Raw genomic sequence first — 57,671 nt, 5'->3', positions numbered from 1 at the left:
GAGGTCCTCGCGGAAGCGCCCCTCGCGCACCTCGTTGATGAGGTCGCGGTTGGTCGCCGAGATCAGGCGGACATTGACCTTCTGCGGGAAGCGCGCGCCGATCGTCTCGATCTCGCCCTGCTGCACGGCGCGCAGCAGCTTCACCTGCACCTCGAGCGGCAGGTCGCCGATCTCGTCGAGGAACAGCGTGCCACCGTCGGCCTCCATGAACTTGCCGGTATGGCGCTCCGTCGCGCCGGTGAAGGCGCCCTTCTCGTGGCCGAACAGGATGCTCTCGACCAGATTGTGCGGAATGGCGCCGCAATTGACGGTGACGAAGGGCTTGTGCGCCCGGTCGCTTCCCGCCTGGATGGCGCGCGCCACCATTTCCTTGCCGACGCCCGACTCGCCTTCCAGCACCACGGGAATGTTGGACTGCGCCGCGCGGCGGCCGAGTTCGATCACACGCAGCATCTCGGAGCTCGCCGAGACGATATCGTCGAACTGCACGGCCTCGGAGCGGCCGCGCCGCCCGGCACGCCCGCGCCCTTCCCGCTGGTCGACCTTCAGCGCATTGCCGACGGCGACGTTCAGCCGCTCCGGCGAGACCGGCTTGACGACGAAATCGAAGGCGCCGGCGCGCATGGCCGAGACTACCGTCTCGATGCCGCCCTGCCCCGTCTGCACGATCACCGGAATGGTGTTCTCGCGCTCGGCGAGCGCGTCGAGGAAGGCAGAACCGTTCATTTCGGGCATCATCAGGTCGAGCAGGATCACATTGATCAGACCGCCCTTGCGATCGAGCAGATCGAGGCCCGCGCGGCCGTTTTCCGCCATATGGCAGATATGACCGGAGCGCTCGATCATGTTCTTCAGAAGCCTGCGCTGGACAGGATCGTCATCGATGACAAGAATATGGGCCGTCACTGGAACCTCCTTGCCGAGGCGCGCGTCATGCACGCCCTGGGGAACTGGATACCAGCGGACCATGGCAGAAAGGGTTGAACATGCCGTTTTGAGAAAGGCTTGCATTTTAACCAACGCCGACGCAAGCAATGAACCCGACCTGCCCATCAGGAAGAGAGATACCGATGACCCGCACTTTCCTTGAACCCCGGATCGATTTCGCGACCGCGGAGGCCGCAGCCGGCGCCGAGCTGGGCGACCTGCCCGGCTGGAACCTTACCGACCTCTACCCCGCGCCGGCCTCGCCCGAATTCAAGGCCGACATGCAGAAGGCCGAGGCGGATTCGCTCGCCTTCGAGGCGAAGTGGAAGGGCAAGCTCGATGCCGCGACGGAAAAGACGGGCGACGAGGGCATCGGCGCGGCCGTGCGCGAATTCGAAGCGTTGGAAGACGTGATGGGCCGCCTGATCTCCTTCGCAGGCCTCACTTATTTCACCAACACAACCGAGCCGGCGAACGGCAAGTTCTACGGCGACGTGCAGGCCAAGCTGACCGACCTCGGCGCGCATCTCCTGTTTTTCTCCCTTGAACTCAACAGGATAGAAGACGAGCGCATCGAGGCGGCGCTGGCGAACGACGCCCTTGCCGCGCATTACCGCCCCTGGATCGAGGACCTGCGCAAGGACAAGCCCTACCAGCTCGACGACAGGACCGAACAGCTCTTCCTCGAAAAGTCGATGACGGGCGCGGCCGCCTGGAACCGCCTCTTCGACGAGACCATGGCCTCGCTGCGCTACACGATCGACGGCGAGGAACTGCCGCTGGAAATCGCCCTCAACCAACTCCAGTCGCCGGACGGCGAGGCGCGCCGCAAGGCTGCCGAAGCGCTGGCGAAGACCTTCAAGGACAATATCCGTACCTTCACGCTGATCACCAACACGCTCGCCAAGGACAAGGAAATCTCCGACCGCTGGCGCGGCTTCGAGGACATCGCCGACAGCCGGCACCTCGCCAACCGCGTCGAGCCGGAAGTGGTTGCGGCGCTGGCGGAAGCCGTGCGCGAAGCCTATCCGCGCCTCTCCCATCGCTATTATGCGATGAAGGCAAAGTGGCTCGGAATGGAGCAGATGGACTATTGGGACCGCAATGCGCCCCTTCCCGAGACATCGGATGCAACCATTCCGTGGAGCGAGGCGCGCGACACCGTGCTCGCGGCCTACAGTGCCTTCGCGCCGGAAATGGCGGCCATCGCCAGGGACTTCTTCGACAAGGGCTGGATCGACGCGCCGGTGCGTCCCGGCAAGGCCCCCGGCGCCTTCGCCCATCCGACCGTGCCCTCCGCGCACCCCTATGTTCTCGTCAACTACATGGGCAAGCCGCGCGACGTGATGACGCTTGCCCACGAGCTCGGCCATGGCGTGCATCAGGTTCTGGCCGGCGGCCAGGGCGCATTGATGGCCTCCACACCGCTGACGCTTGCCGAGACTGCCTCCGTCTTCGGCGAGATGCTGACCTTCCGCAGCCTGCTCGACAAGACGAAGGACAAGCGCGAGCGCAAGGCCATGCTCGCCCAGAAGGTGGAGGACATGATCAATACGGTCGTGCGCCAGATCGCCTTCTATGAATTCGAGCGCAAGGTGCATACCGCCCGCAAGGAAGGCGAACTCACCAGCGACCAGATCGGCGAACTCTGGCTCTCCGTGCAGGGCGAAAGCCTCGGCCCGGCGATCCGCATCTCCGAGGGCTACGAGACCTACTGGGCCTATATCCCCCACTTCATCCACTCGCCCTTCTACGTCTATGCCTATGCCTTCGGCGACTGCCTGGTGAACTCGCTCTATGCCGTCTATCAACAGGCCGAAACCGGCTTCCAGGCGAAGTATTTCGACCTGCTCAAGGCCGGCGGCACCAAGCATCACACCGAACTCCTCAAGCCCTTCGGCCTCGATGCGAGCGATCCGTCGTTCTGGAGCAAGGGATTGTCGATGATCGAGGGGCTGATCGACGAACTGGAAGCGCTTGATAAGGCGTCATCTTAAAAGAAGCCGGAAGCCCGCATGACCGACCGCGAACGCTTTGTGCTCCTCAGGGACGACCGTGAGGACCGGACGGTGGTTTTCGCCGATCCGCTCGCGGTCGTCACCATGCGCGAGCGCGCCGGCTTCGAGCCCGCCTTCGCGGCCCTTCAGGCCGCCCACGAAAAGGGCCACTGGATCGCCGGCTTCATGAGCTACGAGGCCGGCCATCTCTTCGAGAAGAAGCTGGCTCCACTCGCCGAGGAGAACCGCCCGACCCCGCTGATGAGCTTCGGCATCTTCGAAAAGCCGGCGGACGATCACCCGCTCGCAACACCGCGCCAACGTGTCGAAAACGAGCCCTTCCTTACCGAGCCGAAAGCCGACTGGGATTTCGAGACCTACCGCGGCCGCTTCGATCGCCTGCACCAGCACCTCCGGCAGGGCGACTGCTACCAGGCCAACCTCACCATGCCGATCCGCGCCCGCTGGAACGGCGACCCGCTCGCCGCCTTCTGGTCGCTGATCGAACGCCAGCCCGTGCGCTACGGCGCCTTCGTCTCGCTGGACGGTCCGAAACTGCTTTCGCGCTCGCCGGAACTCTTCTTCGATATCGATAAGGAGGGCTGGATCGAGACGCATCCGATGAAGGGCACCGCGCCGCGTGGGAGCAGCGCGGACGAGGACGAGCGCATTATCGCCGCCATGCAGGCCGATCCAAAGTCGCAGGCGGAAAACCGCATGATCGTCGACCTGCTGCGCAACGACGTCTCGCGCATCACCGAGGTCGGCACGCTGCACGTCCCGAAACTCTTCGCGGTCGAGACCTACCCGACCGTGCACCAGATGGTGAGCCACGTCCGGGCGAAGCTGACCCCGGGCATCTCCATCCGCGATATCTTCGCCGCCCTCTTCCCCTGCGGCTCCATCACCGGCGCGCCGAAGATGCGCGCCATGGAAATCCTGCACGACCTGGAGGACGGCCCACGCGACGCCTATTGCGGCGCCATCGGCATGATCGCCCCCGACGGCACCATGCGCTTCAACGTCGCCATCCGCACCATCTCGCTCTTCGAGGACGGCAACGCCGTCTTCAATGTCGGCGGCGGCATCGTCTTCGATTCCACCGCAGAGGCGGAATATGAGGAATGCCTGCTGAAGGCGCGCTTCGCCGTGGGGGACCAATGGATATCTCGTTGATCGAGACCCTGCGCTGGGAACCGGAAACCGGCTTCGTCAGGCTGGAGCGGCATCTTGGGCGGCTGGCGCGATCGGCGGAGGCGCTTGGCTTGCCGGGGGCGGAGAAGGCACGGGACGCCCTGTTCGCTGTGCTACCCCCCTCTGCCCTGCCGGGCATCTCCCCCACAAGGGGGGAGATTGGCAAGAGGCAAGGTCATCTCTCAACCGCGGCCACTGAAATGGGCAAGGCATCCCCCCATCCAATCTCCCCCCCTGTGGGGGAGATGCCCGGCAGGGCAGAGGGGGCTGCGCCGCAACCGCAACCCCTCCGTATCCGCCTCGAACTCTTCCCCGATGGCCGGATCGACGTGCAGACCGCAGCCTTCACACCCCTTACGGCGGATGCGGTCTGGCGCGTGAAGCTCGCCGCCACCCGCCTCTCCTCCGCCGATCCGCTGCTGCGCCACAAGACATCCCGCCGCGCCCTCTACGCCGCGGCACGCGCCGAATTCCCCACGACCGAGGCCGACGAAGTCATCCTCCTCAACGAGCGCGGCGAACTCTGCGAGGGCACCATCACCTCGCTGTTCCTCGACGACGGCACCGGTCCGCTGAAGACCCCGCCGCTCGCCTCGGGCTTGCTCGCCGGCGTTCTGCGCGAGGAGCTGCTGGAAACCGGCAGCGCCGTCGAGGCGGTGCTGCGGCCGGAGGACCTTGCCGGCGGCACCATCCTCGTCGGCAATTCGCTGCGCGGGCTGATCCGCTGCGTCCTCGCCTGAGGCGGCGACGGCGGCTTAAGCATATCGCCGCAGAAATACTTGGCCGCCCTTTATTGTGACAGAAATCTGTGCTCTAGCGCTGCCATACTATGCTAAGGGGCCTTGGAGCCCCTGATTTTCAGCGCAAAGCGGCCGTCCGCAGGAGACCCAAATGGCAGACAGCACCTATCCGGTACATGGCGAAATCACCGGCCCGATCGTGATGATCGGTTTCGGCTCCATCGGTCGCGGCACGCTTCCACTGATCGAGCGCCACTTCAAGTATGACCGGAACCGGCTGATCGTCATCGAGCCGCGCGAAGACGACGCCGACGCCGAGCTCTATGCCCGCCACGGCGTTCGCCACATCAAGGCCCATGTCACCAAGGAAAACTACAAGGATCTCCTGAAGCCGCTCCTCACGGAAGGCGAAGGCCAGGGCTTCTGCGTCAACCTCTCCGTCGATACCGGCTCGGTCGATCTCATCAAGTTCTGCCGCAAGCTCGACGTGCTCTACATCGATACGGTCGTCGAGCCCTGGCTCGGCTTCTATTTCGACAAGGACATGAAGAACGCCGACCGCACGAACTACGCCCTGCGCGAAACCCTGCGCAAGGAAAAGGAAAAGCACCCGGGCGGCACGACCGCCGTTTCGACCTGCGGCGCCAATCCGGGCATGGTCTCCTGGTTCGTCAAGCAGGCGCTGCTGAACCTTGCCAAGGACCTCGAAGTCAAGTTCGAAGAGCCCTCGCAGGACGACCGTGAAGGCTGGGCTAAGCTGATGAAGAAGGTCGGCGTCAAGGGCATTCACATCGCCGAGCGCGACACCCAGCGCACCAAGAACCCCAAGCCCTTCAACACCTTCTGGAATACCTGGTCCGTGGAAGGCTTCATCTCGGAAGGCCTGCAGCCGGCCGAACTCGGCTGGGGTACCCATGAGAAGTGGATTCCGAAGAACGCCAAGAAGCAGAAGAAGGGCTGCAAGGCCGCCATCTATCTGGAGCAGCCCGGCGCCAACACGCGCGTGCGCTCCTGGTGCCCGACGCCCGGCCCGCAATACGGCTTCCTCGTCACCCACAACGAATCCATCTCGATCGCCGACTTCTTCACGGTGCGCGACAAGGACGGCGACGTCACCTACCGCCCGACCTGCCACTATGCCTACCATCCCTGCAACGACGCAGTGCTGTCGCTGCATGAAATGTTCGGCAATGGCGGCCACCAGCAGCCGGTGCTGCACGTCCTCGACGAGAATGAGTTGGTCGATGGCGTCGATGAGCTCGGCGTGCTGCTCTACGGCCACGACAAGAACGCCTACTGGTACGGCTCGCGCCTGTCGCTGGAAGAGACCCGCCGCATCGCCCCCTACCAGAACGCGACCGGCCTGCAGGTGACCTCCGCCGTGCTCGCCGGCATGGTCTGGGCGCTGGAAAACCCGAAGGCCGGCATCGTGGAAGCCGACGAGGTCGACTACAAGCGCTGCCTTGAAGTGCAGATGCCCTATCTCGGCCCGGTCGAAGGCCACTACACCGACTGGACCCCGCTCGACGGCCGCCCGGGCCTCTTCCCGGAAGATCTCGACACGAAGGATCCGTGGCAGTTCAGGAACGTTCTCGTTCGCTGAACCGGCCCGTAATTTTCCAAGGAAAGCGCCCGCGGCAATCCCGCGGGCGCTTCGCTTTCAATGGGATAATGCCCGCCGGCCGGGCGGCGCGTCTTGCTTTCGACTTCTCTTCACGGCATGTTCTGGCGAACCGGACGGGTGCTTCGCGCCGCCGAGACTTTGGGAGAACCAGATGAAGCCGATCGCAGCCCTCAGCCTGCTTGCCGCCGCCGCAGCGCTTGCTTCGTGCCAGACGGAACCGGCGCCGCGCAGCCTTCCGGTCGCCCAGCAGCCCATGCAGCAGGGCGTCGAGGGCGCCTGGGTCGATCCGAACGGCATCGTCTCGACCTTCTCGAGCGGCACCTTCACGACGCGCACGACCGACACGAACCAGCTCCTCGCCTCCGGCACCTATATCAAGACCTCGCCGACGCTGGTCGAGATCAACATGACCTCGCTGGTGCGCAACACGCAGTCCAAGGTCAATTGCGCGCTGGTCAGTCAGCACCAGCTCAACTGCACCACGGCCGAAGGGGCGCAGTTCTCGCTGGCGCGCCGCACCTGATCCGGCACCCCGCTTCTCAAAAGGGCCGCAAGGCCCTTTTTTCGTTTCGGGCCGGGTAGCCGGCAGGGACCGTCTTTTCACTTGAAGTTGCTTTCGTCCGGTGGAAACATCCGCCGGCCGGCTGTCATGTTTCCGGCCTATCCGGAAGCCGGGCATGCCCTCCGCGCCATCGGGCGCGGCAACCGAGGAGAACAGGACCATGACGCTTATCCGATCCGGCCTTCTGGCCGCCTCCCTCATCGCGCTCTCCAGCGGTGCGGCATTCGCCGATTACGAGCTGAACATCCTGCATATCAACGACCTGCATTCGCGCATCGAGGCGATCAACAAGTTCGATTCGACCTGCTCGGCCGAAGAGGAAGGCAAGGGCGAATGCTTCGGCGGCGTCGCGCGCCTGAAAGCCGCCATCGATGCCGAGCGCCAGAAGCTTTCCGGCAAGAACGTGCTGCTCCTCAATGCCGGCGACAATTTCCAGGGCTCGCTCTTCTACACGACCTACAAGGGCGCGGCGGAAGCCGAGTTTCTCAACCTCATGAAGTTCGACGCCATGACGGTCGGCAACCATGAATTCGACGACAGCGAGGACGGCCTTGCCACCTTCCTCGACAAGGTCCAGTTCCCCGTCGTCACCGCCAATGTCGCGGCGGGCGCGAGCTCCAAGATCGGCGACCGCATCAAGCCCTTCATCGTCCTCGACAAGGGCGGCCAGAAGATCGGCATCGTCGGCGCGGTCGCCAACGACACCGAGGAACTCTCCTCCCCCGGCCCGAACGTGCTGATCGGCAACGATGTCGCCGACATCACCGCCGCCGTCGCCGAGTTGAAGAAGGAGGGCGTCGACAAGATCGTCGCGCTCACCCATGTCGGCTATCCGCGCGACCTCGCCGCCATCGCCAAGATTCCGGATGTTGACGTCGTGGTCGGCGGCCACTCCCACAGCTTCCTTTCCAGCACGTCGGACAAGGCGGAAGGCCCCTATCCGACGATGGTCGACAATCCCGGCGGCTACAAGGTGCCCGTCGTGCAGGCCGGCGCCTATTCGAAATATCTCGGCAACCTGAAGGTCGTCTTCGACGATGCCGGCTTGGTGAAGGAAGCGACCGGCGCGCCGATCACCATCGATTCCTCCATCAAGCCGGATGAGGCCGTCCTTGCCCGCATCAAGGAACTGTCCGGCCCCATCGACGAGCTGAAGAACAAGATCGTCGCGGAAACCGCCGAGCCGGTCGACGGCTCGCGCGAAACCTGCCGCGCCGCCGAATGCGCCATGGGCAACCTCGTGGCCGACGCCATCCTCGACCGCACGAAGAACCAGGGCATGACCGTCGCCATCACCAATGGCGGGGGGCTGCGTTCCTCCATCGATGCCGGGCCGGTTTCCATGGGCGAGGTGCTCTCGGTGCTGCCCTTCCAGAACACCGTCGCGACCTTCCAGCTCAAGGGCGCCGACCTCGTCGCCGCGCTCGAAAACGGCCTCAGCCAGATCGAGGAAGGCGCGGGCCGCTTCCCGCAGGTCTCCGGCCTGAAATACGCCTTCGACAAGTCGAAGCCGGCCGGCAGCCGTGTCGTCTCGGTCGAGGTGAAGGAGGGCGACGCCTTCGCGCCGCTCGACCCGGGCAAGACCTACGGCGTCGCCTCCAACAACTACCTGCGTGCCGGCGGGGACGGCTATGCCATCTTCGCGAAGGCCGCCGTGACCCCCTATGACTTCGGCCCGAACCTGGAACTGGTGGTCGCCGACTACCTCTCCGCCCACCGCCCCTACAAGCCCTATACCGACGGCCGCATCACCGAGGCCGCCGCCACCGGCATGGCGGAAGGCGCAACCGGAACCGAGACGAAGCCGGCCACCGCTGGCGAGGCGGCAACGCCCGCCGACAGCGGCACGACCGCGACGGAAGGCGCGGCGACGACCGGCAATACCGGGTCCGGCACCACAACGACCGGATCGGAAGCAGCCGCCACGACGGCCGAAGGCGGCGTCGCGGCGGGCGGCAGGCACGTCATCGCACGCGGCGACACGCTCTGGGATCTCGCCAAGGCCGCTTATGGCGATGGCACGCTGTGGCGCAGGATCGCCGAAGCCAACGGCAATCCGCGTCCGCGCGCGCTCCATATCGGCAGGGAGCTCTCGATTCCCGCCAAATAAGGACAATTTGTCTCCACTTTTTCCGCCGGTCCGGGCTTTCCCGGGCCGGCATTTCTTTTTAGAACCGTTCTGAACGAACCGGCTTTCGCCGCGCATGAGAACGACACCAGCACGCACAGGATCCACGATGGACATCGCCGCCAAGCCCGCCAACCATCCGACCGTCAAGCATGGCAAGGTCGGCGTGCTGCTCGTCAATCTCGGCACGCCGGACGGCACCGACTACACCTCGATGCGGCGCTACCTGAAGGAGTTCCTGACCGACAAGCGCGTCATCGAATGGCCGAGGATCGCCTGGTATCCCATCCTCTTCGGCATCGTGCTCAACACGCGCCCCGGCAAGGTCGGCAAGGCTTATGAGACGATCTGGAACAAGGAACGGAACGAGAGCTTCCTGCGCACCTATACCCGCAGCCAGGCCGAGCTGATGGCGAAGTCGCTTTCCGAGCACCCGAATGTCGTCGTCGACTGGGCGATGCGCTACGGCCAACCCTCCATCGCCTCGCGCATGGAGCACCTGCAGAAGGAAGGATGCGAGCGCATCCTCGTCTTCCCGCTCTATCCGCAATATGCGGCGGCGACGACGGCGACCGTCAACGACAAGGCCTTCGAGACCTTGCTGAAGATGCGCTGGCAGCCGGCGCTGCGCACCGTGCCGCCCTATCACGACGATCCCGCCTATATCGACGCCCTCGCCGTCTCCATCGAAAAGCACATCGCAACGCTCGACTGGGAGCCGGAGCGCGTGCTCGCCTCCTTCCACGGCATTCCGAAAAGCTATTTCGAGAAGGGCGACCCTTATTACTGCCAGTGCCAGAAGACCGCGCGGCTGCTGCGCGAGCGCCTCGGCTGGTCGGCGGAGAAGCTGGTCCTCACCTTCCAGTCCCGCTTCGGCCCGGAGGAATGGCTCCAGCCCTATACGGACAAGACCGTCGAGAAGCTGGCCGAGGAGGGCATCAAGCGCATCGCCGTCTTCAATCCGGGCTTCGTTTCCGACTGCCTCGAGACGCTGGAGGAGATCGCCGAGCAGGCCGCCGAGAGCTTCCTGCACAATGGCGGCGAGAAGTTCTCGCACATCCCCTGCCTGAACGATTCCCCGGAAGGCATGGCCGTTCTGGAAAAGGTGGTGCGCCGGGAGCTTTCCGGCTGGGTCTGAGTGCGATAATTCCTCTTCCCGCCCAAATAGACTGGTGTCGCGGAACGTATACCGTAGAGTGGCACCGCGCCGCACCGTCTTTCGTGGAGTAGAAGAACATGCCGTTTGCCGGACTGGATATCGTCGTCATCGCCCTCGTGGTCCTGGTCATCCTGATCCTCTTTGCCGGGATCAAGACTGTCCCCCAGGGCTACCAGTACACGGTGGAGCGTTTCGGCCGCTATACGCGCACGCTGCAGCCCGGCCTCAACCTGATCGTCCCCTTCATCGACCGTATCGGCTCGAAGATGAACGTCATGGAACAGGTGCTCGACATTCCGACGCAGGAGGTCATCACCCGCGACAATGCCAGCGTCTCCGCCGATGCCGTCGCCTTCTACCAGATCCTGAACCCGGCCCAGGCGGCCTATCAGGTCGCCCATCTCGAGCACGCCATCATCAACCTGACCATGACCAACATCCGCTCGGTGATGGGCTCGATGGACCTCGACGAGCTGCTCTCCAACCGCGACAAGATCAACGACCAGCTGCTGCGCGTCGTCGACGAGGCGGCCAATCCCTGGGGCGTGAAGATCACCCGCGTCGAGATCAAGGATATCGCCCCGCCGAAGGACCTCGTCGACGCCATGGCGCGCCAGATGAAGGCCGAGCGCGAAAAGCGCGCGCAGGTGCTGGAGGCCGAAGGCTCGCGCAACGCGCAGATCCTGCGCGCCGAAGGCGCCAAGCAGTCCGCCATTCTCGAGGCCGAGGGCCTGCGCGAAGCCGCCTTCCGCGATGCCGAGGCCCGCGAGCGTCTCGCCGAGGCCGAAGCCAAGGCGACGAAGATGGTCTCCGAGGCCATCGCGGCCGGCAACGTGCAGGCGATCAACTACTTCGTCGCACAGAAATACACCGAGGCCATGGCCGCGATCGGCAAGGCGCCCAATTCGAAGATCGTGCTGATGCCGATGGAGGCCTCCTCGCTGGTCGGCTCGCTCGGCGGCATCGGCGCCATCGCAAAGGAAGTGTTCGGCGACGGCCCGGCCCCGGCGGCCGGTGCCCAGCGCGCGCGCCAGTCCACGCCGGCAACCACCGGCACGGGCTCCTTCCGTAATCCGTTCGACACGCCGCAGGGAACGTGAGCATGATCCAGGGCATCATCGGCGAACTCGGGCCCTGGGCCTGGTGGGTGCTGGGGATCGTTCTCCTGATCCTCGAAGTGCTGCTGCCCGGTGTCTTCCTGGTCTGGATCGGCATCGCGGCCATCGTCACCGGCGTCCTCTCCCTCGCCCTGTGGGGCGAGGCCCTCTGGTCCTGGCATGTGCAATGGCTGGTCTTCGCCGTGCTGTCGCTCGTCTCGGCCCTGATCGGCCGGCGCATCGTCAGCAGAAGCGGAGAGGCCAGCGACCAGCCGCATCTCAACCAGCGGGGCCAGAGCCTTATCGGTCGCACGGCGACGCTGGAGCAGCCGATCACCGAGGGCCGCGGCCGCATCAGGCTCGACGATACGATGTGGAGCGTCCAGGGGCCGGATCTGCCGGTCGGCGCACGCGTGCGCGTCACGGCCAGCAACGGTCGCGACCTCACGGTCGAGCCCGTCTGAGGCCCTTAAGCGGCGCCGATCCTGAGCAGGTCGTGGAAATGCACGATGCCGACGGGGCGGAAGGCCTCGTCGGTGACGATCAGCGCGGAAATGTTATGCTGGTTGAGAAGGCCGAGCGCGGCCGTCGCGAGCGTCGCCGGCTTCACGGTCTTGGGGCTGCGCGTCATCACCTCGTCGACGGTGAGCTCGGAGAGATTGCGCGACAGGTTGCGCGCGATATCGCCGTCGGTGACGATGCCGACCAGCGTCCCCGCCCCGTCGACGACGCCGACGCAGCCGTAGCGCTTCTGCGCCAGCATGTGCACCGCATCCGGCATCGAGGTGCCGAGCGCGACGAGCGGCATGTTCTCGCCGCTGTGCATGATGTCGCCGACATGGGAAAGGCTCGCCCCGAGCTTGCCGCCGGGATGGAAGGTCTTGAAATCCGTCGCCGTGAAGCCGCGCGCCTCCAGCAGCGCGACGGCGATGGCATCGCCCAGCGCAAGCTGCATCAGCGTCGAGGTCGTCGGCGCCAGCCCATGCGGACAGGCCTCCTGCACCTTCGGCAGCAGGAGCACGATATCGGCCGCCCGCGCCAGCGCCGAGCGCTCGCCGGAGGTCATCGCGATCAGCGGAATGGCGAAGCGACGGGAATAGGAAACGATGCCCTGCAGCTCGGCGGTCTCGCCGCTCCAGGACAGCGCCAGGATCACGTCGTCGCGGCCGATCATGCCGAGGTCGCCATGGTTGGCCTCGACGGGATGGACGAAGAAGGACGGCGTGCCGGTCGAGGCGAGCGTCGCGGCGAGCTTCGCGCCGATATGGCCGGATTTGCCGATGCCGGTGACGATCAACCGCCCGGCGATGCCGCCGATGAGGCCGACCGCCTCGCGAAAGACGTCGTGCAGCTCGCCTTCCAGCACCGCGGAAAGGGCGACGAGCCCCGCCTTCTCCGTCTCGATCGTCCGGATCGCGGAGGAAATGGCGCCCTCGACGTCAACTTTTGCCTGTCTTGTGATCATGCCCCTCGTTAGCGTTTTTGCCCGTGCCTGTCCATCGCGGACCGGCGCGCGAAAAGCGCGCGGTTAGCAACCAAGCGTTAACCATGGCGGTTTACGTTCGCTTAGGAAATTCGAGAATCGCAGGCCCCATCATGGCAGAGGCAATGGCAATGGAACGCGAGGCACTGGTGCCCCGCCCGAGACGGCGACTGGCCGGGCTTCTGCTCGCCGGCACCATGCTTGCCGCCGTTCCCGCCGCTGCCCAGCAGGCGAATTCCCTCACGCCCTCCGCCCTCGAGACGCTGGCGGCGGGAGCCGCGGATCCTTCGGCGGGAGCCACGGAAAACCCCGATACGACCGACGCGACCACGACCGCCACGACGCCCCGTCCTGCCCTCAGCGACGAAGCGGTGGCCGCGCTTTCGGATGCCGGCGACCGCGACGGCATCGTCGAGCGGCGCGCCGAGCGGTTGAACCAGCGGGAGAACAGCCTCAGCGGTGTCCGCAACAGCCGGCTCGGCGATCCCTGGGAGCCGGTCGGCGTCCGCGTCGGGACGTTCGTCCTGCGCCCCTCGATCACGCAGGGCATCGGCTTCGAGCGCACGAAAGGCGGAAACACCACGACGAGCCGCACCTATTCCCAGACCGGCTTCCGCGGCTCCCTCACCTCCGACTGGTCGCGCCACCAGCTCACCATCGATGCCGAGGGCGTCTACCAGCGCAATATCAGCGGCACGGGGGAAACCGAGCCTGAGGCGCGGGTGAACGGCGACCTCCGGCTCGACCTCAGCGACGACACCGTCGCCCATATCACCGGCGGCTACGCGTTCGAGCGCGAAAGCGCCACCGATCCCAATGCCATCGTCGGCGCCAGCACCCAGTCCGGCGTGCAGACGCTGTCCGGCGGGGCCAATATCATGCGCGATTTCGGCCTGATCCGCGGCACGTTCGGCGCCAATGTCGAACGGCACACCTACGGTTCGGCAACCGCCACCAACGGCAGCAAGCTGGACCAGTCCTTCCGCAACTATACGGAAGGGACGCTGACGGGTCGGGTCGGCTACGAGCTCTCCCCCGCGCTGATCCCCTATCTCGAAGCCTCGGTGGGCCGCGCGGTCTATGACGACAAGCTTTCGGCCGGATACGAACGCTCCTTCTCGACGCTCGGCGCGCGGGCAGGCCTGGAAATCGATCTCGGGGAAAAGCTGCGCGGCGATCTCGGCGCCGGCTACAAGCGCGCCAAGTTCGACGACAGCCGCCTCGCCGCCCTCGAAGGGCTGACGATGGACGGCGCCGTCAACTGGTCACCGCTGCGCGGCACCGACCTGAGGCTCGGCCTGCGCACGGATCTGGAGCCCTCTTCCACGAGCGGCGAAAGCGGCTACGTCTCCTATGGCACGACGGCCGACCTGACGCATGAGCTGCGCGGCAATCTCGTCGCACGCCTCAGCGCCGCCTATACGCTGCGCGATTTCTCCACGGCGGGCACCGCCAACCAGAACATCTATCTGGTCGGCGCCGGCCTCACCTGGAACATCAACCGCTGGCTGGCGATGACCGGCGACGTCTCCTACGAGGTGACGCGCCAGTCGGGCGCCTCCGATACCGGCATCACGCGTGCCGGCATCGGCCTTGTCCTTCGCCGCTGATTACTTGAGACCCGCGACGAGCTGCTTCAGCGGACCCTCGACGGCCGGGCGGATATCCGCACGGGCGAGCGCGAAGGCGATATTGGCGAGGATGAAGCCATCCTTGGCGCCGCAGTCATAGGTCTCGCCGCGGAAATGATAGGCGGCGAACTTCTGGCTGTCGGCAAGCTTCACCATCGCGTCGGTGAGCTGGATTTCGTTGCCCGCGCCGCGCTCCTGCGTGGAGAGGATCGGGAAGATTTCCGGCTGGAGGATGTAGCGGCCGTTGATGAAGAAGTTGGAAGGCGCGGTGCCCTTCGCCGGCTTCTCGACCATCTGGGTGATGGCGAAACCGTCGCCGATCTTCTCGCCGACGCCGACGATGCCGTATTTGTGCGCCTGGTCGGGCGCGCATTCCTCGACGGCGATGACGTTCGCGCCGCTTTGCTCGAAGAGTTCGACCATGCCCTTCATGCAGCCCTTCTCCGCCTTCATGATCATGTCGGGCAGGAGCAGGGCGAAGGGCTCGTTGCCGACGAGCTCGCGGGCGCACCAGACGGCATGGCCGAGACCGAGCGGCTCCTGCTGGCGGGTGAAGCTGGTGGAACCGGCGACCGGCAGGATGCTTTCGAGCAGCGTCAGCTCGGCCGTCTTGTTGCGCTGGCGCAGCGTCTGCTCCAGCTCGACCTGGATGTCGAAATAATCCTCGATGACCGCCTTGGAGCGGCCCGTCACGAAGATCAGGTGCTCGATGCCGGCATCCAGCGCCTCATCGACGACATACTGGATCACGGGCTTGTCCACGACGGTCAGCATTTCCTTCGGAACGGCCTTGGTGGCCGGAAGGAAGCGGGTGCCGAGGCCCGCCACTGGAAAGACTGCTTTGCGAACCTTACGTGTCTGCGACATTATTCACCTCGTTGTGCCCACGTCCTCATGGCCTGGGCCTAGCCGAGCCCAATTAGAAGCCAATTGCTATTTTTTTACAAAGAGAGACGCGGCAAAAGTTTGATGGTAAAGAATTTGTTGACTTCGTTTTTATAAGTTTTGCGTTCAGCCGGTGGTTCCATGCCGCCGTCCCGAAATTTAAGAAACGGACACGACAGCTGATGACACAGAATCTGAGAACCGTTCTGCGCCGATCCGCGCTCACCCTTCTTCTGTCGGCAGGGCTTCTCGCGCAGGCTTCCATGGCCCGCGCGGCCGATCCCCGCTTCCAGAAATGGATTGCCGATTTCTATGCCACGGCGGCCGACGCCGGCATCAGCAAGTCGACCTACCAGAAGGCCTTTGCCGGCGTGAAGACGCCCGATCCCGACGTGATCCAGAAGGCGACCTACCAGCCGGAATTCACCAACAAGATCTGGGACTATCTCGATTCGCGCGTGAACCCCTACACGGTGAAGATCGGCCGCGAAATGGCGGCCAAGCACGGCCGCACGCTCGCCGCGCTGGAGCGGCATTTCGGTGTCGACCGCAACGTGCTGCTCGCCATCTGGTCGATGGAATCCAACTACGGCGCCGTGCTGAAGAAGGACGACCGGCTGCATTACGTGCCGCGCGCGCTGGCGACGCTTGCCTATGCCGATTCCAAGCGGGCGAACTATGCGCGCAAGCAGCTCATCGCCGCTCTCAAGATCATCCAGCGCGGCGACATCGACGCCGCCGACATGACCGGCTCCTGGGCCGGCGCCATGGGTCACACCCAGTTCATCCCCACGAGCTACCTGATCTACGCCGTCGACGCCGACGGCAACGGCCACCGCGACATCTGGAACTCCGTGCCGGACGCGCTGGCGACCGCCGCGAACCTGCTGGCCAAGAATGGCTGGCAGGCCGGCAAGACCTGGGGCTACGAGATCGTCGTGCCGAAGGGCGGCAACAAATATTCCGGCCAGACGAAGACGCTTGCCCAATGGGCCAAGCTCGGCTTCACGCGCCCGGGCGGCAACGGCTTCAAGAACGGCTCCGACCGGGCCGAGCTCAAGCTGCCGGCGAATGGCGGGCCAGGCTTCCTGATGACCAAGAACTTCTTCGTCATCAAGCGCTACAACGCGTCGGATTCCTACGCGATGGGCGTCGGCATGCTGGCCGACCAGATCGCCGGCTATGGCGGCGTCAAGCAGCGCTGGCCGCGCCCGGACGGCGCGCTCGACATCACGGAAAAGTTCGAGCTCCAGACCCGCCTCAAGGAACTCGGCTATTACGAGGGCGAGGTCGACGGCAATTTCGGCTCCGGCTCCAAGGCCGCCATCCAGGCCTTCCAGAACCGCGTGGGCCTTGCCGCCGATGGCGAGCCGAGCCAGCAGCTCCTGCGGGCGCTGCGCCGCTGACCGAATGCGGTTTCTCGACAGGTTGAGGGGCGCTGCGGCGCCCCTTTTTGCTGGCGGGTGCTTCCGCTCGCCGCCGGCATTTGCCATCATGCCGCCACCGACCGGCCGCAGGATCGCGGCGAGAACGGAGCCTTCACGATGAACAGGACGACGACCACCCGGATTGTGCGCCTCGCCCTCGCGCTGGTGGCGGCCGCAAGCGTCGTCGTCACCTCCCTGCCCGCGAGCGCGCAGGAGCAGCGCCGCGAGCGCAAGACGATCCTCGAGCTTCTCTTCGGCACGCCGAAGCGCAAGGTCGTCGAGCCCGAGCCGCAGATCCAGAAGCCGCGCGCCGTCATCCGCAAGAAGAAGCCGGCCCCGACGGTCGCCAAGAAGGCCGAGCCGCCGCCGGTCGAGAAGCTGCCCGACGCCAAGGTGGTGCTCGTCGTCGGCGACTTCATCGCCGGCAGCCTCGGCGACGGTCTCGACGCCGCCTTCGAGACGACACCCGGCATCCGCGTCGAGCGCCGCACCAACGGTTCCTCCGGCATCGTGCGCGAGGACTATTACAACTGGCCCGCATCGCTTCCCGCCCTGATCGCGGAGACCAAGCCAGCCCTCATCGTCGTCAGCATGGGCGCCAACGACCGCCAGCAGATGACTGTGGCCGGCGAGAAGGAGAAATTCCGCTCCGAGGCCTGGACAAAGGAATACGAGGCGCGCATCGCCCGCATCGCGGCGCTGGCCCGGCAGGATGGCAAGCCGCTGCTCTGGATGGGCATGCCCCCCTTCCAGTCCTCCGCGCTGACCGCGGACATGACGACGCTCAACACCCTCTATCACGCGAGCGCGGAGAAGGCCGGCGGCGAGTTCGTCGACATCTGGGACGGCTTCGTCGACGAGGACGGCAAGTTCGTCATTTCCGGTTCCGACATCAACGGCCAGCAGGTACGCCTGCGCGGCTCCGATGGCATCAACTTCACCAAGGCCGGCAAGCGCAAGCTCGCCTTCTACGTGGAAAAGGAAATCCGCCGCCTGCTCGGCGCTGCCGCCGCCGACGGCCCGGGCCTGCAGGGCGACCTCAAGGACCTCGTCGTCGCGACGCCCCCGGCGGAAGACGCCGAGATCACCAAGACCCAGCCCATCAGCCTCGCCGACCCGGCGCTGGACGGCGGCACCGCCCTCCTCGGCGCCGCGCCGATCAAGGGCACCGGCAAGAGCCTGCGCGACAAGCTGGTGGAAAAGGGCGAGACCGCCGACGCCCCGCTCGGCCGCGTGGACGATTTCCGGCTGGACAAAATGGCGACGCCGTAGGAGAGCAAGGCCCCCTGCGGCGGGACACGGCATTCCGCAAATCACGCAAAGTGCGTTGCTCCCACCAAGCTCACTCCCTCTCCTTCGTCACCCTCGGGCTTGACCCGAGAATCCACGCCACGGGCAAAGCCGTGCCGTGGAGACTGACGAAAGAAACGTGGCGGATTACGGTATTGTCAGCCGATGGAACTGGAGAACGCATGAAGGCGCGTCGGCATACCGGCGCACCCTCTCAAATCGTGGCCCTGTCGAACCTCACCGCGGCAGCGTGGTCGAGCCCATCAGCGCCTCGTCGATGGCCCGTGCCGCCTGGCGGCCTTCGCGGATCGCCCAGACGACGAGCGACTGGCCGCGGCGCACGTCGCCGGCCGTCCAGAGCTTGTCGACCGAGGTCTTGTAATCGCGGTCATTGGCGATGACGTTCGACGAGCCGCGCTTGTCGGTGTTGATCGCAAGCTTGTCACCGAGATCCTTCAGCACGCTGGTGGTGAAGGGGCCGCGGAAGCCGATGGCGATGAAGGCGAGGTCCGCCTTGATGATGAACTCCGTGCCGGGGATCGGCTTGCGGCGGTCGTCCACCTGGCAGCACTTCACGCCCGTCAGCACGCCGTCCTCGTCACCGACGAATTCGAGCGTGCCGACCTGGAACTCGCGCACAGCGCCTTCGGCCTGCGAGGAGGAGGTGCGCATCTTCGTCGCCCAGAAGGGCCAGACGGCGAGCTTGTCTTCCTTTTCCGGCGGCTGCGGGCGGATGTCGAGCTGCGTGACCTTCACCGCGCCCTGGCGGAACGCCGTGCCGACGCAGTCCGACGCGGTATCGCCACCGCCGACGACGACGATGTGCTTGCCGCCGGCAAGGATCGGCGCGGAGGGCCAGCCGACGCTGTCGATGTTCTCGCGGCCGACACGGCGGTTCTGCTGCACGAGGTACGGCATGGCATCATGCACGCCCGCGAAATCGACGCCCGGAATGCCGGCGTCGCGCGGGGTTTCCGAGCCGCCGCAATAGAGCACGGCATCGTGCTCCGCCAGCATCTCGTCCATCGGCTTGTCGACGCCGACATTGACGCCGTAGTGGAAGGTGACGCCCTCGCCGCGCATCTGGTCGACGCGGCGGTCGATGAAGTTCTTCTCCATCTTGAAGTCCGGGATACCGTAGCGCAGCAGGCCGCCGGCCTTGGATTCACGCTCGTAGAGATGGACTTCGTGGCCGGCGCGGGCGAGCTGCTGGGCGGCCGCCATGCCGGCCGGGCCGGAGCCGATGACGGCGACCTTCTTGCCGGTCTTCACCGTCGCCGGCTGCGGCACGATATAGCCCATCTCATAGGCCTTGTCGGCAATCGCCTGCTCGACGGTCTTGATGGAGACCGGCGTGTCCTCGAGGTTCAGCGTGCACGCCTCCTCGCAGGGTGCGGGGCAGACGCGGCCGGTGAATTCCGGGAAGTTGTTGGTCGAATGCAGGTTGCGGATCGCCTCTTCCCAGTTGCCGTTATAGACGAGATCGTTCCAGTCCGGGATCTGGTTGTGCACCGGACACCCGGTCGGACCGTGGCAATAGGGAATGCCGCAGTCCATGCAGCGCGCAGCCTGCTTCTGCACTTCGGGGTCCGACATCGGAATGGTGAATTCGCGGAAATGGCGGATGCGGTCGGAGGCCGGCTGATACTTCATCACCTGCCGGTCGATTTCCATGAAACCAGTTACCTTGCCCACTTCAATAATCCTTGCTCAAGACGGGTGCCTCTCGGGCCCCGTTACCGGTGCGCAGCTCCGCTGTCGTACCGGTGAAGATGAAATCGATCCTGATCGCGTTTCGCGCAATCGGTCAGTGAAGGTAGGTGAACCGCTGCCTCACTCGGCAGCGATCCCCATCCTCATGCGCTCCATCTCTTCGAGCGCGCGGCGATACTCGACCGGCATCACCTTGCGGAATTTCGGACGATACTCGGCCCATTTGTCGAGGATCTCCTTGGCCCGCGGCGAGCCCGTATAGTGCAGGTGGTTCGAGACGAGCTGGTAAAGCCGCTCCTCGTCGTGGCGCGTCATGTCGTCGGACACGTCGACCATGCCCTTGTGCATGAGGTCGCCGCCGTGGTGGTGCAGCTTCTCCAGCATGTCGTCTTCTTCCGGCACCGGCTCCAGCTCGACCATCGCCATGTTGCAGCGGCGGGCGAAATCGCCCTCCTCGTCCAGCACATAGGCGACGCCCCCGGACATGCCGGCCGCGAAGTTGCGGCCGGTCTGGCCGATGACGACGACAACGCCGCCGGTCATGTATTCGCAGCCATGGTCACCCACGCCCTCGACGACCGCGACGGCGCCGGAGTTGCGCACGGCGAAGCGTTCGCCGGCAACGCCGTTGAAGTAGCATTCGCCCGAGATCGCGCCGTAGAGCACCGTGTTGCCGACGATGATCGATTCATGCGGCACCGCGCGGTTGCCGGCCGGGGGACGCACGACGATACGGCCGCCCGAAAGGCCTTTGCCGACATAGTCGTTGCCTGCACCCACCAGATCGAAGGTGATGCCGCGCGCCAGGAACGCGCCGAAGGACTGGCCGGCCGTGCCGTTGAGCGTCACGGAGATCGTGTCGTCCTTCAGGCCCTTGAAGCCGTAGCGCTTGGCCACCTCGCCGGAGAGCATCGCGCCGGCCGAGCGGTCGACGTTCTTGATATCGACCTCGAAGGCGACGGGCGTCTTGGCTTCCAGGGCGGGCTTGGCCTGCGCGATCAGCTTGCGGTCGAGGATATCCTGGATCGGATGGTTCTGCCGCTCGGTCCAATAGGTCGCCTCCTTCGGCGCATCGACCTTGTGGAAGATGCGGGAGAAGTCGAGACCATTGGCCTTCCAGTGCGAGATCATCTTCTCCTTTTCGAGGAGTTCGGAGGCGCCGATGATCTCGTTCAGCGAACGCACGCCGAGCGAGGCCAGGATTTCACGCACCTCTTCGGCGACAAAGAAGAAGTAGTTGATGACGTGCTCGGGCGTGCCCTTGAAGCGCTTGCGCAGCACCGGATCCTGCGTGGCGACGCCGACAGGACAGGTGTTGAGGTGGCACTTGCGCATCATGATGCAGCCGGCCGCAATCAATGGCGCGGTGGCAAAGCCGAACTCGTCCGCGCCGAGCAGCGCGCCGATGACGACGTCGCGGCCGGTCTTGAGACCGCCATCGACCTGCAGGGCGATGCGCGAGCGCAGCTTGTTGAGCACCAGCGTCTGGTGCGTCTCGGCAAGGCCGATTTCCCAGGGGGAGCCGGCATGCTTCAGCGAGGTGAGCGGCGAAGCGCCCGTGCCGCCGTCGAAACCGGCGATGGTGATATGGTCCGCGCGCGCCTTGGCAACGCCGGCGGCAACCGTGCCGACGCCGACTTCCGAGACGAGCTTGACCGAGATATCGGCTTCCGGGTTGACGTTCTTCAGGTCGTAGATGAGCTGCGCCAGATCCTCGATGGAATAGATATCGTGGTGCGGCGGCGGCGAAATGAGGCCGACGCCGGGGGTGGAGTGACGGGTCTTGGCGACCGTCGCATCCACCTTGTGGCCCGGCAGCTGGCCGCCCTCGCCGGGCTTTGCGCCCTGCGCGACCTTGATCTGCAGCATGTCCGCATTGACCAGATACTCGGTGGTCACGCCGAAGCGGCCGGATGCGATCTGCTTGATCGCCGAACGCTCCGGGTTCATCGAACCGTCAGGCAGCGGCATGTAGCGGTCGGCTTCCTCGCCGCCCTCGCCGGTGTTCGACTTGCCGCCGATCCGGTTCATGGCGACGGCAAGCGTCGTATGCGCCTCGCGGCTGATCGAGCCGAAGGACATGGCCCCCGTCGAGAAGCGCTTGACGATATCGACGGCCGGCTCGACCTCGTCGACGGAGATCGGCTTGCGGCCCAGCGCATCCGCGCCCTTGATCGAGAAGAGACCGCGGATCGTGTTCATGCGCAGCGCCGAGGCGTTCACCAGCTCGGCGAATTCCTTGTAGCGGTCGGCGGCATTGCCGCGCACCGCATGCTGCAGCGACGCGATCACGTCCGGCGTCCAGGCATGTTCCTCGCCGCGCATGCGATAGGCATATTCGCCGCCGATATCCAGCGTGTTGGCGAGCAGCGGATCGCGGCCGAAGGCAGCCTTGTGGCGGTTGAAGGTCTCCTGTGCGATTTCGTCGAGACCGATGCCCTCGATGGTCGTCGCCGTGCCGAAGAAATACTTGTCCGTCAGCTCGGAGGAGAGGCCGATGGCATCGAAGATCTGCGCACCGCAATAGGACTGGTAGGTCGAGATGCCCATCTTGGACATGACCTTCAGGATGCCCTTACCGATGGCCTTGATGTAGCGGTAGACCACCTCTTCCGCATCGACCTCCTTCGGGAACTCGCCGCGCTTGTGCATGTCGGTGAGCGTGTCGAAGGCGAGATACGGGTTGATCGCTTCCGCGCCGTAGCCGGCGAGAAGGCAGAAATGGTGCACTTCACGCGGCTCGCCGGTCTCCACGACGAGACCGACCGAGGTGCGCAGGCCCTTGCGGATCAGGTGATGGTGCACGGCAGCGGTCGCCAGCAGCGCCGGGATCGCCACGCGGTCCGGTCCGATCTGGCGGTCGGAGAGCACGATGATGTTGTAGCCCGAGGTGACGGCCTGCTCGGCGCGCTCGCAGAGCCGGTCGAGCATTTCCAGCATGCCGTCCGCACCGCGCGAGACGTCATAGGTGAAGTCGAGCGTCTTGGTATCGAAGCGGTCCTCGACATGGCCGATGGAGCGGATCTTCTCCAGGTCGCCGTTGGTCAGGATCGGCTGGCGCACTTCCATGCGCTTGGCCTTGGCCGCGCCGCCATGGTCGAGGATGTTCGGGCGCGGGCCGATGAAGGAGACGAGGCTCATGACCAGTTCCTCACGGATCGGGTCGATAGGCGGGTTCGTCACCTGCGCGAAGTTCTGCTTGAAATAGGTGTAGAGCAGCTTGGTCTTGTCGGACATGGCCGAGATCGGCGTGTCCGTGCCCATGGAGCCGATCGCCTCCTGACCCGTCGTCGCCATCGGCGACATCAGGAGCCTGGTGTCCTCCTGCGTATAGCCGAAGGCCTGCTGGCGGTCGCGCAGCGACACGTCGCGGCGCAGCGCACGCGGCTCGACCGGGCCGAGGTCCTCAAGGATGATCTGGGTGTTGTCCAACCAGTCGCGATAGGGGTGCTTTTCGGCAAGCGCGGACTTCACCTCCTCGTCGGAGATGATGCGCCCCTCTTCCATGTCAATGAGCAGCATCTTGCCGGGTTGGAGACGCCACTTCTTGATGATGCTCTCTTCCTTGACAGGCAGCGTGCCGGCTTCGGAGGCCAGGATGACGCGGTCATCGTCGGTGACGAGGTAGCGGGCCGGACGCAGGCCGTTGCGGTCGAGCGTCGCGCCGATCTGGCGGCCATCGGTGAAGGCGACGGCGGCGGGACCGTCCCACGGCTCCATCAGCGCGGCGTGGTATTCATAGAAGGCCTTGCGCTCCGGGCTCATCAGCTGGTTGCCGGCCCAGGCCTCGGGGATCAGCATCATGACCGCATGGGCCATGGAGTAGCCGCCGCGCACGAGGAACTCGAGCGCGTTGTCGAAACAGGCCGTGTCCGACTGGCCCTCGTAGGAGATCGGCCAGAGCTTGGTGATGTCGTCGCCGAAGAGCGGCGAGGAGACGGACGCCTGACGGGCCGCCATCCAGTTGACGTTGCCGCGCAGCGTGTTGATCTCACCGTTATGGGCGACCATGCGGTAGGGATGCGCCAGCTTCCACGAGGGGAAGGTGTTGGTGGAGAAGCGCTGGTGCACGAGGGCGACGGCCGATTCGAAGCGCGGATCGGCAAGGTCCTTATAATAGGCGCCCACCTGGTAGGCGAGGAACATGCCCTTGTAGACGATGGTCGTCGAGGAGAGCGAGACGGGGTAGAAGTTGCTCTCTTCGCCTTCGTACTCATCATAGATGCGGTTGGAGATCACCTTGCGCAGCGTGAAGAGCCGGCGCTCGAACTCGCCGTTCGTCGCGGCATCGCGGCCGGCGCCGACGAAGACCTGCACATGGCGCGGCTCGGTGGCGGCGATCTCGGGGGCCTTGGAGAGCGAGGAATTGTCGACCGGCACATCGCGGAAACCGATGAGGACCTGGCCCTCTTCGGCGACGACGTCGGCGATCACCTTCTTGAAGTAATCGACCAGCTTCTCGTCCTGCGGCATGAAGATGTGGCCGACGGCATATTCGCCTGCCTTCGGCAGCGTGATGCCCTGCTTTGCCATCTCTTCGCGGAAGAAGCGGTCCGGAATCTGTACGAGAATGCCTGCACCGTCGCCCATCAGCGGATCTGCGCCGACGGCGCCGCGATGCGTCAGGTTCTCGAGCATGAAGAGCCCGTCCTCGACGATCTGGTGCGACTTCTTGCCTTTCAGATGCGCCACGAAGCCGACGCCGCAGGCATCGTGCTCATTGCGCGGATCATAGAGTCCTTGTTTTTTCGGCAGGCCCGGTGTGGAAGCGCGCGTTTTGGCGCCCGTCGCAGTGGTCTGCGCCCGGGTCTGCCGATAATCATGTGCTTGAGTCTTCACCACCATTGTCTCTCTCCGTGGGCCCGGCATCGTGCGGGCATTCCGTCCGCTCCAGGGGAGCGTCGCCTGTTGCATGAACGGGATGCGGCCGCGAAATGACGGCCGATCCAATGGATCATCGAAACCGTCGGGGCGGCGGGCTTTCGGAACGTGTTCCTCCCGGCGCCGTTTTCGGCGCCTTCCGCGGTGGAAGCGGCGCCTCTTCGGTCTCCTGACCGAAATAGGACAGTAACGCTGTCCTATTTCATGTGCTCTATGCCAGAAACACCCCTAACCCGCAAGGCCATCATGCCAAATAATCACCACATCATGAAGAAAAATTGCCCACACATTCCGCCGCTTGAAATTAAATTACGGGCGTCCGGCGCATTGTTTCCGTTCCTTTCATTTTCGAGGAAAACGGTGCTTTGAGCCAAATCCGGCGATTGATCGCCGTTTTTTCTCCATTATGGTCCGCAAAAGCCCTCAACCGCATTGGAAATCGCATGTTTTTCGCTTCCGACAACTGGGCAGGCGCCCATCCCGACATCGCAGGAAGTCTCGTGGAGGCGGCCGGCGGCTTTGCCTCGGCCTATGGCACGAGCGATCTCGACAAGCGTGTGGAAAAGACTTTTTCGGAGATTTTCGAGCGGGAGGTCGCCGTCTTCTTCGTGGGAACCGGCACCGCGGCGAACTCGCTGGCGCTCGCCAGCTTCAACCGGCCGGGCGGGCAGGTCTTCTGCCACCGCGAAGCGCATGTGAACGTGGACGAATGCAACGCGCCGGAATTCTTCGCGACCGGCTCGAAGCTCGTGCCCATCGACGGCCCCGCCGGCAAGCTTGCGCCCGAAGCGCTCGCCGCCGCCATCGGCCGCTTCCCGCCGAATTTCGTGCATGGCGGCCAGCCGATGGCCGTCACCGTCACCCAGGCGACGGAAGCCGGCACCGCCTATACGCTGGACGAGATCGCCGCCCTTTCGGACGTGACGAAGCAGGCCGGCCTGCCGCTGCACATGGACGGCGCGCGCTTCGCCAATGCCCTCGTCCATCTCGGCGCCACGCCGGCGGAAATGACCTGGAAGCGCGGCGTGGACATCCTCTCCTTCGGCGGCACCAAGAATGGCTGCTGGTGTGCGGAAGCGCTGGTGCTCTTCGACCCGGCCAAGGCCCAGCAGATGCATTTCCTGCGCAAGCGCTCGGCCCAGCTCTTCTCCAAGTCGCGCTTCATCGCCGCCCAGTTCGACGCCTATTTCCGCGACGACCTCTGGCTGAAGCTCGCCCGCCATTCCAACGCCATGGCCGCACGCCTCGCGAGCGGCTTCGCCGCATCCGAAAAGGCACGCCTCGCCTGGCCGACGGGCTCGAACGAACTCTTCGCCATCATCCGGAACGACGCGATGAAGGCCCTGCAGGAAAAGGGCGCCGTCTTCTACGACTGGCCGGCCGGCCCTGACCTGAAGGCGACGATGCGCGACGACGAAACGCTCATCCGCCTCGTCACCAGCTTCGCGACGACGGAAACGGACGTCGACGGCTTCCTTTCGGCACTGTGATTCACGCAGGGTAATCCCTCAAACAAAAAGGCGGTGCCTTGCGGCACCGCCCTCTTCATTCCCGAACGAAACGCTCAGTTGGTCTGCGCTTCGATCTGCTTGGCTTCGCGTGCGACGGCAGCGATCTCGATACGGCGCGGCTTGGCGGCTTCCGGGATCTCGCGAAGGAGATCGATGTGGAGCAGGCCGTTCTTCAGCGAAGCGGCGCGCACTTCCACATGGTCGGCGAGCTGGAAGCGGCGCTCGAAGGCGCGCTTGGCAATGCCGCGATAGAGATACTGGCTTTCCTCGGACGCTTCGTCCTTCTTCTCGCCCTTGACCGTCAGCGCATGTTCACGCGCTTCGATCGACAGTTCGCTCTCGTCGAAACCGGCGACCGCCATGGTGATGCGATAGGTGTTTTCGCCGGTGCGCTCGATATTGTAGGGCGGATAGCTCTGGCTCTGGTCCGGCTGGCCGAGGCTGTCGAGCATGGTGAAGAGACGGTCGAAACCGACGGTGGAACGGTAGAGGGGGGAGAAATCGACGTGACGCATGGTGTCCTCCTTCAGAGCAACGTTGCGATCTTCAAAAAGGCTGCCCTGATTTCCGAAGGGGCAGCCCGGTTCATCCGGCCTCCGCCCCATTCTGGCGACGGCAGCCTCGACGGACCCTTTCGGCGCCCGTGAGAATGAGATGGGAATGGCTTCCGGCCCGTTCAAGAGGTTCACTGCAGGCGAAAAACGGTGGTCCTGAAAAAACTTTCGAGATGAACGCCAAATGAACGGCGGTTTCGGATAGCGTTCAGCTTGACCTTGCTAGAACGGCAGCATCGGAAGCGAATACTTTCGACGACCGGGGTGTAACGTCCCTTCCTCCCCGGTTAAATTATGCCGGACTGCATGTGTTGCCACCCCCGTGCCGCATGCGTCCGGCTTTTTTCTTTGACGGCGCGGGAACCAGCGCCTATCCATCGAACAAGCAGTTCCCCCAGCGGTTTTCCGCCCAAGCAAATCGTCGCCGAGCCAGCCCGCCCGATGGATTCCATCCTTTACGCCACCGCCGACAATCCCGTTCCGGAAAACCATTTCGCCGGCTTCCTGGAAGGCCGGGGCGGCGTGAAGCTGCGTTACGCGGTGTTTCGCTCGAAGGAGCGCGAGGCCAAGGGAACCGTCGTGCTGCTGCAGGGCCGCAGCGAGTGCATCGAGAAATATTTCGAGACCATCAACGACCTGACCGCGCGCGGCCTGTGGGTCGCCACCTTCGACTGGCGCGGCCAGGCCGGCTCCGGCCGGCTCATTCCCGGCAATCGCGCCGGGCATGTCACCCGCTTTGCCGAATACGAGGCCGATCTTTCGCTCTTCCTGGAAAAGATCGTGCTGCCGGACGCGCGCCTGCCCTTCTACATCGTCGCCCATTCCACCGGGGCGCTCGTCGCCCTTTCGATGGCGCCGGAGCTGGAGAACCGCATCGAGCGCATGGCGCTCATCGCGCCCTTCATCGCGCTCGCCGGCCAGTCGATGAGCCAGCGCCAGATCGCAGTCATCGCGCGGCTGGCAGCGCTGACCGGCTTCGGCAGGCGCACCTTCCGCAAGGGCGATCCCTCGCTGGAATTCGCGCACAACGTCGTCACCTCCGATGCGCGGCGCTTCGCCCGCAATGCCGCCATCTACGCCGAGCATCCCGAGCTTGCGATAAGCTGGCCGACCGCGCGCTGGCTGGACGAGGCGCTGAAGACCATGCGCCGCGTGACGCATCAGGATCACCTGACGCGCATCCGCATTCCCACGCTGCTGCTTTGCCCGACGGCCGATCCGCTCGTCCCGCGCAAGGCCGTCGGCGATCTCGCGCGCATCTTCCGCGCCGCCCGGCTCATCGAGATCGACGGCGCGCGCCACGAATTGCTGCAGGAGGCCGACCGCTACCGCGCCCAGGCGCTGGCCGCGATCGAGGCTTTCATTCCGGGAAGCGACGCCGAGGAAACCAGCCTCGGCGCCTGAAACGCCTCAGGCCCTGAGAAGCGCCATCGCCTCGTCATAGACCTTGCGGCTGCCGGCGGCGATGATCTCGCCGCCCATTTCCGCCGGGCCGCCGTCCCAAGCGGTGATGATGCCGCCCGCCTGCTCGATGACCGGGATGAGGCCGCCGACATCGTAGGGCTTCAGCCCGCATTCGACGACAAGGTCGATATGGCCGGCGGCCAGCAGGGCATAGGCATAGCAGTCGACGCCGTAGCGGAAGAGCCGCACCTTGTCCTGCACGGCCTCGAAGCGGGTCTTGCGGCTCTCGGTGAAGAGATGCGGCGACGTCGTGAACATGATCGCATCCGCAAGGCTTTCGCACGACCGCGTCGACAGCACCTTGCTGCCGTCCGGCCCGGCATAGCGGGAGACCTCGCCGTCGGCGAAGTAGCGCTCGCCGGTGAAGGGCTGGTCGACGAGGCCCATCACCGCCTCGCCGTTGCGGTAGAGGCCGATCAGCGTGCCCCAGACCGGAACGCCGGAAATGAAGGCGCGCGTGCCGTCGATCGGGTCGATGACCCAGACATATTCCCGGTCGAGGCCGACCGAGCCGTGCTCTTCGCCGAGAATGCCGTGGCCGGGAAAATGCTCCTCGATGATGGCGCGGATGGCCGCCTCGGCGGCGCGGTCGCCCTCCGTCACCGGATCGAAGCCGGCGGCCTCCTTGTTGACGACATCGGCACCGACGCGGAAGCGCGGCAGGGTTTCCTTCCTTGCGGCATCGGCAAGGCGGTCGAAGAAGGCGCGATCAGGCAGCATGGGGATCTCTCGGCGGGAGTGGCATACCGTTCCTCCATACTGCATCGATGGGCAAAACGGAACCGCATAGAGCCAGACGACCGTTCACGACGCCACTTGACATTTGTGCAGTGCAATATTACCTTTTCCTCACAGTCATCCGTGACTGTGGATACCCACTCTTGGGTGTTTCCTCCCTAGACTTTAACCGCGCAGCCTGCGCGGTTTTTTTTGGAAGGAAGGCGGGCCTATTCGGCGGCGAGCGCCCGGTCCGCGGCATATTCCTCCACATGGTCGGAAAAGTCTTGCAGGAAGGCGGAGATCGCCGTCTGCAGCACCGCGAAATCGGGCCTCTTGGCAAGCGTCACCTCATCGACATAGAGGCCGCGGTTCACCTCGATCTGCAGGGCGTGCAGCCCCTTGGCCGGCCGGCCGTAGTGCTCGGTGATGAACCCCCCGGCATAGGGCTTGTTGCGCACGACGGAAAAGCCCATGTCCTCGAGAAGCCGCATGGCGACACGCGAAAGCTCGCCCGAGGCGCTGGTGCCGTAGCGGTCGCCGATGATGAAATCCGGCCGCATGCCGCTGCCCGCGACGCGGATATTTCCGGGCATCGAATGGCAGTCGATGAGCACCGCGAAGCCGAAGGCCACATGGGTGCGCACCACGAGCCGGCGCAGGCACGCATGATAGGGCTTGTAGACATTCTCCACCCGGTCCAGCGCCTCCTCGACGGGAAAGCGGTGGCGGTAGATCTCCATGTTCTCCGCCACGACCCGCGGCACCGTGCCGAGCCCGCCCGCGACGCGGATGGAATTGATATTGGCATAGGACGGCAGCGGCCCGTCGAACATGCGCGGATCGAGCTCGTAGGGCTCGCGGTTGACGTCGAGCCAGGCGCGCGGGAAATGCGCGATCAGCATCGGCGCGCCGAGCGCGGGGGCGACCGAGAAGAGCTCGTCGACATAATGGTCTTCCGAGCGGCGGATGCCGAGCGCGTCGAGGCGCGACTGTTCGACAAAGCCCTGTGGATAACGGCGACCGCTATGCGGCGAATTGAAGACGAGGGGCACGCTCTGCGAAACCGGCTCCAGCACTTCGAAGTGGCTGTTTTCGCTCAGGGCCTCCGCCATTGCCATCCTTTACCATGCCTGAAAGTCATTGCCGCGCCCATGTTGCCAGCCGCGTGCGCGCGTGTCCATACTGAGAACCGATGGCCTGGGGCTTGCCCTGCCACATTCACCGGATATTTACCGGAATGAGATTTCGTAACAGTACCGCCCCTCCGTGGGCAGACAACCTTAGCAACGGTTCCCGGATTCCATGACACCCAAGATTCTCCTCGCCGAAGACGATAACGACATGCGCCGCTTCCTCGTGAAGGCGCTCGAAAAGGCGGGCTACCAGGTGCTGTCCTACGACAACGGCGCCAGTGCATATGACCGGCTGCGCGAAGAACCCTTCTCGCTGCTGCTCACCGACATCGTGATGCCCGAGATGGACGGCATCGAGCTGGCGCGCCGCGCCACCGAGCTCGACCCCGACCTCAAGGTCATGTTCATCACCGGTTTTGCCGCCGTGGCGCTGAACCCGGATTCCAAGGCTCCGAAGGACGCAAAGGTCCTTTCCAAGCCGTTCCACCTGCGCGATCTCGTCGACGAGGTCAACAAGATGCTGGCCGCCTAAGGCCCGGAAAAGACCGCAAAAACGGCGCGTAAAAAAAGCTCGAAAAGCCTATTGACGCCGCCGGATGTTTTGTGGTCTATGCGCCTCATCGAATGGGCGTGTAGCTCAGCGGGAGAGCACTACGTTGACATCGTAGGGGTCACAGGTTCAATCCCTGTCACGCCCACCATTCGATACCCAAAGGCCTTTCGGGAAACCGGAAGGCCTTTTGCTTTTCCGGTTCCGCGCACGGCCGAGATGTCGAAATCGGCCCGCTCGTCCGCCCTCTTTCGACACCTCTTCGGCCGCCACGCGGAAATACACATATGCCGCGCAGGAAAGAGTTGACGGCCCGCCTTGTTTCGGGATCAAATGACGGCCGGTTCAAGTAGCGCACAGGGGCGAAAACCGGTGTCAAGCCGGTGAAATTCCATCCGAATTGCGGAAAACGCCGGTGTGCGGCGCATCATCCCGCCCGCCCGATTACCCTGGGAAACCGTAAAGTGTTTATTCCCGGGCTAAGCTTGCGACCCTCCGCCCCGCTCCCAAAGATAGCGCACCCCGTTGGAGGACGGGCATTGGACAGTCGATGTGATGGGAGGATCCATGAGCGACGCATCCAGCATACAGCCGGTGGACGAGAAGCTGCCCGTGGGCAGGCTCGCGACGCTGGGCATTCAACACGTACTCGTCATGTATGGCGGCGCCGTCGCGGTTCCGCTCATCGTCGGCCGCGCCCTGCAACTCAGCCCGCAGGACGTCGCCTTCCTGATTTCCGCCGACCTCTTCGTCTGCGGCCTCGTCACCATCATCCAGTCGCTCGGCGTCACGCGCCATGTCGGCATCAAGATGCCGGTCATGATGGGCGTCACCTTCGCTTCGGTCGGCCCCATGGTCTCCATGGCCAACCTTGCCCCCGGAACGGAAGGGGCGCGCATGATCTTCGGCGCCATCATCGGCGCCGGTTTCATTGCGTTCCTGCTCGCCCCGATCATGGGACGGCTCCTTCGCTTCTTCCCGCCGGTCGTGACCGGCACCATCATCCTCGTCATCGGCGTGTCGCTGATGCGCGTCGGCATCAACTGGACCTTCGGCAACCCCTTCGGCCCCACCGCGCCCAAGGTGATCGACCCCAGCCATGCCGAATGGCTGGCGCAGATGAAGAAGCTCGCCGAGACGGGCGGGCCTGCCGTTCCTGACGGGCTTTCGCTCGCGCCGACGGTTTCCAACCCCTTCTATGCGGAACCGAGCCATATCGCGCTTTCGGCCTTGGTGCTCGTCTCCATCCTGGTCATCGCCCGCTTCGGCCGCGGCCTCATCAGCAACATCGCCGTCCTGACCGGCGTCGTCATCGGCTGCGTCGTCGCCGCCGTGCTCGGCATGATGCATTTCGACCGCGTGGCCGACGCCGGCTGGTTCGCCGTCGTCACACCGCTGCGCTTCGGCATGCCGATCTTCGACCCCGTCCTGATCGCCACCATGGCGCTCGTGATGATCGTGGTCATGATCGAATCGACCGGCATGTTCCTCGCCCTCGGCGAGATTACCGGCCGGACCGTGTCGCAGCAGACCCTGACGGCCGGCCTTCGCGTCGACGGCATCGGCACGATGATCGGCGGCCTTTTCAACACCTTCCCCTATACGAGCTTCTCGCAGAATGTCGGCCTCGTCGGCGTGACGGGCGTGAAGAGCCGCTATGTCTGCGTGGCGGCGGGCGTGATCATGATCGTGCTCGGCCTCATCCCGAAGATGGGCGCGCTGGTGGAAGCCGTTCCGACCTTCGTCCTCGGCGGCGCGGGCCTGGTGATGTTCGGCATGGTCGCGGCGACGGGCGTGCGCATCCTCGCCACGGTCGACTTCAAGACCTCGCGCAACAACCTCTTCGTGGTTGCCGTGTCGGTCGGCTTCGGCCTCATCCCGCTGCTGGCGCCGAACTACCTGATGTGGATGCCGCATGCGATCCACCCGATCATCGAATCGGGCATCGTGCTCGCCTCCATCGCGGCCGTCATCCTGAACGCCTTCTTCAACGGCGTCCGGTTCGAGCAGGCCGCCGCTATCGACGCGGCCCGCCTCGCCGACAGCCACTGAAGGCGTAAGGCCTCACAAACGAAAGCCGGCCCGTTCACCACGGGCCGGCTTTTCTTTGGTGCATTTCCGGCAAAAGCGCCTGGCGGTCTCGCGCCGGTCAGTTCAGCGGAACGCGAACGCCGCCGGTTTCCGCCGGGCGGGCATAGGTCGTGTTGTCGGCCGCCGTGGTGCTGCAACCGGCAAGCGCCAGAACCGCCAGCGCGGCAACGATGAAACCCGTGATGGGGCGCATGGTCCTCTCCTTTGTGACGTACCCCTATCACATAGGGGCTCGCGGCGATTCCGTCCACCACGGCGCAAGACGAAAAGCCCGGCATGAAGCCGGGCTTTCCTGTTTTACCATTCGGCGACGCTGCCGTCCTCGTGGCGCCAGATCGGGTTGCGCCAGCGATGGCCTTCCTTGGCCCGCTCGATGACATAGGCCTCGTCCACCTCCACGCCGAGGCCCGGCCCCTGCGGGATCGACACGAAGCCGTCCGCATAGTGGAACACCTCCTTGTTGGAGATGTAGTCGAGGATGTCGTTACCCTCGTTGTAGTGGATGCCGAGGCTCTGCTCCTGGATGAAGGCATTGTAGGAGACGGCGTCCACCTGCAGGCAGGCGGCAAGCGCGATCGGGCCCAGCGGGCAATGCGGCGCGAGCGCAACGTCATAGGCTTCCGCCATCGCCGCGATCTTGCGGCATTCCGTGATGCCGCCGGCATGCGACAGGTCGGGCTGGAGGATATCGACATAGCCGTCCGAGAGGACCGACTTGAAATCCCAGCGCGAGAACAGCCGTTCCCCGAGCGCGATCGGCGTCGAGCAATGGTTGGCGATCTCCTTCAGCGCCTCGCGGTTCTCCGACAGCACCGGCTCCTCGATGAACATCAGATTGTAGGGCTGGAGTTCCTTCGCCAGGACCTTCGCCATCGGCCGGTGCACGCGGCCGTGGAAATCGACGCCGATGCCGATATGCGGGCCGATGGCCTCGCGGATGATGGCGATGGTCTCCACCGCCTTCTCCACCTTCTCCCAGGTGTCGACGATCTGCATCTCCTCGCAGCCGTTGAGCTTGATCGCCTTGAAGCCGCGGGCGACGACCTCGCGGGCATTGTTGGCGACGTCGGAGGGACGGTCGCCGCCGATCCAGCTATAGACCTTGATCCGGTCGCGCACCTGGCCGCCGAGCAGGGCATGGATCGGCTGGCCATAGGCCTTGCCCTTGATGTCCCAGAGCGCCTGGTCGATGCCGGCGAGCGCCGACATGTGCACGGCGCCGCCGCGGTAGAAGCCGCCGCGATACATGACCTGCCAGTGATCCTCGATCAGCAGCGGATCCTTGCCGATGAGATAGTCGGAAAGCTCCTGCACCGCGGCTTCCACCGTCAGCGCGCGGCCCTCCACCACCGGCTCGCCCCAGCCGACGATGCCCTCGTCCGTCTCGATCTTCAGGAAAAGCCACCGCGGCGGCACGATATAGGTCGTCAGCTTCGTGATCTTCATGGGTCTGCATCCCTCGTGGGTTCGTATTCGCTCGCGGAAAGGCCCCGCGAAATTCGTCAGCTCTCGCCGGCCTTGGTCATCAGGCCGGAAAGGTCGCGCGCGGCGAGATCGAGAATGTTGCGCGAGCAGCTTTCCGCCCGCGCCGCATCGCGCAGGCGCAGCGCGTCGACCAGTTCCCGGTGCACGTCGAGCGCCTCGTCCCGCCGCGCCGCCGCCCGGTTGGAGGCGTGCAACGCATAGGAGAGCGCGGCATGGATGATGGAGGAGAGCTGGTGGAAGACCTTGTTGTGGCTCGCCTTCAGCAGCGTCTCGTGGAAGCGGGCATCGGCGGCGGTGAAGGCTTCGAGATCGCCCTCGGTGTCGCGCATCTCGTCGCAGGCCCGTTCGAGGTCCGCGATCTCCTGCGCCGTGGCGCGCGAGGCGGCGAGGAAGGCGGCGGCCGGCTCTACGGTGCGGCGCGCTTCGAGGATCGAGCCGAGCAGCTCGGCCGAAAGCACGTCCGGCCCCATCCATTCGAGGATCTGCGCGTCGAGGACATTCCATTCCGAGCGGTCGCAGACGATCGTGCCGACGCGCGGGCGGCCGCGCACGAGACCCTTGGTTTCCAGCACTTTCAGGGATTCGCGGATGACGGTGCGGCTGACACCGTAGGTCTCGCAGAGATCGCTCTCGCGCGGCAGCACTGCCCCCGGCGGAAAGCGCCCGCCGCAGATATCCGTGCCGATGGCGGCCGTCACGTTATGGCGCACGCGCGGACGGCGCGACAGCGGCCGCTGGGCCTGCCTCTTCGATCTCTCCGCCACCTTGCCTCCACCTCGCGCTAAATCATCGTACAAATCTTCTGAATTATACGACAAATTGAAGGCAAAGACCACGCCTCCGCCTTTCCGGCCAAGATATTTTCCGAATATTGACTTCTGCCGACAGAGTGCATAATGCGCCGGTCCCACTTTCAGGAGCCGCCATGCTTGCCGACCTGCCCGCCGTGCTCGTCCTCAACCCGAAAGACAATGTCGGCGTGGTGCCGGCCAATGTCGATGCCGGCCGTGCGCTGGTGAACGGCGTTGCCGCCGCCGAGCGCATCCCGCGCGGCCACAAGGTCGCCATCGCGCCCATCGCGGAAGGCGCGCCGGTGCTGAAATACGGCCAGATCATCGGCTATGCGACGCGGGCGATCCGCCCCGGCGAGCACGTGCACCTGCAGAACCTCGCCATACTCGACGTCGAACTGAAGCATGAATTCTGCGTCGACAACGCCCCGCCCGTCATGGTGCCGGAGGTTGAGCGCCGCACCTTCGAGGGCTATGACCGCGGCAACGGGCGCATCGGCACGCGCAACTATATCGGCATCCTTTCGACGGTGAACTGTTCCGCCACCGTCTCGCGCTACGTGGCGGAGCACTATGCCCGCCGATTCCGCGAGACGGGCCACGACAATATCGACGGCGTCGTGGCGCTGACCTATGGCGGCGGCTGCGCGCTGAACCTGAAATCCGAAGGCGGGCGTATTCTCACCCGCACCTTCAAGGGCTATGCCCGCAACCCCAATTTCGGCGGCATCCTGATGATCGGCCTCGGCTGCGAGACCTTTCAATACGGCCCGCTCGTCGAGGAGGCGGGGCTGGAGGAAGGCAAGACCTTCCGCACCATGATGATCCAGAACCAGGGCGGCACGCGCAGGACCATCGAGGCGGCCTGCGAGATGATCGACGACATGCTGCCGGATGTCGGCCGCATCCGCCGCACGCCACAGTCGCTGTCCGGCATCAAGCTGGCGCTCGAATGCGGCGGCTCGGACGGCTATTCCGGCATCTCCGCCAACCCGGCGCTCGGCGTCGCCTCCGACCTTCTGGTCAAGGAAGGCGCGACGACCGTGCTTTCCGAGACGCCGGAGATCTACGGTGCAGAACATCTCCTCACCCGCAGGGCCGCCCGGCCGGAGGTCGCTGAAAAGCTGCTGTCGCGCATCGATTGGTGGCGAGACTATACGGCGAAGAACGATGCCGAACTCAACAACAACCCCTCGCATGGCAACAAGGCCGGGGGCCTGACGACCATCCTCGAAAAGTCGCTCGGCGCGGTCGCCAAGGGCGGCTCCATGCCGCTCAATGCCGTCTACGAATATGCCGAGGCGGTGACGGAACCGGGCTTCGTCTTCATGGACACACCCGGCTACGACCCGGCTGCCGTGACCGGCCAGATCGCCGGCGGCTGCAACCTCGTCGCCTTCACCACGGGCCGCGGCTCCGTCTCCGGCTACAAGCCCGCGCCCTGCATCAAGATCGCCACCAACACGCCGATGTACGAGCACATCCGGGAGGACATGGACATCAACTGCGGCACCATCGTCGACGGCACCGAGACCATCGAGGAGGCCGGCCGCCGCATCTTCGAATTCGTCATCGAGACCGCTTCCGGCCGCAAGACGGCGAGCGAGGCCTTCGATTACGGCGACAACGAATTCGTGCCCTGGCAGGTCGGCGCGATCACCTGATCAGCCCGTGTGCATGAGGACATTGACGAGCGTGCCGGCCGGATCGCGCACGAAGAAGCGCCGCACGCCCCATGGCTCGTCGGCGGGCCCGTATTCGACCGGATAGCCGCCCTTCACGACGGCCGCATGGACCGTCTCCAGATCGTCCACCTCGATGGAGAGGCCGGGCACCGGCGTGCCCGAGCCTCCCTCCGAGGCAAAGCTCACCTGAAGCGGCATGGTGCCATCGGTGCCGTAGGTGGCGATCCAGCCATGGTCCATCAGGAGCCTCAGCCCGAGCACCTCTTCATAGAAGCGGGCGACCACCGCGGGATCTGCCGTCTCGATATTGGCGACGATGCGGTTGACCTTCATGGCACGCTCCTCAGCGGCTGGCGGGCGTCGCATAGGCCGGCATGTCCGGCCGGTGCGCCTCCCGCAGTTCCGCAACGCGCCCGATAACCTTGGGGAGCGAAACGGCGATATGATGGCGCAGCGTCTCGGCTGCCCGTGCGCTGTCGTCCACGTCGAGCGCCCGGAACACCGCCAGATGCTCGGCGATGAAGGGCTCGTCGGCCGGCATGCGGTGCGAGACGCCGATGATATGCTTGCTGACATTCAGCATGAAGCGGGCGCGGCGCAGCGCGATCAGCAGCTCCCGGTTCGGGCAGTAGCCGAGGCAGGTAATGTGGAGATCCGTCTCGAGATCGTCCATCGCCTCCACGGACAGGTCCGGATAGACCGCCAGCGCCTCCTCCAGCCGCTCCGTCATCGCCCTGCGTTCGGCGGGGGGAAGGAAGGGCGCGGCGCGCACCAGCGCCAGCGGCTCCAGCGACACGCGGATATCGTGCAGGTCGCGCATGCGCTGCTCGTCGAGCGGCACCAGCGTCCAGCGCATGCGCTCGTCCTTCTCGACGATGCCGAGCGCCTCCAGCCGGGTCAGCGCATCGCGCGCCACCTGCCGGCCGACGCCGCGGGCGCGCGCCAGTTCCACCTCGTTGATCCGGTGGCGGCCGAAGACGGAAAGATGCACCATCTCCCGCTCAAGGCTCTCATAGATCGCCTCCCAGCCCGGTGCCTTGCGCAGGGCCGGCGCCTCCTCGCCGAGGCCGAGCATCTCCGCCGTCAGCGCCACGCGCTTCGGTCCGCTCCGCCCCTGCCCCACGAGGAAACCGCGCCCGTCGAAGCGGCGGATCGCCCCCGCCTCCTCCAGCAGCGCGAAGGCCTGGCGAACAGGCGTTCGCGTCGAGGCGAAGAGGCCGGCAACCGGCCCCTCCAGCAAAAGCGCGCCCTTCGGCAGGCGCCCGGAGGCGATAGCCTCCGCCAGCACGTCGCGGATGCGCAGGTAGAGCGGGCTCCTGTCGAGCCCGCTCTCCGCCTCTTCCGCCAAAACCTGTGCCGTGCCGTTCATGGCGCGGACCATGGCACGAATGCACTGTGCCGACAACGGTCATGTCCGCCCCTGCATGGCCAGCGAGGAACAGGCAAGGAAATTGCGCCGCACGGCCAAAAAATCTCCATTCCTTTCGTGACGCGCGGGGCGTTTTGCGTTAGGGAACCTTGCTGAGGCTCGCAATCCGGCCCTTTCCGGCCCATATGCAAGCCGCGTCCATCTCGAGGAATTGACCATGCCCGCATATCGCTCCCGAACCACCACCCACGGCCGCAACATGGCCGGCGCCCGCGGCCTCTGGCGCGCGACCGGCATGAAGGACTCGGATTTCGGAAAGCCGATTATCGCGGTGGTGAACTCCTTCACCCAGTTCGTGCCTGGCCACGTCCATCTCAAGGACCTCGGCCAGCTCGTCGCGCGCGAGATCGAGGCTGCCGGCGGCGTCGCCAAGGAATTCAACACGATCGCCGTCGACGACGGCATCGCCATGGGCCATGACGGCATGCTCTATTCGCTGCCGAGCCGCGAGATCATCGCCGACTCGGTCGAATACATGGTCAATGCGCATTGCGCCGACGCCATGGTCTGCATCTCCAACTGCGACAAGATCACGCCCGGCATGCTGAATGCCGCCATGCGCCTCAACATCCCCGCCGTCTTCGTCTCCGGCGGCCCGATGGAGGCCGGCAAGGTCGTCCTCCACGGCAAGACCCACGCGCTCGACCTCGTCGACGCCATGGTCGCCGCCGCCGACGACAAAATCTCCGACGACGACGTCAAGGCCATCGAGCGCTCCGCCTGCCCGACCTGCGGCTCCTGCTCGGGCATGTTCACGGCCAACTCGATGAACTGTCTGACCGAAGCCCTCGGCCTGTCGCTGCCGGGCAACGGCTCGACGCTGGCCACCCATGCCGACCGCAAGCGCCTCTTCGTCGAGGCCGGCCACCTGATCGTCGATCTCGCCCGCCGCTACTACGAGCAGAACGACGAGAGCATCCTGCCGCGCTCGGTCGCCAACAAGAAGGCCTTCGAGAACGCCATGTCGCTCGATATCGCCATGGGCGGCTCGACCAATACCGTTCTCCACATCCTCGCCGCCGCCCATGAAGGCGGCATCGATTTCGACCTCGACGACATCGACCAGCTGTCGCGCAGGGTGCCGTGCCTCTCCAAGGTCGCGCCCGCCAAGCAGGACGTGCACATGGAAGACGTGCACCGCGCTGGCGGCATCATGCGCATCCTCGGCGAGCTCGACCGCGGGGGCTTGCTCCACCGCGACACGCCGACCGTGCATGCCGAGACGCTGGGCGACGCCATCGACCGCTGGGACATCACCCGCACCAGCAGCGAGACGGTCCGCACCTTCTTCCGCGCGGCACCGGGCGGCATCCCCACCCAGGTCGCCTTCAGCCAGGAAGCGCGCTGGGACGAGCTCGACACCGACGGCGAGAAGGGCGTCATCCGCTCCGTCGAACATCCGTTCTCCAAGGATGGCGGCCTTGCCGTCCTCTCCGGCAACATCGCGCTGGACGGCTGCATCGTGAAGACGGCCGGCGTCGATGAATCGATCCTGAAATTCTCCGGCCCCGCCGTTGTCTTCGAAAGCCAGGACGCGGCCGTCAAGGGCATCCTCGGCGGCGAGGTGAAGGCCGGCGACGTCGTCGTCATCCGCTACGAAGGCCCGAAGGGCGGCCCCGGCATGCAGGAAATGCTCTATCCGACGAGCTACCTGAAGTCGAAGGGCCTCGGCAAGGCCTGCGCGCTCATCACCGACGGCCGCTTCTCCGGCGGCACCTCGGGCCTGTCCATCGGCCACGCCTCGCCGGAAGCCGCGCAGGGCGGCGCCATCGGCCTCGTGCGCCAGGGCGACCTGATCGAGATCGACATCCCGAACCGCACCATCAACCTTGCGGTTTCGCAAGAGGAGCTGGCCGTTCGCCGCGCCGAGCAGGACAAGCTCGGCTGGAAGCCGGCTGCGCCACGCAGGCGCAATGTCACGACGGCGCTCAAGGCCTATGCCGCCTTCGCCGCCAGCGCCGACAAGGGCGCCGTTCGCATCCTGCCGGAATAAGCAGTCCGCCGGGCGCGGCCAGGAGGCTGCGCCCGCGCCTGTTTCCGAAAGCCCGCCGATGCGGGCTTTTCCTTCCCCACTCCTCCATCCTCTGCCGCCCATCCGATAAGCGCCGCTTTGACATCCACGATAAATGTTGATACCAACTCATTTGTCGAAAGCCCGTGAAGGAGGAGTTCCGAGCATGAGACCGAACCACGATATCGTATCCCGGGAGACGTGGCTGAACGCCCGCAAGACCCTGCTGGCCCTGGAGAAGGAGGAAACCAGGCTGCGCGACAAGGTGCGCGCCGAGCGCCTCGCCCTTCCCTGGGTCAAGGTCGACAAGACCTATACCTTCGAGACGCCGCAAGGCCGCAAAACGTTGGCGGACCTCTTCGACGGCCGCAGCCAGCTCATCGTCTACCACTTCATGTATGGCCCGGATTGGGAAGCCGGTTGCCCCGGCTGCTCCTTCATGGCGGATCATATCGACGGCATGCTGCCGCATCTCAACAATCACGACGTCACGATGGTCGCCGTCTCCCGCGCGCCGCTGGAAAAGCTGGAGGCCTACAGGAAGCGCATGGGCTGGAAATTCCCTTGGGTCTCCTCCCATGGCAGCGATTTCAACTTCGACTACCACGTATCTTTCACGAAGGAGGAGCTGGCCAGCGGCAAGGTCATGTACAATTACCGCGAGACAGACGCGGCGGATGCCCACGACGAGCTTCCCGGCCTCAGCGCTTTCTTCAAGGATGAGGACGGCATCGTCTATCATACCTATTCCGACTATGCCCGTGGCGGCGAGGAGGCGCTCGGCACGCTGATGATCCTCGACCGCGCGCCCAAGGGGCGCAACGAGACCGGCACCCTCAGTTTCGTCAAACGGAAGGACGAATATACCGGCGCGCAAAAGGCGCAATCCTGCTGCGACTGACCAACCCGCGACCACGGACAAGAGGAAAGACCGATGCACAAGGACTATGGCAGGTTCTGCTGGTACGAACTGATGACCCCTGACGTGTCCGCCGCCGAACGCTTCTACGCGTCGGTCATCGGCTGGACGACGAAGGATTCCGGCATGCCGGGCATGAACTACACCCTCGCCTATGCCGGCGACAGCCAGGTGGCCGGCCTGATGGATATTCCCGCCGAGGCGAAGGGCATGCCGCCGCTCTGGATCGGCTACATCTTCTCCGACGATCTCGAAAAAACGCTGAAGGACATCGTCGCCAATGGCGGCCAGGTCCATCGCCAGCCGCAGGACATTCCCGGCGTCGGCCGCTTCGCGGTTGCCGCCGACCCGCACGGCGCGGTCTTCTCGCTCTTCAGCACCGAGGACGAAGGCCCTGAGCAGCCCGGCATGATGACGCCCGGCCATATCGGCTGGAACGAGCTGATGGCCGGCGACCTCGACAGCGACTGGGACTTCTACGCAAAGACCTTCGGCTGGACGAAGGACAGGGCCGTGGACATGTCGGAAGGCGGCATGGGCATCTACCAGACCTTCGCGGTGCGCGGTGGCAATGCCATCGGCGGCATGATGACCAAGCCGGCGGACCTGCCCGCCCCGCCCTTCTGGGGCTACTATTTCGTGGTCGAGGGGCTGGATGCCGCGATAAGGCGGGTGACGGACGGCGGCGGGCGGATCCTGATGGACCCGATGGAAGTGCCCGGCGGCGCCTGGATCGTCAATTGCCTCGATCCGCAGGGCGCGCATTTCTCGCTGGTCGCGGCAACCCGCTGAGCCCCAGGCGACACGGGCATTCCGCCCCATCGGAGCCAGCAAGCGCGATGGCGCTTGCAATCTGTCTTCGCATTGCACAAACTCCCCTCGATGACGGCACGAGACCGTCACCGAGGGGAAACAGCACGTATGTCGATCAAGGCCGGCATCTACCACCTTACCCACTACAAATACGACAACCCGGTCCGTCTCGGACCCCAGATCATCCGGCTGAAGCCGGCGGCGCATTCCAAGACCAAGGTGATCAGCCATTCGCTGAAGGTCACGCCCGAAAACCACTTCGTGAACCTCCAGCAGGATCCCTACGGCAACTATCTCGCCCGCTACGTCTTCCCCGATCCGGTGACGGAACTGAAGATCGAGGTCGACCTCATCGCCGACATGACGGTCTACAACCCCTTCGACTTCTTCGTGGAGGAGGAGGCCGAGCACTGGCCCTTCGACTATCCGGCCGACCTCGTCGAGGACCTGAAGATCTACCGCACGCCCGAGCCGCTGACGCCCGCGCTCGAAGCCTTCATGAAGACCGTCGACCGCTCCCGCCAGCGCACGGTCGACATGGTGGTCGGCCTCAATGCGCGACTGCAACAGGAAATCGGCTACGTCATCCGCATGGAACCCGGCGTGCAATCGCCCGAGGAGACACTGAGCATCGCCCGCGGTTCCTGCCGCGATTCAAGCTGGCTGCTCGTGCAGATCCTGCGCAATCTCGGCCTCGCCGCCCGCTTCGTCTCCGGCTACCTCATCCAGCTGACGCCCGATCTCAAGGCGCTCGACGGCCCCTCCGGCACCGAAGTGGACTTCACCGACCTTCATGCCTGGTGCGAGGTCTATATTCCCGGCGCCGGCTGGATCGGCCTCGACCCGACCTCGGGCCTCCTGACCGGCGAAAGCCATATCCCGCTCGCCGCCACCCCGCATTACCGCAATGCCGCGCCGATCAGCGGCGGCTATTTCGGCGAAGCGAATACCGAATTCGACTTCGCGATGACGGTCACCCGCGTCGCCGAGCACCCGCGCATCACCAAGCCCTTTTCCGACGAAAGCTGGGAGGCGCTGAACGCGCTCGGCCGTGAGGTCGACGGCGTCCTCGCCGAGAACGACGTGCGCCTCACCATGGGCGGCGAGCCGACCTTCGTGTCCATCGACGATTTCGAATCCGCCGAATGGAACACCGCCGCCGTCGGCCCCACCAAGCGCGAGAAGGCAGACCAGCTGATCCGGCGCCTGCGTGAAAAATTCGCGCCCGGCGGCTTCCTGCATTACGGGCAGGGCAAGTGGTATCCCGGCGAAAGCCTGCCGCGCTGGACTTTCTCGCTCTACTGGCGGCGCGACGGAAAGCCGATATGGCAGAACCCGGACCTTATCGCCGAGGAAGGCGCGCCGCGCCCGGTGACGGAAGACGACGCCGGCCGGCTCCTCACCGCGATTGCCGGCGAACTCGACATTCCGGCCGAAAACGTGATGCCCGCCTTCGAGGACCCCGCCGAATGGCTGGTCAAGGAGGCAAATCTTCCCAACAACGTGGACCCCTCCAACTCGAAGCTGGAGGACGCCGAGGAGCGCAACCGCATCGCCCGCGTCTTCGAGCGCGGCCTCACCCGCCCGACCGGCTATGTGCTGCCCGTCCAGGCGTGGAATTCCCGCGCCAGCGGCCGCCGATGGTCGAGCGAGAAATGGCAGACCCGCCGGGGCCGCCTCTTCCTCGTGCCCGGCGACAGCCCGGTCGGCTACCGCCTGCCGCTGAATTCGCTGCCCTGGCTCTCGCCGGCCGTCTATCCCTACATAAACCCGATGGACCCCACCATCGAACGCGACGAACTGCCTGACTACGCGGAGGACGCGGGCCGCCCGCAGCAAACCGCACATTTCCAGCCCTTCAAGGGCCAGCAGCCGCAGGTGCCACAATCCGCCGACGAGATCGGCGGCTATGTGCGCACCGCCATCTCGGTCGAGCCGCGTGATGGCCGGCTCTGCGTCTTCATGCCGCCGACCGTCAGCGTCGAAGAGTATCTCGACCTCATCGCCTCCGCCGAGCGCGCCGCCGCTGCGATCGGCCTGCCGGTCCATATCGAGGGCTATGCCCCGCCGCATGACGAGCGCCTCAACGTCATCCGCGTCGCGCCCGATCCCGGCGTCATCGAGGTCAACATCCACCCGGCCTCGACGTGGGACGACTGTGTCGACATCACCACGGCGATCTACGAGGAAGCCCGCCAGTCCCGCCTCGGCGCGGACAAGTTCATGATCGACGGCCGCCACACCGGCACCGGCGGCGGCAACCATGTGGTCGTCGGCGGCGCCAACCCGAACGACAGCCCGTTCCTGCGCCGCCCGGACCTCCTGAAGAGCCTCGTGCTGCACTGGCAGCGCCACCCCTCGCTCTCCTACCTCTTCTCCGGCCTTTTCATCGGCCCCACCAGCCAGGCCCCGCGCATCGACGAGGCCCGGCACGATTCGCTCTACGAGCTGGAAATCGCGCTCTCGCAGGTGCCGCCGCCCGGCGAGGGCCAGCCGCCGCTGCCCTGGCTCGTCGACCGCCTGTTCCGCAACCTCCTGACTGACGTCACCGGCAACACGCATCGCTCGGAAATCTGCATTGACAAGCTCTTCTCGCCGGATGGACCGACCGGCCGCCTCGGCCTCGTCGAGTTCCGCGGTTTCGAGATGCCACCGAATGCCCGCATGAGCCTTGCCCAGCAGCTCCTCATCCGCGCCCTCATCGCCCGCTTCTGGCAGAACCCCGCGCAGGGCGGTTTCGTGCGCTGGGGCACCACGCTGCACGACCGCTTCATGCTGCCGCACTACGTCTGGCAGGATTTCCTCGACGTCCTCGCCGACCTCAAGGCGAATGGCTTCGAGCTGCGCCCGGAATGGTTCTCCGCCCAGCTCGAATTCCGCTTCCCCTTCTGCGGCGAGGTGGAATACGAGGGCGCGAACCTGGAACTGCGGCAGGCGCTGGAGCCCTGGCATGTCATGGGTGAGCAGGGCGCCATCGGTGGCACGGTGCGCTATGTCGACAGTTCCGTCGAGCGCCTGCAGGTCAAGCTGGAGACGGCCAATCCCGAGCGCTACACCGTCGCCTGTAACGGCAGGCCGATGCCATTGAGGTCAACAGGCACGAAGGGCGTCTCGATCGCCGGCGTTCGCTTCAAGGCATGGCAGCCCGCCTCGGGCCTTCATCCGGTGCTGCCCGTCAACACACCGCTTACTTTCGACATTTATGATACATGGTCGCGCAGAGCGATCGGGGGCTGCATTTACCACGTTGCCCATCCGGGCGGACGCAACTATGACACCTTCCCGGTAAACGGCAACGAGGCCGAGGCGCGCCGGCTGGCGCGGTTCGAGCCCTGGGGGCACAGGGCCGGCGGCTATACGCTGTGGCCGGAAACACCGCCGGCGGACTTCCCGCTGACGCTGGATCTGCGCCGGCCGCCCGGGATCTAAGGCAATTCCTGCAAAAGTGCGCAGCGGTTTTGCGTCTGGAATTGCGCGAGACAAAGAGCTGGAGCATTTCCGCATCTCGAAGACGGCGGAAATACGAGAGCTGCCTAGGAGACATTGATTGAAGACCACGACTGCGGAAGCGGAACGCATCGAGGCCGAGGCGGCGGAAGCATCCGCGCGCGCCTATGCGCCCCTTCCCGGCGTCGCCGATGAAATGGTCGACACCGACGGCGTCGTGCGCCCTGTCTGGCGTGCCCTTCTCAACGCGCTCGAGCGCATGGACGAAACCGAACTGGCCGGCCGCTTCGCCCGCGCCGACCGGTATCTGCGCGATGCCGGCGTCTTCTACCGCGCCTATGGCAAGGAGGCCGTCACCGACCGCGCCTGGCCGCTCTCCCACGTTCCCGTCATCATCGACGAGGCCGAATGGGAAAACCTATCGCGCGGCCTCGTCCAGCGCGCAGAATTGCTGGAAGCCGTCATCGCCGATATCTACGGCAGGAACGAACTCGTCGCCAACGGCCTGCTCCCCCCTGCCCTCGTCGCCTCCAACGACGAGTTCCTGCGCCCGCTCGTCGGCGTGCAGCCGGCCGGCCGGCACTTCCTGCACTTCGTCTCCTTCGAGATCGGCCGTGGGCCGGATGGCAACTGGTGGGTCCTTTCCGATCGCACCCAGGCCCCCTCCGGCGCCGGCTTCGCGCTGGAAAACCGCGTGGCGACGACCCGCGCCTTCTCCGACGTCTATGCCGAAACCCACGCCCATCGCCTCGCCGGCTTCTTCGGCGCCTTCCGCAACGCGCTGCAGGCGGGCAAGGCGGCGGACGACCGCATCGCCGTCCTGACACCCGGCCTTGCCAACGAAACCTATTTCGAGCATGCCTATATCGCCCGCTATCTCGGCTTCATGCTGCTGGAGGGCGAGGACCTGACCGTCGTCGACGGCAAGGTCATGGTGCGCACGGTCGCAGGCCTCAAGCCCATCGGCGTGCTCTGGCGCCGTCTCGATGCCGCCTTTGCCGATCCGCTCGAGCTGAACCAGAACTCCCATATCGGCACGCCCGGCATGGTCGAGGCGCTGCGCTCCGGCTCCGTCACCTTCGTCAACGCGCTCGGCGCGGGCATCGTCGAAACCCGCGCCTTCCTCGCCTTCCTGCCGAATATCTGCCGGCATCTGCTCGGCGAGGAGCAGCGCCTCCCCTCCATCGCAACGTGGTGGTGCGGCCAGAAGGACGAGCGCGAGCACGTCGCGGCCAATATCGAGCGCATGATCATCGGCCCGGCCTATTCCACGCGCCCCTTCTTCGACGACAACGCCCAGTCCGTGCTCGGCTCCAGCCTGCGCGACACGGCCAAGCAATCCATCGCCGAATGGCTGGCGACGGACGGTGCCAAGCTCGTCGGCCAGGAAGCCGTCACCCTTTCCACCACGCCCGCCTTCGTCGATGGCAAGCTGGTGCCGCGGCCCATGTCGCTGCGCGTCTTCGCCGCCCGCACCCGCGACGGCTGGCAGATCATGCCCGGCGGCTTCGCCCGCATCGGCTCGGGCGACAATGTCGCGGCCATCGCCATGCAGGAAGGCGGCTCGGCCGCCGATGTCTGGATCGTCAGCCGCAAGCCTGTCGAGCGCACCTCGCTCCTGCCCGCTGAGGAGGAATTCACCCGCAACATGCCCGGCAGCCTGCCGAGCCGCGCGGCCGACAACCTCTTCTGGCTCGGCCGCTATATCGAGCGGGCGGAAGGCGCGCTGCGCATCCTGCGCGCCTGGCATGGCCGCTACGCCGAATATGCCGATCCGGAACAGCCGCTCCTCAAGGATGTCAGCGAATATCTCGACGCGCTCGACATCGACACGTCCGAAGCCGTGCCGACGAGCCTCATCCGCAACATCGACAGCGCCGTCTTCTCCGCCAGCAACATCCGCGACCGCTTCTCGCCGGACGGCTGGCTGGCGCTCAACGACCTGTCGAAGACCGCCCGCCGCTTCCATGTCAGCATCCAGCCCGGCGACGATGCGACCCGCGCCATGACGGTGCTGCTGCGCAAGCTCGCGGGCTTCGCCGGCCTCGTGCACGAGAACATGTATCGCTTCACCGGCTGGCGGTTCCTGTCCATCGGGCGTTATCTCGAGCGCGGCCTGCACATGACGCGCCTGCTCGGCCACATGTCCGGCGAGGATGCCCCGGATGGCGCGCTCGACATGCTGCTGGAGATCGGCGACAGCGTCATGACCCATCGCCGCCGCTACAATGTGGCGACTGCGCGCCTGACCGTCACCGACCTGCTGGCGCTCGACGCGCTCAATCCGCGCTCGATCCTCTACCAGCTCAACGAGATCAAGAACGAGATCGAGCAATTGCCGAACGCCTATTCGAACGGCCAGATGTCGCCCTTCTACCGCGAGGCCATGCGCCTTCACGCGGGGCTGGCGGTGATGACCCCGGAGACCATGACGGACGCTGTCTACAAGCGCCTCGAGACGGAGATGGAAAAGCTCTCCGACATTCTCGCGCAAACCTATCTGAGCTGAGCGAGGGGGAGGCGCCGAATCATGCTCTACGACGTCAACCTCCATATCAGCTATCTCTATGACACGCCGGTTTCCGGCGGCCGGCATATCGTTCGCGTTCTGCCGCTCTCCATCGAGGGCCGCCAGCGCCTCGTCGCCGGCACTGTCGGCGTCACGCCCGGCCCGGGCGAGCGGGTCGACCATCACGACTTCTTTGAAAACCCGATGAGCGCGATCCTCTTCCGCAGCCAGCACGAGCGGCTGGACATCCGCATGCAGGCGCGCGTGCAGGTCGATGCGCCGGAAGCCACCGCCGACCTCTCGCCCCGCGTCACCGAGCTGCCAGAGGATATCGCCGGCTATTGGTCGCTCGACGCCGGTTCGCCGCATCACTATACCGGCCCGAGCCCGCGGCTGAAGGACTGCCCGGAGATCGCCGACTATGCCCGCGCCATCGCCAAACCCGGCATGACGGTCCGCGCCATCGCGACGGCGCTCTGCGCGCGCATTCACAAGGACTTCACCTACGACCCGAAGGCGACGAGCGTCGACACGACGCCGCGCGAGGCCTTCAAGCTGAAACGCGGCGTCTGCCAGGATTTCTCCCATGTGATGATCGTGGCGCTACGCAGCCTCGGCATTCCCGCCGGCTATGTCAGCGGGTTCCTGCGCACCATTCCCCCGCCGGGCAAGGAGCGGCTGGAGGGCGCGGACGCCATGCATGCCTGGGTGCGCTACTGGGGCGGACGGGTGAACGGCTGGATGGAGCTCGACCCGACCAACGACATTCCCGCCGGCACCGACCATATCGTCGTCGCCTATGGCCGCGACTATGCCGACGTCGCCCCGGTCATCGGCGTCCTGAAGGGTTACGGCCAGCACCAGACGAACCAAGCCGTCGACGTCATCCCGGTACGGCCGGCATCGTGAATTCCCGTTTGGAAACAGCCACAGGCGGCGGGATTTCGGGACCCGCGCAATTTTACGAAAACTATACCACGCGCTCGAACCGTTGAATAACACTTCGCTGGTAGCTTCACCCCACATTATGACGATGTTGAGTGAAGTCTCATGAAGAAGATGACGGAAAAACGCAGCCTGCTGGCCCGCTTGAGGGATGACCGCCGCGGCAATTTCGCGATGATGACGGCCTTCGCCCTCCCGGTCATCCTGGGTGCCGGCGGCTTCGCGATGGATCTCACCAACATGGTGCTGACCAAGGCCGAGCTGCAGGATGCGGTCGACTCCGCCTCGCTGGCCGCCGCCTCGGCGCTTTCCAACGACAAGAAGACTGTCGCGGAAGCCAAGGAAATCGCGCTGAAATTCTTCAAGACGCAGCTGAGCGGCACCCTGCCCGGCAAGAGCGACCTGACCTCGGCCACGACCATCGACATCACGGAAACGACCGAAGCCTCCGGCGGCAAGACCTTCAAGATCAATGTCGCGACAGGTTACGAGCTGCAGCTCAACCCACTGACGCGTCTTTTCGGCCAGACCTCGAAGCAGATCGTCGCGAGCGGATCGGCGGAGAGCGGCACGGAATCGAAGAATGCCCTGTCGATGTATTTCGTGCTCGACCGCTCCGGCTCGATGGGCGAACAGACGAACAGCACGACGACCTATGCTTGCCCTACGAAGAAGGATCCTAACAAGACCTGCACGACCAAGCTGACACGCATAGCCTCGCTGCAGCTCGCTACGCAGGATCTTCTCAAGCAACTCGATACTGCCGACCCCAAGGCAATTTTCGTGCGCACCGGCGCCGTATCGTACAACAGCTCAGCCCAGTCGCCCACGGATCTCGCCTGGGGAACGGCGGGTGTCCTCAAGTACGTCAACGCGCTGACCGCCAGCGGCAACACCAACTCGGCCCCCGCCTTCACCATCGCCTACAACAGCCTGACAAGCGGCACGGAAGAAACCGAGCACAAGAACAAGGCCGGCAACGGTCAGGTGCCGTCGAAATACATTATCTTCATGACCGACGGCGACAACAACATCGCATCCGCCGACACAGACACGAAGACGGAGTGCGACAAGGCGAAGGCAAACAATATCGAAGTCTACACGATCGCCTTCATGGCGCCGAGCCGTGGCCAGGCCCTGCTGCAATATTGCGCCACCACAACGAACCACTACTTCGCCGCCGAGAGCACCGCCGACCTTCTGGCGGCGTTCAAGACCATCGGTCAGCAGGCTTCGCAGGTGATCGCCCGCGTCACGAAATAGCCGGCGCTTTCCTTTGATGAACGAAGCCCGCCGTGCGCCGCTCGGCGGGCTTTTTCATCTCCCGGAGCTGTTTCAGTCCTGTCGAAAATGCATGCGCCCTTTCTTGAAAAGGCATATTGCAAGCGCTTCGGATAGATGCATAAATTGATTTAAACGCGATTTTCGACTGATCGAACGCTGAGAATGCAAAGGGGCAAGGTTCGCCGATGATGAACAGGGTAACCAACAACGACCTTGCCCCCGCCCCTCGATCATCGGACCGTGAACAGCTCGCCACAGAACTTCTCGAACGCCTCAAATACCGCATCGGCAAGGACCCGAAAGTCGCCAAGCCGCATGACTGGCTGACCGCTGCGATCCTCGTGGCGCGCGACCGCGTCACCGACAAGTGGATGGACTCCACGCGCCGCACCTATTCCACCGGATCGAAGCGCGTCTACTATCTCTCGCTGGAGTTCCTCATCGGCCGCCTGATGCGCGACGCCATGACGAATATCGGCATTTTGGACGAAATGCGCCATGCGCTCGCCTCGCTCGGCGTCGATCTCGACGTCATCGCCGAGCTGGAGCCCGATGCCGCGCTCGGCAATGGCGGCCTCGGACGCCTCGCCGCCTGCTTCATGGAGAGCATGGCGACGGTCGACGTGCCCGCCTATGGCTACGGCATCCGCTACGTGCACGGCCTCTTCCGCCAGCAGATGGCGGACGGCTGGCAGGTGGAGCTGCCGGAAACCTGGCTCGCCCACGGCAACCCCTGGGAATTCGAGCGGCGCGAAAGCTCCTACGAGATCGGCTTCGGCGGTGCCGTGGAGACGATCAATATCGGCGAGGACAAGCAGCGCTTCGTCTGGAAGCCGGCCGAACGCGTCATCGCGACGGCCTATGACACGCCGGCCGTCGGCTGGCACGCCAAGCGCGTCAACACGCTGCGCCTCTGGTCGGCCAATCCCATCGACCCGATCCTGCTCGACGCCTTCAATGCCGGCGACCATATCGGCGCCCTTCGCGAGAGCAACAAGGCCGAAAGCCTGACGCGCGTGCTCTATCCGGCCGACGCCACGCCCGCCGGCCAGGAACTGCGCCTGCGCCAGGAATTCTTCTTCTGTTCGGCCTCGCTGCAGGACATCCTGCGCCGCCATCTCCAGCAATATCCGGATTTCAGCTCCCTGCCGGACGCCGTCGCCATCCAGCTCAACGACACGCACCCTGCCGTTTCCGTCGCCGAGCTGGTGCGCCTGCTCACCGATGTGCACGGCCTCGATTTCGATATCGCCTGGGATCTGGCCCGCCGCACCTTCTCCTACACCAATCACACGCTCCTGCCGGAAGCGCTGGAAAGCTGGCCGGTGCCGCTCTTCGAGCGCCTTCTGCCGCGCCACATGCAGATCGTCTATGCGATCAACGCCAAGATTCTCGTCGAGGCCCGCAAGGAAAAGGGTTTTGAGGACCAGCGCATCCGCAACATCTCGCTGATCGAGGAATCCGGCGAGCGCCGCGTGCGCATGGGCAATCTCGCCTTCGTCGGCTCGCACTCGATCAACGGCGTGTCGGCGCTGCATACCGAGCTGATGAAGGAAACGGTCTTCGCCGACCTGCACAAGCTCTATCCCGACCGCATCAACAACAAGACGAACGGCATCACGCCGCGCCGCTGGCTGATGCAGTGCAATCCGGGCCTGTTCGAGCTGATCCGCGAATCCATCGGCGACGCCTTCATGGACGATGCCGAGGCGCTGACGGCGCTCGACGCCTTCGCCGACAACCGGGACTTCCAGGGGCGCTTTGCCGCGATCAAGCGGGAGAACAAGAACCGCCTCGCGAACCTCGTCGGCAGCCGCATGGGCGTGCGCATCGATCCCGCCGCGATGTTCGACATCCAGATCAAGCGCATCCACGAATACAAGCGCCAGCTCCTCAACATCATCGAGGCCGTCGCGCTCTACGACCAGATCCGCTCGCATCCGGAGCTCGACTGGGTACCGCGTGTGAAACTCTTCGCGGGCAAGGCGGCGCCGAGCTATCACAATGCCAAGCTGATCATCAAGCTCGCCAACGACGTGGCGAAGGTGATCAACAACGACCCGGCCGTGCGCGGCCTGCTCAAGGTCGTCTTCGTGCCGAATTACAATGTCTCGCTCGCCGAGATCATGGTGCCCGCCGCCGACCTTTCCGAGCAGATCTCGACGGCCGGCATGGAAGCCTCGGGCACCGGCAACATGAAGTTCGCGCTCAACGGCGCGCTGACCATCGGAACGCTCGATGGCGCCAATGTCGAGATGCGCGACCATGTCGGCGCGGAGAACATCGTCATCTTCGGCATGACCGCCGAAGAGGTGGCGAAGGTGCGCGCCGAAGGGCACAATCCCCGCGCCATCATCGAGCAGTCGCGGGAGCTTTCCCAGGCGCTCGCCGCCATCTCCTCCGGCGTCTTCTCTCCGGATGACCGCAACCGCTTCACCGGCCTCGTCGACGGCATCTACAATCACGACTGGTTCATGGTGGCGGCCGATTTCGACGCTTATGCGAAAGCCCAGCGCGAGGTCGACGCCATCTGGACCGACAAGCCCTCCTGGTACGCGAAAACGATAAGGAACACCGCCCGCATGGGCTGGTTCTCCTCCGACCGCACCATCCGCCAATACGCAACGGAAATCTGGAGAGCCTGATGACCGCACCGCCAAAAAAAGGCACGACGGAACAACCGTCAGAGCTTCTGGCGAAGGCGGACATCGACGCGATCTTGGAGGGAAGGCACTGGGACCCGTTCGCAGTGCTGGGCCTTCACGCGTCCGGCAACACGTTCATCGCCCGCTGCTTCCTGCCCGGGGCGAGCGAGGTGGCGGTCGAAACCTTGTCCGGCAAGGAGATCGGCACGCTGACGCGCGTCGCCGAGGCCGGCATCTTCGCCGGCGAGGTCGCGGCGAAAAAGCTCCAGCCGGTCCGCTACCGCGCCCGCAATGCCGGCGGGGAATGGACCGTCGTCGATCCCTACAGCTTCGGCCCCGTGCTCGGCCCGATGGACGACTACTATATCCGCGAGGGCTCGCATCTTCGCCTCTTCGACAAGATGGGCGCCCATCCGATGACGCTGGAAGGCGTCGAGGGCTTCCACTTCGCCGTCTGGGCGCCGAATGCCCGGCGCGTCTCCGTCGTCGGCAATTTCAACGAATGGGACGGGCGGCGGAACCCGATGCGCCTTCGCCGCGACACCGGCATCTGGGAAGTCTTCCTGCCCGGCATTAACGAAGGCCACGCCTACAAGTTCGAGATCGTCGGCATGAACGGCGAGGTCCTGCCGCTCAAGGCCGATCCCTTCGCCCGCCGCTCGGAACTGCGCCCCAACAACGCCTCGATGACGACCGGCCCGATCGACCAGGCCTGGGAGGACGAGGCGCACCTTGCCCATTGGGCCTCCGCGGATGCCCGCCGCCAGCCGATCTCGATCTACGAGGTCCATGCCGGCTCCTGGCAGCGCCATGGCGACGGGGCGTTCCTGACCTGGGACGAGCTGGCCGACCATCTCATCCCCTATTGCGTCGACATGGGCTTCACCCATATCGAGTTCCTGCCGATCTCCGAATATCCCTTCGACCCGTCCTGGGGCTACCAGACGACCGGCCTCTATTCGCCGACCGCCCGCTTCGGCGAGCCGGAAGGCTTCGCCCGTTTCGTCAACGGCTGCCACAAGGTCGGCATCGGCGTCATCCTCGACTGGGTGCCGGCGCATTTCCCGACGGACGCGCACGGCCTCGGCCGCTTCGACGGCACCGCACTCTACGAGCATGCCGACCCGCGCCAGGGCTTCCACCCGGACTGGAACACGGCGATCTACAATTTCGGCCGCGCCGAAGTGCTCTCCTACCTCATCAACAACGCGCTCTACTGGGCGGAGAAGTTCCATCTCGATGGCCTGCGCGTCGATGCGGTGGCCTCGATGCTCTATCTCGACTATTCGCGCAAGCACGGCGAATGGGTGCCCAACGAATACGGCGGCAACGAGAACCTGGAGGCCGTTCGCTTCCTGCAGTCCATGAACCGCCACGTCTATGCCGGCCATCCCGGCATCCTGACCATCGCGGAGGAATCCACCTCCTGGCCGAAAGTCTCGCACCCCGTGCATGAAGGCGGGCTCGGCTTCGGCTTCAAGTGGAACATGGGCTTCATGCACGACACGCTGCAATACCTCTCGCGCGAGCCGGTGCACCGCAAGTTCCACCATAACGACATGACCTTCGGCCTGCTTTATGCCTTCACGGAGAACTTCGTGCTGCCGCTCAGCCATGACGAGGTGGTGCACGGCAAGGGCTCGCTGATCGCCAAGATGACCGGCGACGACTGGCAGAAATTCGCCAATCTCAGGGCCTATTACGGCTTCATGTGGGGTTATCCCGGCAAGAAGCTGCTCTTCATGGGCCAGGAATTCGCCCAGTGGCAGGAATGGAGCGAGGCCCGCTCGCTCGACTGGAACCTGCTCGAATATCCGCTGCACGAAGGCATGCGCCGGCTCGTGCGCGACCTCAACGGCACCTATCGCCGCAAGGCCGCGCTCCATGCCCGCGACTGCGAGGGCGAAGGCTTCGAATGGCTGATCGCCGACGACCGCGACAACTCGGTCTTCGCCTGGCTGCGCAAGGCGCCCGGCGAAAAGCCTATCGCCGTCATCACCAACTTCACCCCCGTCTACCGCGAGGGCTATGGGGTGCCGCTGCCGGTGGAGGGCCGGTGGCGGGAAATCCTCAACACCGATGCCGAGATCTATGGCGGCAGCGGCAAGGGGAACGGCGGCGCCGTCGAGGCCCGCAAGCACGCAAACGGAAGAATAGCCGCCGCCATCACCCTGCCGCCATTGGCGACGGTGATGCTCGAGCTGGACGCATGACAGAAGCTGGGAGGACACAATGGAGCAGAAGCGCAATCAACCCCTCGCCCGTGACGCGATGGCCTATGTTCTCGCGGGCGGACGCGGCAGCCGCCTGAAGGAGCTGACCGACCGGCGCGCCAAGCCCGCCGTCCATTTCGGCGGCAAGGCGCGCATCATCGACTTCGCGCTCTCCAATGCGCTGAATTCCGGCATCCGCCGCATCGGCGTCGCCACCCAGTACAAGGCCCATTCGCTGATCCGCCACATGCAGCGCGGCTGGAACTTCTTCCGTCCCGAGCGAAACGAGAGCTTCGATATCCTGCCCGCCTCCCAGCGCGTCTCCGAGACCCAGTGGTACGAAGGCACCGCCGACGCGGTCTATCAGAACATCGATATCATCGAGGATTACGGCGTCGAATACATGGTCATCCTCGCCGGCGACCATATCTACAAGATGGACTACGAGCTGATGCTCCAGCAGCACGTGGATTCCGGCGCACAGGTCACCATCGGCTGCCTCGAAGTGCCGCGCATGGAAGCGACCGGTTTCGGCGTCATGCATGTCGACGAGAAGGATGAGATCATCGCCTTCGTGGAAAAGCCGGCCGATCCGCCGGGCATTCCCGGCAATCCGGACATGGCGCTCGCCTCGATGGGCATCTACGTCTTCCACACGAAGTTCCTGATGGACCTCTTGCGCCGCGACGCCGCCGATCCGACCTCCAGCCGCGACTTCGGCAAGGACATCATCCCCTATATCGTCGAGCACGGCAAAGCCGTCGCCCACCGCTTCACCGCGTCCTGCGTGCGCTCGGACTTCGAGCGCGAAGCCTACTGGCGCGACGTCGGCACCATCGACGCCTACTGGCAGGCCAATATCGACCTGACGGATGTCACCCCCGAGCTCGACATCTATGACGGTTCCTGGCCGATCTGGACCTTCGCCGAGATCAAGCCGCCGGCCAAGTTCGTGCATGACGACGAGAACCGCCGCGGCTCTGCGACCTCCTCGCTGATTTCGGGCGACTGCATCATCTCCGGCGCCTCGCTGAACCGCAGCCTGCTCTTCACCGGGGTGCGCGCCAATTCCTACTCGCGCCTCGAAGGGGCCATCATCCTGCCGAACGTCATGATCGGCCGGCACGCGCAGCTGAGGAATGTCGTCATCGACAGCCGGGTCGTCATCCCGGAAGGCCTCGTCGTCGGCGAGGACCCGGAACTCGACGCCAAGCGCTTCCGCCGCTCGGAGAACGGCATATGCCTCATCACCCAACCGATGATCGACAAGCTGGAGCTCTAGCCCGGACATGAACATCCTTTCGGTGGCATCCGAAGTATTCCCGCTGATCAAGACGGGAGGCCTTGCCGACGTCGCCGGCGCGCTGCCGATCGCACTCGCCGGGCATGGCATGCACATGCGCACGCTGATGCCCGGCTATCCCGCGGTCATGCAGCGGCTGGCGAAGACCGAGGTGGTGGCGACCTTCGAGGACCTCCTTGGCGAACCCGCCCGCATCCTCGCCGCGACGCATGAGGGCATCGACATCCTCGTGCTCGACGCGCCGGGCTTCTTCGACCGGCAGGGCGGGCCCTATACGGATGCCACCGGCAAGGATTTCGTCGACAACTGGCGGCGCTTCGCCGCCCTTTCGCTTGCCGGCGCCGAGATCGCCCGCGGCCTCATTCCCGGCTGGCAGCCGGATATCGTGCATGCCCATGACTGGCAGGCGGCGATGACGGCCGTCTACATGCGCTATACCGGCCTCCAGCACATCCCCACCGTCGTCACGGTGCACAACCTCGCCTTCCAGGGCCAGTTCGGCCCGGAGATCTTCACCGGTCTCGACCTGCCGCCGGAAGCCTTCTCGGTCGAAGGGCTCGAATATTACGGCGATGTCGGCTTCCTCAAGGGCGGGCTGCGCACCGCCTGGTCGATTACCACCGTCAGCCCCACCTATGCGCACGAGATCATGACGCCGGAATACGGCATGGGGCTCGAAGGCCTCATCAATGCGCGCGCCGGCGAGCTCGTCGGCATCGTCAACGGCATCGACACCGCCGTCTGGAACCCCGAGACCGATCCGCATATCGCCCGCTCCTTCGCCGCCGGCTCGCTGAAGAAGCGCGCGATGAACCGCAAGGCCCTCGTCGAGCGCTTCAACCTCATAGAGGACGACGGGCCGATCTTCTGCGTCGTCAGCCGCCTCACCTGGCAGAAGGGCATCGACATCATCGCCGAGGTGGCCGACTGGATCGTCGAACGGGGCGGCAAGCTCGCCGTGCTCGGCTCGGGCGATCAGGGGCTGGAAGGCACGCTGCTCGCCGCCGCCTCGCGCCACCGCGGCCATGTCGGCATCGTCATCGGCTACAACGAGCCGCTGTCGCATCTCATGCAGGCCGGCAGCGACGCCATCCTCATCCCGTCGCGCTTCGAGCCCTGCGGCCTCACCCAGCTCTACGGCCTGCGCTACGGCTGCATCCCCATCGTCGCGCGCACCGGCGGCCTTGCCGATACGGTGATCGACGCCAACGAGGCCGCCCTTTCCGCCCGCGTCGCCACGGGCTTCCAGTTCACGCCGATCAATGCCGAGGGCCTGCGCCAGGCATTGCGCAGAGTCTTCAAGGCATGGCACGAACCGAAAGTCTGGGCGCGCATACAGAACCAGGGCATGAAGTCGGACGTTTCGTGGGAGAACAGCGCCGCGCGCTACGCCGACCTCTATTCCAGCCTCCTTTCGCGAGTATAGAACAT

42 protein-coding genes and 1 tRNA gene (2 of these 43 running past the window's edge) are annotated in these 57,671 nt (G+C 65.0%); 30 read left to right on the top strand and 13 right to left on the bottom strand.

The features are described 5' to 3' along the window. A protein-coding gene (locus DSD28_RS12310; RefSeq protein ID WP_119256796.1) for a sigma-54-dependent transcriptional regulator crosses the window boundary here: on the bottom strand, nucleotides 1–906 show its 5' portion. It extends 624 nt beyond the left edge of the window; 906 of the gene's 1,530 nt are visible here — the first part of the coding sequence; its start codon is at nucleotides 904–906; its stop codon lies off the left edge, out of view. 164 nt (nucleotides 907–1,070) lie between these two features. Here DSD28_RS12310 and DSD28_RS12305 point away from each other — a divergent pair, with 164 nt between their 5' ends. The 9 genes from DSD28_RS12305 to DSD28_RS12260 all read left to right on the top strand — a co-directional run bounded on the left by DSD28_RS12305 (nucleotide 1,071) and on the right by DSD28_RS12260 (nucleotide 11,892). After that, complete coding sequence (locus DSD28_RS12305) at nucleotides 1,071–2,924, top strand: M3 family oligoendopeptidase (protein ID WP_162911369.1); 1,854 nt, start codon at nucleotides 1,071–1,073, stop codon at nucleotides 2,922–2,924. Nucleotides 2,925–2,942: 18 nt separating this feature from the next. Continuing rightward, complete coding sequence (locus tag DSD28_RS12300; RefSeq protein WP_119256681.1) at nucleotides 2,943–4,100, top strand: aminodeoxychorismate synthase component I; 1,158 nt, start codon at nucleotides 2,943–2,945, stop codon at nucleotides 4,098–4,100. A gap of 128 nt (nucleotides 4,101–4,228) precedes the next feature. Next, a complete protein-coding gene (locus DSD28_RS12290; RefSeq protein WP_432430858.1) occupies nucleotides 4,229–4,858 on the top strand; it encodes an aminotransferase class IV family protein in 630 nt (209 codons plus the stop codon). A gap of 151 nt (nucleotides 4,859–5,009) precedes the next feature. After that, nucleotides 5,010–6,461 carry a homospermidine synthase gene (locus tag DSD28_RS12285; protein WP_119256680.1) on the top strand — a complete coding sequence of 484 codons (1,452 nt, stop codon included), beginning with the start codon at nucleotides 5,010–5,012 and terminating at the stop codon, nucleotides 6,459–6,461. 172 nt (nucleotides 6,462–6,633) lie between these two features. Continuing rightward, nucleotides 6,634–7,005 carry an outer membrane lipoprotein Omp10 gene (omp10, locus tag DSD28_RS12280; RefSeq protein WP_119256679.1) on the top strand — a complete coding sequence of 124 codons (372 nt, stop codon included), beginning with the start codon at nucleotides 6,634–6,636 and terminating at the stop codon, nucleotides 7,003–7,005. A gap of 199 nt (nucleotides 7,006–7,204) precedes the next feature. Continuing rightward, nucleotides 7,205–9,154, top strand: coding sequence for a 5'-nucleotidase C-terminal domain-containing protein (locus DSD28_RS12275; RefSeq protein ID WP_119256678.1), 1,950 nt, complete (start codon nucleotides 7,205–7,207; stop codon nucleotides 9,152–9,154). 127 nt (nucleotides 9,155–9,281) lie between these two features. After that, nucleotides 9,282–10,310, top strand: a complete 1,029-nt coding sequence (hemH, locus tag DSD28_RS12270) for a ferrochelatase (protein WP_119256677.1) — start codon at nucleotides 9,282–9,284, stop codon at nucleotides 10,308–10,310. Nucleotides 10,311–10,408: 98 nt separating this feature from the next. After that, a complete protein-coding gene (locus tag DSD28_RS12265; RefSeq protein ID WP_119256676.1) occupies nucleotides 10,409–11,431 on the top strand; it encodes an SPFH domain-containing protein in 1,023 nt (340 codons plus the stop codon). 2 nt (nucleotides 11,432–11,433) lie between these two features. Next, the gene (locus tag DSD28_RS12260) at nucleotides 11,434–11,892 is read left to right on the top strand and encodes an NfeD family protein (RefSeq protein ID WP_119256675.1); all 459 of its coding nucleotides are present in this window, start codon (nucleotides 11,434–11,436) and stop codon (nucleotides 11,890–11,892) included. A 5-nt stretch (nucleotides 11,893–11,897) separates the two neighbouring features. On the opposite strand, the gene DSD28_RS12255 is transcribed toward DSD28_RS12260, so the two are convergent. Beyond that, entirely contained in the window at nucleotides 11,898–12,893 is a 996-nt protein-coding gene (locus tag DSD28_RS12255) for a KpsF/GutQ family sugar-phosphate isomerase (protein ID WP_119256674.1), read from the bottom strand. A 149-nt stretch (nucleotides 12,894–13,042) separates the two neighbouring features. Here DSD28_RS12255 and DSD28_RS12250 point away from each other — a divergent pair, with 149 nt between their 5' ends. Further along, on the top strand, nucleotides 13,043–14,521 hold the full coding sequence (locus DSD28_RS12250) for an outer membrane beta-barrel protein (RefSeq protein WP_119256794.1): 1,479 nt from the start codon (nucleotides 13,043–13,045) through the stop codon (nucleotides 14,519–14,521). Here DSD28_RS12250 and galU read toward each other — a convergent pair whose 3' ends face one another. After that, nucleotides 14,522–15,409, bottom strand: a complete 888-nt coding sequence (galU, locus tag DSD28_RS12245; RefSeq protein ID WP_119256673.1) for a UTP--glucose-1-phosphate uridylyltransferase GalU — start codon at nucleotides 15,407–15,409, stop codon at nucleotides 14,522–14,524. It abuts the gene before it with no gap. Nucleotides 15,410–15,609: 200 nt separating this feature from the next. Between galU and DSD28_RS12240 the strand changes: the two genes are divergently transcribed. Both DSD28_RS12240 and DSD28_RS12235 read left to right on the top strand, forming a co-directional pair. Then, nucleotides 15,610–16,833, top strand: coding sequence for a lytic murein transglycosylase (locus DSD28_RS12240; protein ID WP_119256672.1), 1,224 nt, complete (start codon nucleotides 15,610–15,612; stop codon nucleotides 16,831–16,833). 138 nt (nucleotides 16,834–16,971) lie between these two features. Next, nucleotides 16,972–18,126, top strand: a complete 1,155-nt coding sequence (locus tag DSD28_RS12235; RefSeq protein ID WP_119256793.1) for an SGNH/GDSL hydrolase family protein — start codon at nucleotides 16,972–16,974, stop codon at nucleotides 18,124–18,126. A gap of 255 nt (nucleotides 18,127–18,381) precedes the next feature. Here the strand turns inward: DSD28_RS12235 and DSD28_RS12230 are convergent, their stop codons facing one another. Beyond that, the gene (locus DSD28_RS12230; protein WP_119256671.1) at nucleotides 18,382–19,839 is read right to left on the bottom strand and encodes a glutamate synthase subunit beta; all 1,458 of its coding nucleotides are present in this window, start codon (nucleotides 19,837–19,839) and stop codon (nucleotides 18,382–18,384) included. Between the two features lie 138 nt (nucleotides 19,840–19,977). Then, nucleotides 19,978–24,702 carry a glutamate synthase large subunit gene (gene gltB, locus DSD28_RS12225; RefSeq protein ID WP_119256670.1) on the bottom strand — a complete coding sequence of 1,575 codons (4,725 nt, stop codon included), beginning with the start codon at nucleotides 24,700–24,702 and terminating at the stop codon, nucleotides 19,978–19,980. A 479-nt stretch (nucleotides 24,703–25,181) separates the two neighbouring features. Here gltB and DSD28_RS12220 point away from each other — a divergent pair, with 479 nt between their 5' ends. Further along, on the top strand, nucleotides 25,182–26,228 hold the full coding sequence (locus DSD28_RS12220) for a threonine aldolase family protein (RefSeq protein WP_119256669.1): 1,047 nt from the start codon (nucleotides 25,182–25,184) through the stop codon (nucleotides 26,226–26,228). A 74-nt stretch (nucleotides 26,229–26,302) separates the two neighbouring features. On the opposite strand, the gene DSD28_RS12215 is transcribed toward DSD28_RS12220, so the two are convergent. Further along, a complete protein-coding gene (locus DSD28_RS12215; protein ID WP_119256668.1) occupies nucleotides 26,303–26,764 on the bottom strand; it encodes an Hsp20 family protein in 462 nt (153 codons plus the stop codon). 480 nt (nucleotides 26,765–27,244) lie between these two features. On the opposite strand from DSD28_RS12215, the gene DSD28_RS12210 reads away from it, so the two are divergent. Further along, nucleotides 27,245–28,207, top strand: coding sequence for an alpha/beta fold hydrolase (locus DSD28_RS12210; RefSeq protein WP_119256667.1), 963 nt, complete (start codon nucleotides 27,245–27,247; stop codon nucleotides 28,205–28,207). Between the two features lie 6 nt (nucleotides 28,208–28,213). Here DSD28_RS12210 and hisN read toward each other — a convergent pair whose 3' ends face one another. Together hisN and DSD28_RS12200 are read right to left on the bottom strand one after the other, a co-directional pair. Continuing rightward, nucleotides 28,214–28,987 (bottom strand): histidinol-phosphatase, encoded by a 774-nt coding sequence (hisN, locus tag DSD28_RS12205; protein WP_119256666.1) that lies wholly within the window; start codon nucleotides 28,985–28,987, stop codon nucleotides 28,214–28,216. Nucleotides 28,988–29,214: 227 nt separating this feature from the next. Continuing rightward, nucleotides 29,215–30,099: an N-formylglutamate amidohydrolase gene (locus tag DSD28_RS12200; RefSeq protein WP_119256665.1), complete on the bottom strand. Its 885-nt coding sequence runs from the start codon at nucleotides 30,097–30,099 to the stop codon at nucleotides 29,215–29,217. Between the two features lie 190 nt (nucleotides 30,100–30,289). Between DSD28_RS12200 and cpdR1 the strand changes: the two genes are divergently transcribed. The 3 genes from cpdR1 to DSD28_RS12185 all read left to right on the top strand — a co-directional run bounded on the left by cpdR1 (nucleotide 30,290) and on the right by DSD28_RS12185 (nucleotide 32,722). After that, nucleotides 30,290–30,652 carry a response regulator CpdR1 gene (cpdR1, locus tag DSD28_RS12195; protein ID WP_069061148.1) on the top strand — a complete coding sequence of 121 codons (363 nt, stop codon included), beginning with the start codon at nucleotides 30,290–30,292 and terminating at the stop codon, nucleotides 30,650–30,652. A gap of 94 nt (nucleotides 30,653–30,746) precedes the next feature. Further along, nucleotides 30,747–30,821: transfer RNA gene (locus tag DSD28_RS12190), tRNA-Val, on the top strand. 416 nt (nucleotides 30,822–31,237) lie between these two features. After that, nucleotides 31,238–32,722 carry a nucleobase:cation symporter-2 family protein gene (locus DSD28_RS12185; protein ID WP_119256664.1) on the top strand — a complete coding sequence of 495 codons (1,485 nt, stop codon included), beginning with the start codon at nucleotides 31,238–31,240 and terminating at the stop codon, nucleotides 32,720–32,722. A gap of 97 nt (nucleotides 32,723–32,819) precedes the next feature. Here DSD28_RS12185 and DSD28_RS25905 read toward each other — a convergent pair whose 3' ends face one another. The 3 genes from DSD28_RS25905 to DSD28_RS12175 form a co-directional block, all read right to left on the bottom strand. Beyond that, on the bottom strand, nucleotides 32,820–32,954 hold the full coding sequence (locus tag DSD28_RS25905) for a lipoprotein (protein ID WP_162911367.1): 135 nt from the start codon (nucleotides 32,952–32,954) through the stop codon (nucleotides 32,820–32,822). A 104-nt stretch (nucleotides 32,955–33,058) separates the two neighbouring features. Then, nucleotides 33,059–34,207, bottom strand: a complete 1,149-nt coding sequence (gene dgoD / locus DSD28_RS12180; protein WP_119256663.1) for a galactonate dehydratase — start codon at nucleotides 34,205–34,207, stop codon at nucleotides 33,059–33,061. A 56-nt stretch (nucleotides 34,208–34,263) separates the two neighbouring features. Beyond that, a complete protein-coding gene (locus tag DSD28_RS12175; RefSeq protein WP_119256662.1) occupies nucleotides 34,264–35,010 on the bottom strand; it encodes a FadR/GntR family transcriptional regulator in 747 nt (248 codons plus the stop codon). A 161-nt stretch (nucleotides 35,011–35,171) separates the two neighbouring features. On the opposite strand from DSD28_RS12175, the gene DSD28_RS12170 reads away from it, so the two are divergent. Beyond that, nucleotides 35,172–36,701, top strand: a complete 1,530-nt coding sequence (locus tag DSD28_RS12170) for a UxaA family hydrolase (RefSeq protein ID WP_119256661.1) — start codon at nucleotides 35,172–35,174, stop codon at nucleotides 36,699–36,701. On the opposite strand, the gene DSD28_RS12165 is transcribed toward DSD28_RS12170, so the two are convergent. Beyond that, nucleotides 36,702–37,055: a VOC family protein gene (locus tag DSD28_RS12165; RefSeq protein ID WP_119256660.1), complete on the bottom strand. Its 354-nt coding sequence runs from the start codon at nucleotides 37,053–37,055 to the stop codon at nucleotides 36,702–36,704. It lies immediately after the preceding gene. 10 nt (nucleotides 37,056–37,065) lie between these two features. After that, complete coding sequence (locus DSD28_RS12160; RefSeq protein ID WP_162911366.1) at nucleotides 37,066–38,091, bottom strand: GntR family transcriptional regulator; 1,026 nt, start codon at nucleotides 38,089–38,091, stop codon at nucleotides 37,066–37,068. A gap of 217 nt (nucleotides 38,092–38,308) precedes the next feature. On the opposite strand from DSD28_RS12160, the gene ilvD reads away from it, so the two are divergent. From ilvD to DSD28_RS12100, 12 genes are all read left to right on the top strand, one after another. Beyond that, nucleotides 38,309–40,144, top strand: a complete 1,836-nt coding sequence (gene ilvD, locus DSD28_RS12155; RefSeq protein WP_119256658.1) for a dihydroxy-acid dehydratase — start codon at nucleotides 38,309–38,311, stop codon at nucleotides 40,142–40,144. Nucleotides 40,145–40,328: 184 nt separating this feature from the next. Next, on the top strand, nucleotides 40,329–41,063 hold the full coding sequence (locus DSD28_RS12150) for a DUF899 domain-containing protein (protein ID WP_119256657.1): 735 nt from the start codon (nucleotides 40,329–40,331) through the stop codon (nucleotides 41,061–41,063). Nucleotides 41,064–41,096: 33 nt separating this feature from the next. Then, complete coding sequence (locus tag DSD28_RS12145; protein WP_119256656.1) at nucleotides 41,097–41,873, top strand: VOC family protein; 777 nt, start codon at nucleotides 41,097–41,099, stop codon at nucleotides 41,871–41,873. A gap of 129 nt (nucleotides 41,874–42,002) precedes the next feature. Beyond that, entirely contained in the window at nucleotides 42,003–45,323 is a 3,321-nt protein-coding gene (locus DSD28_RS12140) for a DUF2126 domain-containing protein (protein WP_119256655.1), read from the top strand. Between the two features lie 148 nt (nucleotides 45,324–45,471). Then, a complete protein-coding gene (locus tag DSD28_RS12135; protein WP_245424823.1) occupies nucleotides 45,472–47,850 on the top strand; it encodes a circularly permuted type 2 ATP-grasp protein in 2,379 nt (792 codons plus the stop codon). Between the two features lie 21 nt (nucleotides 47,851–47,871). Beyond that, entirely contained in the window at nucleotides 47,872–48,759 is an 888-nt protein-coding gene (locus DSD28_RS12130) for a transglutaminase family protein (RefSeq protein ID WP_119256654.1), read from the top strand. A 141-nt stretch (nucleotides 48,760–48,900) separates the two neighbouring features. Further along, nucleotides 48,901–50,058 (top strand): vWA domain-containing protein, encoded by a 1,158-nt coding sequence (locus DSD28_RS12125; protein WP_245424818.1) that lies wholly within the window; start codon nucleotides 48,901–48,903, stop codon nucleotides 50,056–50,058. Between the two features lie 206 nt (nucleotides 50,059–50,264). Then, a complete protein-coding gene (locus DSD28_RS12120; RefSeq protein ID WP_119256653.1) occupies nucleotides 50,265–52,724 on the top strand; it encodes a glycogen/starch/alpha-glucan phosphorylase in 2,460 nt (819 codons plus the stop codon). Then, nucleotides 52,724–54,937, top strand: coding sequence for a 1,4-alpha-glucan branching protein GlgB (glgB, locus tag DSD28_RS12115; RefSeq protein WP_119256652.1), 2,214 nt, complete (start codon nucleotides 52,724–52,726; stop codon nucleotides 54,935–54,937). The genes DSD28_RS12120 and glgB overlap by 1 nt, the downstream gene beginning before the upstream one ends. 19 nt (nucleotides 54,938–54,956) lie before the next feature. Beyond that, on the top strand, nucleotides 54,957–56,219 hold the full coding sequence (gene glgC / locus DSD28_RS12110) for a glucose-1-phosphate adenylyltransferase (RefSeq protein ID WP_119256651.1): 1,263 nt from the start codon (nucleotides 54,957–54,959) through the stop codon (nucleotides 56,217–56,219). A gap of 7 nt (nucleotides 56,220–56,226) precedes the next feature. Continuing rightward, nucleotides 56,227–57,666, top strand: coding sequence for a glycogen synthase GlgA (gene glgA / locus DSD28_RS12105; RefSeq protein WP_119256650.1), 1,440 nt, complete (start codon nucleotides 56,227–56,229; stop codon nucleotides 57,664–57,666). A gap of 3 nt (nucleotides 57,667–57,669) precedes the next feature. Continuing rightward, nucleotides 57,670–57,671 carry a 2-nt sliver of an alpha-D-glucose phosphate-specific phosphoglucomutase gene (locus DSD28_RS12100; RefSeq protein WP_119256649.1) on the top strand. The gene runs 1,630 nt beyond the window's last position, so a 2-nt sliver of its 1,632-nt coding sequence is all that appears in the window; only part of the start codon is in view: it crosses the right edge, with 2 bases visible at nucleotides 57,670–57,671; its stop codon lies beyond the right edge, outside the window.

The organism is Shinella zoogloeoides (assembly GCF_003574625.1).
Lineage (GTDB): Bacteria > Pseudomonadota > Alphaproteobacteria > Rhizobiales > Rhizobiaceae > Shinella > Shinella zoogloeoides_A.
Note: the sequence above shows the minus strand (reverse complement) of the source record. Positions and strands in the feature narration are given on the sequence as shown.

Coding starts and splice junctions, on each gene's coding strand:
- DSD28_RS12275 (WP_119256678.1), top strand. CDS start 7,205: ATGACGCTTATCCGATCCGGCCTTCTGGCCGCCTCCCTCATCGCGCTC.
- gltB (WP_119256670.1), bottom strand. CDS start 24,702: ATGGTGGTGAAGACTCAAGCACATGATTATCGGCAGACCCGGGCGCAG.
- hemH (WP_119256677.1), top strand. CDS start 9,282: ATGGACATCGCCGCCAAGCCCGCCAACCATCCGACCGTCAAGCATGGC.
- galU (WP_119256673.1), bottom strand. CDS start 15,409: ATGTCGCAGACACGTAAGGTTCGCAAAGCAGTCTTTCCAGTGGCGGGC.
- glgA (WP_119256650.1), top strand. CDS start 56,227: ATGAACATCCTTTCGGTGGCATCCGAAGTATTCCCGCTGATCAAGACG.
- dgoD (WP_119256663.1), bottom strand. CDS start 34,207: ATGAAGATCACGAAGCTGACGACCTATATCGTGCCGCCGCGGTGGCTT.
- ilvD (WP_119256658.1), top strand. CDS start 38,309: ATGCCCGCATATCGCTCCCGAACCACCACCCACGGCCGCAACATGGCC.
- DSD28_RS12170 (WP_119256661.1), top strand. CDS start 35,172: ATGCTTGCCGACCTGCCCGCCGTGCTCGTCCTCAACCCGAAAGACAAT.
- glgC (WP_119256651.1), top strand. CDS start 54,957: ATGGAGCAGAAGCGCAATCAACCCCTCGCCCGTGACGCGATGGCCTAT.
- DSD28_RS12165 (WP_119256660.1), bottom strand. CDS start 37,055: ATGAAGGTCAACCGCATCGTCGCCAATATCGAGACGGCAGATCCCGCG.
- DSD28_RS25905 (WP_162911367.1), bottom strand. CDS start 32,954: ATGCGCCCCATCACGGGTTTCATCGTTGCCGCGCTGGCGGTTCTGGCG.
- DSD28_RS12265 (WP_119256676.1), top strand. CDS start 10,409: ATGCCGTTTGCCGGACTGGATATCGTCGTCATCGCCCTCGTGGTCCTG.
- DSD28_RS12250 (WP_119256794.1), top strand. CDS start 13,043: ATGGAACGCGAGGCACTGGTGCCCCGCCCGAGACGGCGACTGGCCGGG.
- DSD28_RS12210 (WP_119256667.1), top strand. CDS start 27,245: ATGGATTCCATCCTTTACGCCACCGCCGACAATCCCGTTCCGGAAAAC.
- DSD28_RS12305 (WP_162911369.1), top strand. CDS start 1,071: ATGACCCGCACTTTCCTTGAACCCCGGATCGATTTCGCGACCGCGGAG.
- DSD28_RS12140 (WP_119256655.1), top strand. CDS start 42,003: ATGTCGATCAAGGCCGGCATCTACCACCTTACCCACTACAAATACGAC.
- cpdR1 (WP_069061148.1), top strand. CDS start 30,290: ATGACACCCAAGATTCTCCTCGCCGAAGACGATAACGACATGCGCCGC.
- DSD28_RS12200 (WP_119256665.1), bottom strand. CDS start 30,099: ATGGCGGAGGCCCTGAGCGAAAACAGCCACTTCGAAGTGCTGGAGCCG.
- DSD28_RS12285 (WP_119256680.1), top strand. CDS start 5,010: ATGGCAGACAGCACCTATCCGGTACATGGCGAAATCACCGGCCCGATC.
- DSD28_RS12150 (WP_119256657.1), top strand. CDS start 40,329: ATGAGACCGAACCACGATATCGTATCCCGGGAGACGTGGCTGAACGCC.
- DSD28_RS12145 (WP_119256656.1), top strand. CDS start 41,097: ATGCACAAGGACTATGGCAGGTTCTGCTGGTACGAACTGATGACCCCT.
- DSD28_RS12300 (WP_119256681.1), top strand. CDS start 2,943: ATGACCGACCGCGAACGCTTTGTGCTCCTCAGGGACGACCGTGAGGAC.
- DSD28_RS12255 (WP_119256674.1), bottom strand. CDS start 12,893: ATGATCACAAGACAGGCAAAAGTTGACGTCGAGGGCGCCATTTCCTCC.
- glgB (WP_119256652.1), top strand. CDS start 52,724: ATGACCGCACCGCCAAAAAAAGGCACGACGGAACAACCGTCAGAGCTT.
- DSD28_RS12235 (WP_119256793.1), top strand. CDS start 16,972: ATGAACAGGACGACGACCACCCGGATTGTGCGCCTCGCCCTCGCGCTG.
- DSD28_RS12220 (WP_119256669.1), top strand. CDS start 25,182: ATGTTTTTCGCTTCCGACAACTGGGCAGGCGCCCATCCCGACATCGCA.
- DSD28_RS12185 (WP_119256664.1), top strand. CDS start 31,238: ATGAGCGACGCATCCAGCATACAGCCGGTGGACGAGAAGCTGCCCGTG.
- DSD28_RS12215 (WP_119256668.1), bottom strand. CDS start 26,764: ATGCGTCACGTCGATTTCTCCCCCCTCTACCGTTCCACCGTCGGTTTC.
- hisN (WP_119256666.1), bottom strand. CDS start 28,987: ATGCTGCCTGATCGCGCCTTCTTCGACCGCCTTGCCGATGCCGCAAGG.
- DSD28_RS12260 (WP_119256675.1), top strand. CDS start 11,434: ATGATCCAGGGCATCATCGGCGAACTCGGGCCCTGGGCCTGGTGGGTG.
- omp10 (WP_119256679.1), top strand. CDS start 6,634: ATGAAGCCGATCGCAGCCCTCAGCCTGCTTGCCGCCGCCGCAGCGCTT.
- DSD28_RS12125 (WP_245424818.1), top strand. CDS start 48,901: ATGAAGAAGATGACGGAAAAACGCAGCCTGCTGGCCCGCTTGAGGGAT.
- DSD28_RS12130 (WP_119256654.1), top strand. CDS start 47,872: ATGCTCTACGACGTCAACCTCCATATCAGCTATCTCTATGACACGCCG.
- DSD28_RS12120 (WP_119256653.1), top strand. CDS start 50,265: ATGATGAACAGGGTAACCAACAACGACCTTGCCCCCGCCCCTCGATCA.
- DSD28_RS12160 (WP_162911366.1), bottom strand. CDS start 38,091: ATGAACGGCACGGCACAGGTTTTGGCGGAAGAGGCGGAGAGCGGGCTC.
- DSD28_RS12240 (WP_119256672.1), top strand. CDS start 15,610: ATGACACAGAATCTGAGAACCGTTCTGCGCCGATCCGCGCTCACCCTT.